Origin of the sequence: Pseudozobellia thermophila (genome assembly GCF_900141855.1) — a bacterium.
GTDB lineage: Bacteria > Bacteroidota > Bacteroidia > Flavobacteriales > Flavobacteriaceae > Pseudozobellia > Pseudozobellia thermophila.
Map to the genome: position 1 here is coordinate 1 of NZ_FQYU01000004.1, position 56,066 is coordinate 56,066.

The 56,066-nt window shown below is 48.5% G+C and carries 58 protein-coding genes and 1 pseudogene (1 of these 59 running past the window's edge); 36 read left to right on the plus strand and 23 right to left on the minus strand.

Annotated elements, in window-relative coordinates:
- Window positions 1–209 precede the first annotated feature (209 nt).
- Together BUB37_RS11895 and BUB37_RS22030 are read right to left on the minus strand one after the other, a co-directional pair.
- Entirely contained in the window at window positions 210–824 is a 615-nt protein-coding gene (locus BUB37_RS11895; RefSeq protein ID WP_072994046.1) for a hypothetical protein, read from the minus strand.
- Between the two features lie 16 nt (window positions 825–840).
- A pseudogene (locus tag BUB37_RS22030) lies at window positions 841–1,175 on the minus strand (hypothetical protein); the annotation flags it as partial.
- On the opposite strand from BUB37_RS22030, the gene BUB37_RS21345 reads away from it, so the two are divergent.
- The gene (locus BUB37_RS21345) at window positions 1,140–1,292 is read left to right on the plus strand and encodes a response regulator transcription factor (RefSeq protein ID WP_244526816.1); all 153 of its coding nucleotides are present in this window, start codon (window positions 1,140–1,142) and stop codon (window positions 1,290–1,292) included. The pseudogene BUB37_RS22030 and the gene BUB37_RS21345 overlap by 36 nt on opposite strands.
- A gap of 79 nt (window positions 1,293–1,371) precedes the next feature.
- Here the strand turns inward: BUB37_RS21345 and BUB37_RS11905 are convergent, their stop codons facing one another.
- Entirely contained in the window at window positions 1,372–2,361 is a 990-nt protein-coding gene (locus BUB37_RS11905) for a L,D-transpeptidase (RefSeq protein WP_072994047.1), read from the minus strand.
- 121 nt (window positions 2,362–2,482) lie between these two features.
- Between BUB37_RS11905 and BUB37_RS11910 the strand changes: the two genes are divergently transcribed.
- Genes BUB37_RS11910 through BUB37_RS11920 form a run of 3 tightly spaced genes read left to right on the plus strand, consistent with a single transcriptional unit; the run spans window position 2,483 to window position 5,080 of the window.
- Complete coding sequence (locus BUB37_RS11910; protein WP_072994048.1) at window positions 2,483–3,286, plus strand: MlaE family ABC transporter permease; 804 nt, start codon at window positions 2,483–2,485, stop codon at window positions 3,284–3,286.
- Complete coding sequence (locus BUB37_RS11915) at window positions 3,283–4,083, plus strand: ABC transporter ATP-binding protein (RefSeq protein WP_094766715.1); 801 nt, start codon at window positions 3,283–3,285, stop codon at window positions 4,081–4,083. The genes BUB37_RS11910 and BUB37_RS11915 overlap by 4 nt, the downstream gene beginning before the upstream one ends.
- 4 nt (window positions 4,084–4,087) lie before the next feature.
- Window positions 4,088–5,080 carry an MlaD family protein gene (locus BUB37_RS11920; protein ID WP_072994049.1) on the plus strand — a complete coding sequence of 331 codons (993 nt, stop codon included), beginning with the start codon at window positions 4,088–4,090 and terminating at the stop codon, window positions 5,078–5,080.
- 86 nt (window positions 5,081–5,166) lie between these two features.
- Here BUB37_RS11920 and BUB37_RS11925 read toward each other — a convergent pair whose 3' ends face one another.
- Both BUB37_RS11925 and BUB37_RS11930 read right to left on the minus strand, forming a co-directional pair.
- Window positions 5,167–5,370, minus strand: a complete 204-nt coding sequence (locus BUB37_RS11925; RefSeq protein WP_072994050.1) for a YgaP family membrane protein — start codon at window positions 5,368–5,370, stop codon at window positions 5,167–5,169.
- A 117-nt stretch (window positions 5,371–5,487) separates the two neighbouring features.
- Window positions 5,488–5,937 carry a hypothetical protein gene (locus BUB37_RS11930; protein ID WP_072994051.1) on the minus strand — a complete coding sequence of 150 codons (450 nt, stop codon included), beginning with the start codon at window positions 5,935–5,937 and terminating at the stop codon, window positions 5,488–5,490.
- A gap of 147 nt (window positions 5,938–6,084) precedes the next feature.
- Here BUB37_RS11930 and BUB37_RS11935 point away from each other — a divergent pair, with 147 nt between their 5' ends.
- A complete protein-coding gene (locus BUB37_RS11935; RefSeq protein WP_072994052.1) occupies window positions 6,085–6,411 on the plus strand; it encodes a hypothetical protein in 327 nt (108 codons plus the stop codon).
- 6 nt (window positions 6,412–6,417) lie between these two features.
- Here the strand turns inward: BUB37_RS11935 and BUB37_RS11940 are convergent, their stop codons facing one another.
- Genes BUB37_RS11940 through BUB37_RS11950 form a run of 3 tightly spaced genes read right to left on the minus strand, consistent with a single transcriptional unit; the run spans window position 6,418 to window position 9,445 of the window.
- Entirely contained in the window at window positions 6,418–7,092 is a 675-nt protein-coding gene (locus tag BUB37_RS11940) for an ABC transporter ATP-binding protein (protein ID WP_072994053.1), read from the minus strand.
- Window positions 7,093–7,103: 11 nt separating this feature from the next.
- The gene (locus tag BUB37_RS11945) at window positions 7,104–8,366 is read right to left on the minus strand and encodes an ABC transporter permease (protein ID WP_072994054.1); all 1,263 of its coding nucleotides are present in this window, start codon (window positions 8,364–8,366) and stop codon (window positions 7,104–7,106) included.
- Window positions 8,363–9,445: an efflux RND transporter periplasmic adaptor subunit gene (locus BUB37_RS11950; protein WP_072994055.1), complete on the minus strand. Its 1,083-nt coding sequence runs from the start codon at window positions 9,443–9,445 to the stop codon at window positions 8,363–8,365. The genes BUB37_RS11945 and BUB37_RS11950 overlap by 4 nt, the downstream gene beginning before the upstream one ends.
- Before the next feature lie 213 nt (window positions 9,446–9,658).
- Here BUB37_RS11950 and BUB37_RS11955 point away from each other — a divergent pair, with 213 nt between their 5' ends.
- Together BUB37_RS11955 and ppsA are read left to right on the plus strand one after the other, a co-directional pair.
- Window positions 9,659–10,114 (plus strand): pyridoxamine 5'-phosphate oxidase family protein, encoded by a 456-nt coding sequence (locus BUB37_RS11955; protein WP_072994056.1) that lies wholly within the window; start codon window positions 9,659–9,661, stop codon window positions 10,112–10,114.
- Between the two features lie 80 nt (window positions 10,115–10,194).
- On the plus strand, window positions 10,195–12,591 hold the full coding sequence (gene ppsA / locus BUB37_RS11960) for a phosphoenolpyruvate synthase (protein WP_072994057.1): 2,397 nt from the start codon (window positions 10,195–10,197) through the stop codon (window positions 12,589–12,591).
- 418 nt (window positions 12,592–13,009) lie between these two features.
- On the opposite strand, the gene BUB37_RS11965 is transcribed toward ppsA, so the two are convergent.
- Window positions 13,010–13,495 (minus strand): hypothetical protein, encoded by a 486-nt coding sequence (locus BUB37_RS11965; protein WP_072994058.1) that lies wholly within the window; start codon window positions 13,493–13,495, stop codon window positions 13,010–13,012.
- Between the two features lie 160 nt (window positions 13,496–13,655).
- Here BUB37_RS11965 and BUB37_RS11970 point away from each other — a divergent pair, with 160 nt between their 5' ends.
- Genes BUB37_RS11970 through BUB37_RS11980 form a run of 3 tightly spaced genes read left to right on the plus strand, consistent with a single transcriptional unit; the run spans window position 13,656 to window position 14,609 of the window.
- Window positions 13,656–13,985, plus strand: coding sequence for a YtxH domain-containing protein (locus BUB37_RS11970; protein ID WP_072994059.1), 330 nt, complete (start codon window positions 13,656–13,658; stop codon window positions 13,983–13,985).
- A 5-nt stretch (window positions 13,986–13,990) separates the two neighbouring features.
- Window positions 13,991–14,335, plus strand: a complete 345-nt coding sequence (locus tag BUB37_RS11975; protein WP_072994060.1) for a hypothetical protein — start codon at window positions 13,991–13,993, stop codon at window positions 14,333–14,335.
- 1 nt (window position 14,336) lies between these two features.
- Window positions 14,337–14,609 carry a DUF6327 family protein gene (locus tag BUB37_RS11980; protein WP_072994061.1) on the plus strand — a complete coding sequence of 91 codons (273 nt, stop codon included), beginning with the start codon at window positions 14,337–14,339 and terminating at the stop codon, window positions 14,607–14,609.
- Here BUB37_RS11980 and BUB37_RS11985 read toward each other — a convergent pair.
- Window positions 14,606–15,673: a response regulator gene (locus BUB37_RS11985; protein WP_072994062.1), complete on the minus strand. Its 1,068-nt coding sequence runs from the start codon at window positions 15,671–15,673 to the stop codon at window positions 14,606–14,608. The genes BUB37_RS11980 and BUB37_RS11985 overlap by 4 nt on opposite strands.
- Window positions 15,645–17,675 (minus strand): PAS domain-containing sensor histidine kinase, encoded by a 2,031-nt coding sequence (locus BUB37_RS11990; protein WP_072994063.1) that lies wholly within the window; start codon window positions 17,673–17,675, stop codon window positions 15,645–15,647. The genes BUB37_RS11985 and BUB37_RS11990 overlap by 29 nt, the downstream gene beginning before the upstream one ends.
- Before the next feature lie 236 nt (window positions 17,676–17,911).
- Here BUB37_RS11990 and BUB37_RS11995 point away from each other — a divergent pair, with 236 nt between their 5' ends.
- Complete coding sequence (locus BUB37_RS11995) at window positions 17,912–18,736, plus strand: patatin-like phospholipase family protein (RefSeq protein ID WP_072994064.1); 825 nt, start codon at window positions 17,912–17,914, stop codon at window positions 18,734–18,736.
- Window positions 18,737–18,913: 177 nt separating this feature from the next.
- On the opposite strand, the gene BUB37_RS12000 is transcribed toward BUB37_RS11995, so the two are convergent.
- A complete protein-coding gene (locus BUB37_RS12000) occupies window positions 18,914–19,378 on the minus strand; it encodes an Hsp20/alpha crystallin family protein (RefSeq protein ID WP_072994065.1) in 465 nt (154 codons plus the stop codon).
- A 130-nt stretch (window positions 19,379–19,508) separates the two neighbouring features.
- Between BUB37_RS12000 and BUB37_RS12005 the strand changes: the two genes are divergently transcribed.
- On the plus strand, window positions 19,509–22,010 hold the full coding sequence (locus BUB37_RS12005) for a cation-translocating P-type ATPase (RefSeq protein ID WP_072994066.1): 2,502 nt from the start codon (window positions 19,509–19,511) through the stop codon (window positions 22,008–22,010).
- Between the two features lie 11 nt (window positions 22,011–22,021).
- Here the strand turns inward: BUB37_RS12005 and upp are convergent, their stop codons facing one another.
- The 7 genes from upp to BUB37_RS12040 all read right to left on the minus strand — a co-directional run bounded on the left by upp (window position 22,022) and on the right by BUB37_RS12040 (window position 32,066).
- Entirely contained in the window at window positions 22,022–22,675 is a 654-nt protein-coding gene (upp, locus tag BUB37_RS12010) for a uracil phosphoribosyltransferase (protein WP_072994067.1), read from the minus strand.
- Window positions 22,676–22,796: 121 nt separating this feature from the next.
- Window positions 22,797–23,927, minus strand: a complete 1,131-nt coding sequence (locus BUB37_RS12015) for an efflux RND transporter periplasmic adaptor subunit (protein WP_072994068.1) — start codon at window positions 23,925–23,927, stop codon at window positions 22,797–22,799.
- 9 nt (window positions 23,928–23,936) lie between these two features.
- The gene (locus BUB37_RS12020; RefSeq protein WP_072994069.1) at window positions 23,937–28,295 is read right to left on the minus strand and encodes a CusA/CzcA family heavy metal efflux RND transporter; all 4,359 of its coding nucleotides are present in this window, start codon (window positions 28,293–28,295) and stop codon (window positions 23,937–23,939) included.
- An 89-nt stretch (window positions 28,296–28,384) separates the two neighbouring features.
- On the minus strand, window positions 28,385–28,786 hold the full coding sequence (locus BUB37_RS12025) for a hypothetical protein (protein WP_244526818.1): 402 nt from the start codon (window positions 28,784–28,786) through the stop codon (window positions 28,385–28,387).
- Window positions 28,787–28,902: 116 nt separating this feature from the next.
- On the minus strand, window positions 28,903–29,901 hold the full coding sequence (locus BUB37_RS12030; RefSeq protein WP_072994070.1) for a Tll0287-like domain-containing protein: 999 nt from the start codon (window positions 29,899–29,901) through the stop codon (window positions 28,903–28,905).
- Window positions 29,902–29,975: 74 nt separating this feature from the next.
- On the minus strand, window positions 29,976–30,776 hold the full coding sequence (locus BUB37_RS12035; RefSeq protein WP_072994071.1) for a sulfite exporter TauE/SafE family protein: 801 nt from the start codon (window positions 30,774–30,776) through the stop codon (window positions 29,976–29,978).
- Between the two features lie 204 nt (window positions 30,777–30,980).
- Entirely contained in the window at window positions 30,981–32,066 is a 1,086-nt protein-coding gene (locus BUB37_RS12040; RefSeq protein ID WP_072994072.1) for a site-2 protease family protein, read from the minus strand.
- A gap of 120 nt (window positions 32,067–32,186) precedes the next feature.
- Between BUB37_RS12040 and BUB37_RS12045 the strand changes: the two genes are divergently transcribed.
- The 3 genes from BUB37_RS12045 to BUB37_RS21350 all read left to right on the plus strand — a co-directional run bounded on the left by BUB37_RS12045 (window position 32,187) and on the right by BUB37_RS21350 (window position 33,880).
- The gene (locus BUB37_RS12045; protein ID WP_072994290.1) at window positions 32,187–33,152 is read left to right on the plus strand and encodes a 1-phosphofructokinase family hexose kinase; all 966 of its coding nucleotides are present in this window, start codon (window positions 32,187–32,189) and stop codon (window positions 33,150–33,152) included.
- A gap of 26 nt (window positions 33,153–33,178) precedes the next feature.
- Window positions 33,179–33,577 carry a DUF302 domain-containing protein gene (locus BUB37_RS12050; protein WP_072994073.1) on the plus strand — a complete coding sequence of 133 codons (399 nt, stop codon included), beginning with the start codon at window positions 33,179–33,181 and terminating at the stop codon, window positions 33,575–33,577.
- Between the two features lie 96 nt (window positions 33,578–33,673).
- Entirely contained in the window at window positions 33,674–33,880 is a 207-nt protein-coding gene (locus BUB37_RS21350) for a zinc ribbon domain-containing protein (RefSeq protein ID WP_170863162.1), read from the plus strand.
- A 143-nt stretch (window positions 33,881–34,023) separates the two neighbouring features.
- On the opposite strand, the gene BUB37_RS12060 is transcribed toward BUB37_RS21350, so the two are convergent.
- A complete protein-coding gene (locus BUB37_RS12060; RefSeq protein ID WP_072994074.1) occupies window positions 34,024–34,662 on the minus strand; it encodes a WG repeat-containing protein in 639 nt (212 codons plus the stop codon).
- Window positions 34,663–34,802: 140 nt separating this feature from the next.
- Here BUB37_RS12060 and hpf point away from each other — a divergent pair, with 140 nt between their 5' ends.
- Both hpf and BUB37_RS12070 read left to right on the plus strand, forming a co-directional pair.
- A complete protein-coding gene (gene hpf, locus BUB37_RS12065) occupies window positions 34,803–35,114 on the plus strand; it encodes a ribosome hibernation-promoting factor, HPF/YfiA family (RefSeq protein WP_072994075.1) in 312 nt (103 codons plus the stop codon).
- Window position 35,115: 1 nt separating this feature from the next.
- Window positions 35,116–35,946 carry a universal stress protein gene (locus BUB37_RS12070; RefSeq protein ID WP_072994076.1) on the plus strand — a complete coding sequence of 277 codons (831 nt, stop codon included), beginning with the start codon at window positions 35,116–35,118 and terminating at the stop codon, window positions 35,944–35,946.
- Window positions 35,947–35,990: 44 nt separating this feature from the next.
- On the opposite strand, the gene BUB37_RS12075 is transcribed toward BUB37_RS12070, so the two are convergent.
- Window positions 35,991–36,392 (minus strand): hypothetical protein, encoded by a 402-nt coding sequence (locus BUB37_RS12075; protein ID WP_072994077.1) that lies wholly within the window; start codon window positions 36,390–36,392, stop codon window positions 35,991–35,993.
- Window positions 36,393–36,488: 96 nt separating this feature from the next.
- On the opposite strand from BUB37_RS12075, the gene BUB37_RS12080 reads away from it, so the two are divergent.
- The 8 genes from BUB37_RS12080 to BUB37_RS12115 all read left to right on the plus strand — a co-directional run bounded on the left by BUB37_RS12080 (window position 36,489) and on the right by BUB37_RS12115 (window position 44,896).
- Window positions 36,489–38,003, plus strand: a complete 1,515-nt coding sequence (locus BUB37_RS12080; RefSeq protein ID WP_072994078.1) for a sensor histidine kinase — start codon at window positions 36,489–36,491, stop codon at window positions 38,001–38,003.
- Window positions 38,004–38,006: 3 nt separating this feature from the next.
- The gene (locus BUB37_RS12085; protein ID WP_072994079.1) at window positions 38,007–39,059 is read left to right on the plus strand and encodes a response regulator; all 1,053 of its coding nucleotides are present in this window, start codon (window positions 38,007–38,009) and stop codon (window positions 39,057–39,059) included.
- Between the two features lie 95 nt (window positions 39,060–39,154).
- Window positions 39,155–39,991: a universal stress protein gene (locus BUB37_RS12090; protein ID WP_072994080.1), complete on the plus strand. Its 837-nt coding sequence runs from the start codon at window positions 39,155–39,157 to the stop codon at window positions 39,989–39,991.
- Between the two features lie 246 nt (window positions 39,992–40,237).
- Entirely contained in the window at window positions 40,238–41,083 is an 846-nt protein-coding gene (locus tag BUB37_RS12095) for a universal stress protein (RefSeq protein WP_072994081.1), read from the plus strand.
- Between the two features lie 19 nt (window positions 41,084–41,102).
- The gene (locus BUB37_RS12100; protein WP_072994082.1) at window positions 41,103–41,945 is read left to right on the plus strand and encodes a universal stress protein; all 843 of its coding nucleotides are present in this window, start codon (window positions 41,103–41,105) and stop codon (window positions 41,943–41,945) included.
- A gap of 42 nt (window positions 41,946–41,987) precedes the next feature.
- On the plus strand, window positions 41,988–42,848 hold the full coding sequence (locus tag BUB37_RS12105) for a universal stress protein (RefSeq protein ID WP_072994083.1): 861 nt from the start codon (window positions 41,988–41,990) through the stop codon (window positions 42,846–42,848).
- Window positions 42,849–43,025: 177 nt separating this feature from the next.
- Window positions 43,026–43,997, plus strand: a complete 972-nt coding sequence (locus BUB37_RS12110) for an ROK family protein (protein ID WP_072994084.1) — start codon at window positions 43,026–43,028, stop codon at window positions 43,995–43,997.
- 59 nt (window positions 43,998–44,056) lie between these two features.
- Window positions 44,057–44,896 carry a universal stress protein gene (locus tag BUB37_RS12115; protein ID WP_072994085.1) on the plus strand — a complete coding sequence of 280 codons (840 nt, stop codon included), beginning with the start codon at window positions 44,057–44,059 and terminating at the stop codon, window positions 44,894–44,896.
- Window positions 44,897–45,011: 115 nt separating this feature from the next.
- On the opposite strand, the gene trxA is transcribed toward BUB37_RS12115, so the two are convergent.
- A complete protein-coding gene (gene trxA, locus BUB37_RS12120) occupies window positions 45,012–45,311 on the minus strand; it encodes a thioredoxin (RefSeq protein WP_072994086.1) in 300 nt (99 codons plus the stop codon).
- Window positions 45,312–45,428: 117 nt separating this feature from the next.
- Here trxA and BUB37_RS12125 point away from each other — a divergent pair, with 117 nt between their 5' ends.
- The 11 genes from BUB37_RS12125 to BUB37_RS12175 all read left to right on the plus strand — a co-directional run bounded on the left by BUB37_RS12125 (window position 45,429) and on the right by BUB37_RS12175 (window position 54,817).
- On the plus strand, window positions 45,429–46,268 hold the full coding sequence (locus tag BUB37_RS12125; protein ID WP_244526820.1) for a universal stress protein: 840 nt from the start codon (window positions 45,429–45,431) through the stop codon (window positions 46,266–46,268).
- A gap of 10 nt (window positions 46,269–46,278) precedes the next feature.
- On the plus strand, window positions 46,279–47,127 hold the full coding sequence (locus BUB37_RS12130; protein ID WP_072994087.1) for a universal stress protein: 849 nt from the start codon (window positions 46,279–46,281) through the stop codon (window positions 47,125–47,127).
- A gap of 63 nt (window positions 47,128–47,190) precedes the next feature.
- On the plus strand, window positions 47,191–48,030 hold the full coding sequence (locus BUB37_RS12135; RefSeq protein ID WP_072994088.1) for a universal stress protein: 840 nt from the start codon (window positions 47,191–47,193) through the stop codon (window positions 48,028–48,030).
- Between the two features lie 12 nt (window positions 48,031–48,042).
- Window positions 48,043–48,456, plus strand: a complete 414-nt coding sequence (locus BUB37_RS12140) for a hypothetical protein (RefSeq protein WP_072994089.1) — start codon at window positions 48,043–48,045, stop codon at window positions 48,454–48,456.
- A gap of 56 nt (window positions 48,457–48,512) precedes the next feature.
- Complete coding sequence (locus BUB37_RS12145; protein ID WP_072994090.1) at window positions 48,513–49,421, plus strand: mechanosensitive ion channel family protein; 909 nt, start codon at window positions 48,513–48,515, stop codon at window positions 49,419–49,421.
- A gap of 5 nt (window positions 49,422–49,426) precedes the next feature.
- Window positions 49,427–50,254 (plus strand): ATP cone domain-containing protein, encoded by an 828-nt coding sequence (locus BUB37_RS12150; protein WP_072994091.1) that lies wholly within the window; start codon window positions 49,427–49,429, stop codon window positions 50,252–50,254.
- Between the two features lie 454 nt (window positions 50,255–50,708).
- On the plus strand, window positions 50,709–52,079 hold the full coding sequence (locus tag BUB37_RS12155) for an MBL fold metallo-hydrolase RNA specificity domain-containing protein (protein WP_072994092.1): 1,371 nt from the start codon (window positions 50,709–50,711) through the stop codon (window positions 52,077–52,079).
- Window positions 52,080–52,149: 70 nt separating this feature from the next.
- The gene (locus BUB37_RS12160) at window positions 52,150–52,569 is read left to right on the plus strand and encodes a type IV secretion system protein (RefSeq protein ID WP_072994093.1); all 420 of its coding nucleotides are present in this window, start codon (window positions 52,150–52,152) and stop codon (window positions 52,567–52,569) included.
- Window positions 52,570–52,685: 116 nt separating this feature from the next.
- The gene (locus tag BUB37_RS12165; RefSeq protein WP_072994094.1) at window positions 52,686–53,168 is read left to right on the plus strand and encodes a hypothetical protein; all 483 of its coding nucleotides are present in this window, start codon (window positions 52,686–52,688) and stop codon (window positions 53,166–53,168) included.
- A complete protein-coding gene (locus BUB37_RS12170; RefSeq protein ID WP_244526822.1) occupies window positions 53,158–53,829 on the plus strand; it encodes a hypothetical protein in 672 nt (223 codons plus the stop codon). The genes BUB37_RS12165 and BUB37_RS12170 overlap by 11 nt, the downstream gene beginning before the upstream one ends.
- The gene (locus tag BUB37_RS12175) at window positions 53,810–54,817 is read left to right on the plus strand and encodes a 2-hydroxyacid dehydrogenase (RefSeq protein ID WP_072994095.1); all 1,008 of its coding nucleotides are present in this window, start codon (window positions 53,810–53,812) and stop codon (window positions 54,815–54,817) included. Before BUB37_RS12170 ends, BUB37_RS12175 begins: the two co-directional genes overlap by 20 nt.
- Here the strand turns inward: BUB37_RS12175 and cls are convergent.
- On the minus strand, window positions 54,812–56,066 hold the 3' portion of the coding sequence (cls, locus tag BUB37_RS12180) for a cardiolipin synthase (protein ID WP_072994096.1). 155 nt of this gene lie beyond the right edge of the window; the window shows 1,255 of its 1,410 coding nt (coding positions 156–1,410); its start codon lies beyond the right edge, outside the window; it ends in the stop codon at window positions 54,812–54,814. The two genes, BUB37_RS12175 and cls, sit on opposite strands and share 6 nt — an antisense overlap.

The following is a 56,066-nucleotide window of genomic DNA, read 5'->3' on the forward strand; positions in this document are numbered from 1 at the left end:
GCAGGAAATTCCAAGTGGAAATTCCGACCGCAATTAATTATACACCGTGTGCTTGTTGCGCAACTACGAATTCCATCAACACGTACTTGTTAGGGCATTTTTTAAAAACATAATTAACTGATATGTTGGGTTTTAGTTATTTCTAATACTTCAAAAAAAAACGAATTTATTCCTGATGAGGGGTTGTGCAACGGTTACCATTGTTGTGCCTAGTTATTTTTTCCAATAATATTTCTACATTTTGATTCAATTGCATCAATGGCGACAGACAATTCTTTTTCGATTTTGTCATCATATTTTATTGAACCATATAAATCTGCTCTACTTTCTTTCATTATATCACCTATTAATTTTTGGTCGTTACCATATTCTCCAAGTTTTACTCTCGCAATTTGGTCTGATGCAAAAAATATTTTGTGTACAGTTTGAGAAAATTTATCAAAATGTTGTTCGTATTCCTTTCCATAAAGTGCAATGAATCTATATTTCAGTGAATGAAGTTTCTCAAGTGGCTTTTTATTCCGTTCGAATCTTTCTCTAGCTACATAAGCTTGATTATAAACCTCTGTTTGTTGTGGTGTCTCGTTATCACTTTTAGTACGACTCAAGCCTTCATTTGAAAAACCAATTGGACTTCTAATTATTCTAATTGCGTGATGCGCCTCATACATACTTGCGAGAATTTCTTCGGCAAGTTCATACTGTCTTTTCCATTTAGCCTCTCTTCTCCAAGAATTGATTCCATAAATAGCGACGGACGAAGCAATAATAATCGCTACGCTTTGCAGAATATTAAATATCAAATCAATAATAATTTTATCCAATATTTGTTTTTTTTAATTAGGCACAACGGCAGTCCGTCTCAAAACCGCCTTTGATTTTGAATAAATTTACACAATTTGGGATATACGGGATATGGGCCTGAAAGATGGGAGTATTTTCATAAATGCGTATATATGGGCCAAGACACCATCTTTCAGCCTTTTAACGGTTGGAAGGGACGTTTTTAAGATGTTCGTTCGGTGATTTTTCCTGATTTCGGGCATCCAGCCTAATTTGATAAGTCTTTTAAGATTGTATGCTACTGCAATGAGCCCGAAGTCTGCACCGGCCGCGGGGATTCCCTTTTTGGTGATGATGTGGTCAAAGCCCCATTGCCTTATTATGGTGCCGAAGAACTGTTTATCAGTCCCCTTACGGTAGAGACACACCGGCGAAACCTTATGCAGAAATTGGAGGTTTCCAACGCGGCCTCCCTGATCAAAGTGGCAGTAGAGAAACAATTGATATAGTAAGTTGCCGCCTTATAAAATGCCCTTTCGGTTTTGGGGAGGTACGAGCCTTGTTGATGTAAGCCCCTACCCTAAGCTTTTAATCGGCCATTCCATAGATATCATCGAGCAAGACAGGGTTCCCGTCTTGGTCGGTGGTTTCCAAATCGTAGCGTATCTCCAGCTTCGTGCCCAAGGGGGCATGATAGTAGATGATCCATGCATCGGCTTCACTGGTACCTATACAACCGTTGGAATAGGCCCTGCCAAGGGATTTCGGATTTGTGGTCGGATGGATCATCTGACCGTTCCTAATTCCATTGACTTCCGTCTCGATCCACGGTATTTGGGGCATTAGCGTTTTTCTGCCGTCGTCCCTATTGGTCACGTAAAAGCGCTTTCCGTTGACGGGATTGTAGAAATCGGGGTCTTTGGCGTGCCTTACGATCGTGCCCTTACCGGTCTTGGTGCGCAGGTCGGTGACCCGGTCGCCCATCTTCAGGTAGCGTTGCCGATCCTGTCCTACCCTTACGGGCATGCGGTACAAAAGCGTCGAATCTTGAAAGATGCGCAAGGTAAACTCGGGAATGTTCACATCGATCTTGGTTTTCGCAAAGGCGTCCAATAGTTTCAGGGCCTTTAACGAATCGGGGAAGACAAGGGTACTCCCCTCGGGCAAGACGATCATTTGCCGCTGGTCGTACACAAAGGAGTCGCGGGCCATCATCCGGTAGTAGTCGGTATTGGCCAAGGTATCGATGATCCAAGGGTTGTTTCGCACCAATAGATGCTCCGATAGGCCGTAAGGCACCAAGGTATCATGGGCCTTTACCAAAGAATCGATATAGGTAAAGTACTCCCCGACACGGACATCCTTGGGGACTTGCACCGTTTTCGGCTGTTTTTTTACCGGTGCCTCGGGCCAGGAGGCCTTTATCTCGGGCTTCTTCTTTTCCACAATGGGCGACCGTCGGGAATGGCAAGAGGCCAAAAGCAAGCCAAAAAGGCATAGGCCCCAACATGCCCTTCCCAATAAGGTCCACACCCTGCGTCCGGGAGCGAGGTAGGTTTTCAATTCATTCTGCATCATATGACTCGATGGTATTTACAATAAAAATAGGGCACGCCCCATAGCCTTCAAATGACAAGCATCATGCCTTCGGTATGATATTGGTCATTTTAAAACGAACCCCGGCGGTTTATATTTGATTATGTCCGAAATATCCATTACGAAACGCGTAGGGTCGAGCCTGGTAGGGCGCGCCAAACATTTTTTCGTCCAGATCGGGGAGCTCTCCTATTTCGCCGGTCGTTTTTTCAGGGAAGTGTTTTCGCCGCCCTTCGAATTTCGCGAGCTGCTGCGGCAATGCTACCAGATGGGCAACCGTTCGTTGGTACTGGTCGGGGTCACGGGGTTTATCATCGGCTTGGTGATGACCCTACAGACACGCCCGACCTTGGTCCAATTCGGGGCCGTCTCGTGGATGCCCAACATGACCGGTATTTCGATTGTCAGGGAAATCGGCCCTGTCATAACCGCACTGATCTGTGCCGGGCGCATCGCCTCGGGCATAGGTGCCGAACTGGGGTCTATGCGGGTCACCGAACAGATCGACGCCATGGAGGTCTCCGGAACCAACCCGTTTAAGTACCTCGTCGTTACCCGCATCGTCGCCACAACGCTGATGCTGCCCCTGTTGATCGTCTTCGGCGATTTGATCGCCCTCTACGGTTCGGCCGTGGTAGAGAACCTGAAAGGCGATGTGTCCTTTCAACTCTACTTCAACACGGTCTTTGACGCCTTGGGTTTTGGTGATATCATCCCCGCAACGGTCAAGTCGTTCTTCTTCGGCTTCGTGATCGGCCTGGTCGGCTGTTTTAAGGGCTATTACAGTAAAAAAGGAACGGCCGGCGTAGGCATAGCGGCCAATACGGCCGTAGTAATGGCCTCCCTGTTGGTTTTCGTCGTCGATTTTATAGCCGTATTCGTATCCGATATCTTTTATGAACTATGACGGACGATCCTACAACATATAAGCACAAAGACCAGGAAGGGGTAGCCGACCGTCCGCTAGAACGGAAGGCCGTCATACGTATCCGCGATGTCCGCAAAAGCTTTGGCGACAACCATGTCCTTAACGGCTTTGACATGGACCTGTACGAAGGGGAAAACCTAGTGGTCATGGGCAAATCGGGCTCCGGCAAATCGGTGATGATCAAATGCCTGGTCGGACTCATGCTTCCCGATAGCGGATATATCGAGGTCATGGGAAAGGAAATAGCGACCCTCGACCGGCATACCCTCGACGAGCTTCGCTCCGATATCGGTTTTCTTTTTCAGGGAAGTGCCCTGTACGATTCCATGACGGTACGCGAGAACCTCGAGTTTCCCCTCCGCCGGCACAAGGAAAAACTGGGAACCCCAAGCGATACCACCGCCCTGGTCATGGAGGCCCTGGAAAACGTCGGACTGGGCCGTACCATCGACCTAATGCCCGCCGAACTTTCGGGAGGGATGAAAAGGCGGATCGCCCTGGCGCGTACCCTCATTCTAAAACCCAAGATCATTCTCTACGACGAGCCTACCAGCGGATTGGATCCCATCACCGCCAAAGAGATCATCGAACTGATGCGCAACATCCAGATCAAATACAACACCTCGTCGCTGATCATCACCCACGACGTTGACTGCGCCCGGGTAATCGCAGACCGCATGGTCCTTTTGGTCGATGGCATTAATTACGCCGAAGGAAGCTATACGGAACTATCCCAATCCACCGACCCCAAGGTCGAGGCATTTTTTAAAAAATAACGACATGGCAAAAACAACCTTAGAAAACTTGCGACTGGGAATTTTTGTGGTGATAGGCACCGCATTGCTCCTCTTGGCCACGTACCTCATAGGCAATCGGCAGAACATGTTCGGAAAGACCTTCGACATTACCGCCGACTTTAAAAACGTAAACGGCCTACAGGTCGGTAACAACGTCCGGTTCTCGGGAATACACGTAGGCACGGTCAGCGATATCGAAATAATCGACGATACCACCATTCGGGTACATATGGTCATCGATGACAAAATGCAGGAACACATCAAAAAAAACGCCGTGGCGGCCATTGGGTCGGACGGACTGGTAGGTAGCATGCTCGTGAACATCGTTCCGGGAAATGGGCCTTCTACGACGGTACGGCCCGGGGATGCATTGCAATCGTACAGCAAAGTGGCCGCCCAAGATATGATGAGCACCCTGAGCACCACCAATGAGAACGCGGCCATGTTGACCGCCGACCTCCTGAAGATCACCCGTTCCCTGAACCAGGGCAAGGGCACCTTGGGCAGATTGCTCAACGACACTACCCTGGCCAACGATTTTCAAGAAACCATAGGCAACCTTAAATTGGCCAGTACACGCATAAATGCGACCATGGGCGAACTGAACCAAATGGTAGGGCAAATTAATTTTAAGGAAAGTGCCGGAGGCGTTCTGCTCGGTGACACCCTTTCTGGAGGAAAGATAAAAAACATCATCGAAAACCTGGAAACCTCATCCATAGCAATAGAAAAGATTACACAAAACCTCAACGAGGTTATCGACGGGATAAGGGAGGGCGACGGGGCGATCAACTACCTGGCAAAAGATACCGTTTTGGTGAACCAATTGAACAAAACCATGTCAAATATCGAACAGGGCGCCGAACGCTTCAACGAAAACATGGAAGCCCTGAAACACAATTTCCTGACCCGGGGCTATTTTCGAAAATTGGAAAAGCAAAACAAAAAGGAAAACCCCAAGGGCGATGTCGATTGACCGGATTAGGGCACTGATCCCCTTGGGCCCGAAACGCTGCCCTTCTTAAAAGGTTTCCCCTTAGCCGCCAAAAAATCAGGCCGGCCCTACTCCCTTTTACAGGTAGAAAGCCCGAAGGGCAAGTAGAGCGGACAAAATCCGACAAAAGCGGTCAACAGAAAAACCGCCGCCAGAACCAGCAGTACGATGCCCAAGGTACCCGTAACCACGTTATTGAAGTAAAGCAGCACAATGGCTACGGCTATTACGGCCCGTACGATACGATCGGTGCTTCCCATATTCTTTTTCATGATGTTCTTGTTTTGCTTAAAATTAAACGCAAAAAAGCCGCTGTAAAATGACAAGGGTCATGCCCTACGCCCTACCCCTCCCTCGATTTTCAAGGCAGGGCCGTCGAGCCCATGGCCTTAGTTGCCCATGATACTGGCCAGCTGTTCGCTATCGACCACATATTCGGTTATGGCGAATACTTCTTTTCGATTGTCGCGAAAGGCCTTGACAAACTGCGACATCTCCCCTTCGAGATGTTCGTGCTCCGTTTTGATAATGCCGGCATCGGCCTCGTTGGGGTTCTCTACCAAGCGCCCCAATTGAACGAGGTGCTTATTTACCTTTGCCAGCAGATCGGTACACATGGTACCCAACTCGAACAGGCCTTGCTTCAGTTCCTTTACCATATCCAAGTTCTCCTGCTTGGTGATCCACATGAAATACTTATCCGTCAAATGGTGCAAAAAGCGAAGGTCGTCCCTGTAAAACTCAAGGTCCGATTTCCAATGTGAGGTCAGTGCGGATAGCTCGTCCCATGGGCCATCCTTTAAAAACTCAAGGTCCTTATCAAATTTCGTATCGTTCATAATACCTATTTTTTTTCTTGCTACCCTAAAAGTAAGGCATGCCAAGAACCATGAAAATGATAAAAATCATAAAAGGGAGGAGGGCATGACCTTTGTCATTTCAATTGGTGGACGGCCGACCTACCTTCATCAAAAATAAATTAAGAAATGAAACAGCTCTTGATCGCGATGTTCTGCACGACCCTCCTTTTTCCGGTTCCAAAACAGGATGAGTTGCAGGCCGTAGAGGCCACTTACGAAGGACAATCGGGCGATGTTTTCTACTTTGTCGACATAGAAGGTTCTTCCTATGCCTTTGAAGGCATGGAGCCCGAGGCCCATAAAAAGTACGACCTCGACAATGCCCGGTACGTGGGCAAAAAGTTTATGGTGGTTTACCGGATCGAGTACAATTCCTCGGAAGACAAGGAAGAAGAGGGCGATTACGACGACTATGGCGAATGCGTGATCGTAGACCTTGAATTGATCGGCTAGGCCGGCCTATCCAATAATGCGGCCATCCTCCATTTGGATCGTCCTATCGGTACGCTTGGCGAAATCCTCATCGTGGGTCACGACCAAAAGGGAAAGGCCCTGTTCTTCCTTTAGGCGTTTAAAGATCGAAAACACGTTTTCGGAGTTGTGGCTGTCCAAATTGCCGGTGGGTTCGTCGCCCATAAGGATCGTAGGGTCGTTGATCAAGGCCCGGGCTATGGCCACCCGCTGCTTCTCGCCCCCCGAAATCCGCGATGCCCGTTGTTGGGCCAAGTGCTCTATGTGCAGCATTTTAAGTTTTTCGATGCCATCGTGCTCAATTTCGGCATGCGATTTCTTGGCCAGCTTCTTGGCGGGTAGCATGACATTTTCCAAAACACTGAACTCCGACAACAAATAATGGAACTGGAACACAAAGCCGATGCGTTCGTTGCGAATACGCGAAAGTTCTTGGTGGCTTTTGCCCGTGATCAGTTCGCCGTTCAAATAAAGCTCGCCCGTATAATCCGTATCCATGGTAGAGAGGATGTAGAGCAAGGTCGATTTTCCGGAACCCGATTTTCCCATAATGGAGGCGAATTCCCCTTTCCCGATACCGAAGGAGATATCCTTTAGCACATGAAAATCCTTGGGTTTGTAAAAGTGCTTGTTGATGTTTTTGGTTTCCAGAACAAGGTCCATAGTCAAAAAATTTAAGTGCCGCGGATAATACGTACGGGATCGATTCGCCTTGCCTTGTTCGATGGCAGCCAACCTGCAACGAAGGTAGAGAGCAGGGCAAAGGCAATTCCGATAAGATAATAGCCGATATTGTAGTCAATGGGATAGGTGCTTATGGTGGGCAGGGCCTCCGTTTCGAAGCGTACGTTGTCTATGATACGTGAGAGCACATAGCCGATGAACAATCCGAGAAGGCCGCCCACGGCCCCGATGATCATGGCCTGGCTCATAAAGATCAGCTGCACATCGCGTCCTGAAAACCCCGTGGCCTTAAGGATGGCGATATCCTTCATCTTTTCGTAGATAAGCATGTTGAGTATGTTGTAAATTCCGAATCCCGCCACGATCAATAGGGTGATCGATACGGCATAGGTGATCAGGTTTCGAATGTTCGATCCCGTTTCGAACTGGGCATTGGCCTCGTTGATGTCGGTGGCCGTCACCTCGAACTGGCCGGCCAATTTACGGGCCATGGCCGGGGCCTCCCCGATGTCGAGGAGCTTTACGTTGATATCGGTAATATAATTACGGGCCTCGCCCAAGATACGCTGTACGGTCTTTAGGTTGGCATAGCTTTGTACATTGTCGATATCGGCGATACCGCTTTGGTAGATACCCACTATCTTTAAGGGAAAAACGGCCCCTTTGACGGTACTGATCTGGACCCTATCGCCCACCCCCAGCGACATTTTTTGGGCCAGTCCCGACCCCAGCAGTATACCGTTTTCGGTGTTTTTAAGGGCCTCGGGACTCCCCCCGACAATATAATCGCGCATATTCGAAAGCCGCGTTTCTTCCATAATATCGACCCCGACCAGATTACCGCCCAGTTCGATCGATCCCGATAGGTAAAAGATCTGCGCCCGCAATTGCGGGGTGGCCCCCTTGACCTTTTTGTCCTGCTTCAGGTAGTTCAGTATGGGAAGGGCATTGTGTATCTTTTTCGGACTTTCCTTCGGTTTAACGGAATGAACGATGTTTACCGAGTTCTTGAATTCGTCGTAGAGCGATACGGGCTGTCGTTCGGTAGGTTTGATTTCGTTATACAGGTGTATATGGGGCGTCTGGTTCAGAATAAGGCTATCAAGCATATCGTTGAGGCCCGTCATAAAACTGACCAGGGTAATATAGGCCCCGATACCAAAGGTAACCCCCAGGGCCGCGGTAGCGGTCGACTTCATCTTGGTGAGCAAATGCGTCTTGGCAATGTTCAGTATTACCTTCCAATTGGTCATTCCTCCGGTTTTAAAAGTTCGGTATGCTCGTCGATTCCTTCCAAAACCTCCACTTGATCCAAATTCTGAAGTCCTAGGACAACTTCGACCGGGCCATCGGCCGTGAGCACCTTGTTGCCCTCCATGACATAGGTCTTCGGAATGGTCAGGGCGCCCTCCTTTTCGGCAATGACGATGTTCGCCTCACCGGCCAGGCCGGGGTATAGGGTTTTTGGCGGTTGTACAAAGTTGGCCTCTATGGTAAAGGTCTGTGAACGCTCGTCCTTTCGGGGGTAAATCTTGGCGATTTTCGCCGTAAACACTTTGGAAGGATAGGCATCCAAGGTAATCAAGGCCTTTTGCCCCACCGCTATCTTTACGATATCGACCTCGTCTACAAGCATTTCTATTATAAAGACCGAATCGCTTCCTACCGCGGCCAAGGGCTCCATGGTCGTTACGATTTCCCCGGGCTCCTTAAAAAGGGCATAGACCCTGCCATTTATGGTACTGGCCACCGTAAAGTCCTTTGTATTTATCAACGACGATTCATAATTGTTTTGGGCCTGTTGTACTTGGGTCCGCAGCTCATTCTTGGTGCGTTCGTACCTACTTTTTAAGAGGTTCAGGTTGTTCCGTGAAAGTTCATAGGCCAATTTGCGGTTGTCGAATTCCACCTTCGACCCAATTTTTTGTTCCCATAGGCGCTTCTGCCTAAAAAAGTTGACCGAATCGTTTTGAAAGCTTAAGCGGGCCGCGGCAATCTCGTCTTCCAGCCCTTTGAGAACGGCCGAACTTCCATTGTAGTTTTCGCGGGCCAGTTGCAGGGCCAATTTGGCATTTTCGGTATTGAGCTTGGGCGCATTGTTGACTATTTGCATCAGGGGCGTTCCCTTTTTTACCAAATCGCCCTCATCGACCAGGTTTTGCTCCAAAATGCCCCCTACTGCCGCATAAACCTGGTAGAGGCTATCGGGCTGGACCGTGGCCGAAGCGTATACCGATTCCGTCAACCTGGTTTTTTGGGGAACGGTCTTCTCCCCCTTAGGTGTACAGGCAACCATAAACAAAGCCAATCCTACAATAACAAAACAGCGCATAGTTCCAATAATTGTCGAAGCTCAAAATAAGGGGAAATTAAGTTTTAAGAATATGAGGAAAGTCATGATACGGCCCGGTCGCCAAAAAAGTATCCGATAGGCTAGCTTTTGTTCCAAGGCCCCCGAAGGCTTTCGACCAAAACCAAAACTGACCGAAATCATATCTCTTCCCAACAACTTCATTTAGTTTTGATTACAACACAAAAACAAAAGATGAGAAGAAATTTGGACCAAAAGGAAGGTATTGAGCTACTGAGCAACCACTACATAGGCCATTTGGGCTATATTTCGGGCGCCTACCCCCATGTGATTCCCATCACCTATTACTACGATAAGGCCAGCAATACCATTACCAGCTATTCATCCGAAGGCCATAAGATAGAGGCCATGCGAAAAAACCCGCGGGTCTCGCTATGTGTAAACGAGATACATTCCGTAGCCGATTGGCAATCGGTTCTGGTCTATGGCTCCTTTGAAGAACTGACCGGCATCGATGCCAAGCACATGCTCAGGGAATTTTCCGAAGGGATAAAGGACCTTATAAAACGGAGTCGGAAAAAAGACGTCCAATACATAAGTGAGTTTTCCGCAAAAATCGAAAAGGGGGATACCCCCTTGGTCTTCCGCATCCATATCGATGAGATCACGGGCAAGAAAAGGGAATCTTAAAACCGCGTTTCGATGACCCATGTCATTTTACGGTGAAGGCACCGTCATTATCTTCGATCAAAACCTTAAAAAATTGTGTTATGCTGGTCAAAAAATTCAATGAAGTCGGCATCTCCGACCTTGCCTCTGTCGGGGGAAAGAACGCCTCGCTGGGGGAAATGTACAATAAACTGACCTCCAAGGGGGTACGCGTACCCAACGGCTTTGCCACAACGGCGACCGCCTTTTGGCTGTTCTTAAGGGAGAATGGGATACGGGAGGCCTTGGAAAATATCATGTCCGACCTCGATAGGCACCAGTACAGCAACCTGGGACTTATCGGTGAAAGGGCGAGGGAACTCATATTGAACGGGGCCTTTTCCCCCGCGCTCTCCGAAGCGATCCTCGGTGCCTATCGCGACTTGGGCCAGGGTGGCGAAGTGGCCGTGGCCGTTCGCAGCAGCGCTACTGCCGAAGATCTGCCCGGAGCTAGTTTTGCCGGTCAGCACGATACGTTTTTAAATGTAAAGGGCGAAGCGGCCCTCCTCGGGGCGGTGAAAAGATGTTACGCGTCCCTGTACACCGACCGGGCCATAAAGTACCGGGAAGACAAGGGCTTTTTACACAAGGATGTGGCCCTTTCGGTCGGGGTACAACTTATGGTCCGTTCCGACATCGGTTGTTCGGGCGTCGGCTTCACCATTGAACCGGAATCGGGTTGCGACAAGATCGTCTTGCTCTCGGGAGTTTGGGGGCTGGGCGAGAATATCGTACAAGGCACCGTCAACCCCGACGAATTTTACGTCTTTAAACCCAGTCTCAGGACGGGAAAATTCCCCATCGTACAAAAAAAACGGGGCGAAAAAAAATTGACCATGGTCTATGCCCCGGAAGAACAAAGGGCAACGACGATAAATATCGACACCCCGCCCGAAAGGCAAGAACAGTTTGTTCTCGGTGACGGGGAGGTAGAGCTTTTGGGCCAATGGGCCTTGCTCATAGAGGAACACTATCAAAAGCCGATGGATATCGAATGGGCAAAGGATGGGGTTACAAACGAGTTGTTCATTACCCAGGCCCGCCCGGAAACGGTGCACGGGGCGAAAAACAATAAGACCCACATCGAATACCGTCTCTCCGAAAAGGGGAAGGTCTTAGTGGAGGGCAACGCGGTGGGCACCAAGATCAAGACGGGACGTGCCCTTCTTCTGAACGCGCCCGACGAGGCCAAGGAACTGTCGCCCGATACCCTAATCGTAACCGATACCATTACGCCCGACTGGGATCCCCTGCTAAAAAAAGTGGGCGGGATCATTACCAACAAAGGGGGGCGTACCAGCCACGCGGCCATTGTTGCCCGCGAACTGGGCGTACCGGCCATAGTCGGTTGCGGCAACGCCACGGACCTCATTGCCGGCGGAGAGACGATAACCATGTCGTGTGCCCAAGGCAAGACAGGATTTGTCTACCAAGGGAAATTGGCCTTTGAGGAACGCAAAATCGATTTTTCGAGCCTACGCCAACCCCGAACCCAGGCCAAATTAATACTGGCCGATCCCGAAAACGCCTTTGCTCTTTCCTTTTACCCGAACAGTGGGGTCGGTTTGCTCCGTATGGAGTTTATCATAACCCACAAGGTAAAGGTGCACCCCATGGCCTTGGTGCAATTTGACCGTATCGAGGATGCCGCTACCCGCGACACCATTGAAACGCTTACCAAAGACTACCAGGCGAAATCCGATTATTTTGTCGACCAACTCTCGCAAGGTATCGCCACCATCGCCGCCGCGTTTTATCCGAAGGAGGTAATCGTCCGGTTGAGCGATTTTAAATCCAACGAATACGCCAATCTGGTGGGAGGCACCTATTTCGAGCCCCAGGAAGAGAACCCCATGCTGGGCTTTAGGGGAGCTTCGAGATACTATAGCGACCGATATAAGGAAGGCTTTGCCCTGGAATGTGCCGCCATTAAACGGGTGCGGGAAACGATGGGACTGGCCAACCTCAAGGTGATGGTCCCCTTTTGCAGAACCGTCGAGGAAGGCAAAAAAGTACTTCGTATCATGGAAGAAAACGGACTGTACCGCGGTGGGAACGGGCTTGAGATCTATACCATGGTCGAAATTCCGAGCAACGTGATCCTGGCCGAGGAGTTTGCCCAAATATTCGACGGGTTCTCCATTGGATCCAACGACCTGACCCAATTGACAATGGGTATCGACCGCGACTCCGAAATAATGGGGGGGTTATTCGATGAAAACGACGAGGCCGCCAAACGGATGATAGCCATGGCCATACGATCGGCCCGAAAAACCGGTACCCCGATCGGCCTTTGCGGACAGGCCCCGAGCGATTTCCCTGAGTTCGCCCAATTTCTCGTCAACGAAGGTATCGACAGTATATCCTTTAACCCCGATGCCCTGCTACAGGGAATCGAAAACATCAATCGCGCCGAAAAAGCACAGGTATCGTTCGGAATGGCGGAAAGCAGTAATTAGATGCACGACGGGGCTTTACGAATGCGCGAAGGGCGGCCAACTTTTTTCGCATAGAAGGGCATCACGAAAAATTTTGTAAAACTGATAAAAGTCATTTATCATGTGCAGGGCCTACCCTACCTTGGTCCCATATTTAAAAAGGTTCTTTGAATATAAAGTACATACTTAGTTTTCGTGGGGAACTCTAAGGTGTAAAAAAGAAGACAAGCTCGGAATCCCAATGTGTTTTGTTACTTCGAACGCGAATAACCCCGGTTATGGCAGATAAGTACAAAGACCTTGGGCCCAAGATTGTCTTCTAGGAAACCGGGGTACCGTGGTACCCCGGTTTTTTTATTTGCGGGCATTTCTGTGCGGAAGGGGCCACCGGATGCAAACGCCCCCTATAGCCTACCCCCCACCCTCGCCTACCTGTGGCTTAGATCCATTTTTCGAGGGTGTCCAGTTCGTGCTCGTAGCCCCTGAGAATGAACAAATAACACCTTTTGTCCAAATCCTTCAGGCAAGTGGAAACCATGCCTTCCCCTACCCCTAGCCCCCGTAGGATACCAAAGGGCCCGGATGCGATTTCCCCCAGGGCCTTTCCACCCGTATGGTGCAAGAACTGGGTGGCCACCGCCCCTATTACAAACAAGGTGCCCATGTCGGGATTGCAAAAAGAACTGAAGTTGGGCGGAAGTCCCGTTGTCCTTTTCCAAAACGCGTTCCATTCGTTTTTGGCCTCAAGCAGCCTTTTATCGCCGAGTTTGCAAGTCGGGGACAATTTGCCGAGAACGGACATCTGCAGTTCCGATGTGGCACGCCTGCGTATGGTACGAATGGCATTTTCCAACTGCCACAGGTAGCGATAACTCTTCACAAAAAAGCGTTTTTGCCCTTGTTTTTCCATTTCACCCCACTTCATAGCAACTGTTTAAAATACATACACTTTTAACAACCTATCTTCTACCAAGTTAAAAACAGAAATACCCCAAAAGAATGACCAAGGTCATTTCAAAAAGAGTTTGTGGGATCTATTTTTGGTTTGAAGTAAAAACGAATCCTTAATTAAAAAATCAAAAGTCATGACAAACGATAGTGGAAATGTACTGTTGGCCCTTTTAACAGGTGCCGCCATAGGGGCCGGAATCGGAATTTTGTATGCACCGGACAGGGGCGTGGAAACCCGGAACAAGATCAAGCAAAAGGTAGACGACACCGCCCACGACCTTTCGGAACGTATTTCGCATGCCAAGGAAGAACTTACCAAAACCGCGAACGAGAAGAAAAACGATTTCGACCGCAAGTTGGATGAAGCGATAGCGACCATGAGCTATAAGGCCGATGACATCATCGAGACGTTGGAACGCAAGTTGGAAGACCTCAAAAAGAAGAACGCACAACTGCAAAAATAACCGATATGGTCTTTGAGGAACTAAAAGAAGACCTCATGGAGGCGGAAGCCGATATGAGGTCTTATATAAAACACAGCGACGAATACCTGAGACTTAAGATCTTTAAGGTAATCATGCTCCATGTTACGGGCCTTTCGAAGTTCGTACTTATAGGTGCCAGCTTTACCTTTGCACTTCTCTTCCTATCGTTGGCGGCTTGCCTGGCCCTATCGGAAGCCCTGAACAATTATTTTATCGGGTTTATTATCGTAGGGCTTTTCTACATTCTGATCGGGACCCTGTTGTACGCCTTCCGGGAGAAATTGAACGCACCTATCCTAAAGAAATCCTCTAAATACTATTTCGAGTGATATGCCCAAAGAATACACCTCCTTTGAAGAAATAGACAGGCGTTTAAAAATTTTGGAATTACAGCGAAAAATCGACCAAGAGAACCTAAAATTACATTTTCGCCAGGCCAAGGTGGGCCTGGTGCCGAAAAAAGTGTTCCAAGGTTTGGGCGCCGCCATTACCCAAAACCACTCCTTGAAAAGTATCCTTGTGGCCTATGTAGCCAAGAAAGTCTTGGGGCTACTTCGCCGTAAAAAGGGCGAAGAAAAAGACCCAAAGCGGCAAACGCCCTAAAATTGGGCGGCTTTTATTAGTTCCCCCTTGTTCAAGATAATGATCCGCCTACCGCTATCGGTAGTGATCAGGCCCTCGTCCTTAAAATCGGACAAGGTACGAATGGCCGTTTCCGTGGCGGTACCGATCATACCCGCAAAATCTTCCCTGGCAATTGAAATCCCACCGTTGGGACGGTCTAAGATCAACCCCTGCCCATGCAGATCCAAAAGCGCCTTCGCCGCGCGTTTCCTGACCGACGAAAAGGCCATGTCGACCAAATGCGCCTGCATTTCGACCAGGTTGTTCGAAATCATGCATATGAATTTTTGGGAAACGATGTGGTTGCCGTATAGCAACCTTATAAAGTCGGCCCTGGGGATTGCACAAAGTTCGGCATCCTCCAAAACCACCGCGTTCTCCACATAGGTTCCGGCCGAGTTCAACAAAGACAATTGCCCGATAAAATCGCCAGGGCCGAAGATACCGGTAACCAGTTCCTTTCCCGACTCGGTACCCTTGTACGTTTTTACGTTCCCGCTTTCGATAAAATACAGGGCGTGCGAACTATCGCCTTCCCAAAAGACGACCTCCTTTTTTGCATAGGGCCTTAAGCTGTAGTTGCGCGATAGATCTTCTAATTCGATATACTCCGACGCTTCCTTGAGAAAGGCATTGATTCCCTCCAGGTCCCTCGAAATTTTCCTTTTAAGGCCATCATGCTTTTCAAGGCGACTGGCTATGGCGTCTAACAATTCCCTTTCTTCAAAGGGTTTGGTAAGGTAATCATCGGCCCCTAGGTTCATACCCGTGCGCATATCCCCGCGATCGGTCTTTGCCGTAAGAAAAATAAAGGGGGTTCCGGCCAAAATGGGGTCTTTTCCCATTAGGCGCAATACTTCGAAGCCGTCCATTTTCGGCATCATGATATCACACACCACCAGGTCGGGCAAAAACGTTCTGGCCCTCTCCATGCCTATCTCACCATTTTCGGCGGTCAATACCCCGTAATCGGCCAAGGCCAATAGTTCGGCCGTATTCTCCCGAACCGTTTCATTATCCTCGATCAGCAATATTTTTTTCATGTTCGTATAAATTTAGGGGGAGTTCTACGGTAAAGGTGCTTCCCTTACCCAATTGACTTGTAAAGCTGACCTTGCCGCCCATTAAGCAAGTATATTGTTTTACGATATGCAGCCCGAGGCCCGTACCTTGTATATTGGTGACATTGCCAGCGCGAAAAAACCGTTCGAAAAGATGCTGTTGTTCTTGCCCGGGAATCCCGATACCCTTGTCCACTACGTTAAAACGCAGCTCTTGCCCAATACGCTGAAGCTCCAAAACGATCTCTTCGCCCTCGTCGGAATACTTAAGGGCATTGGACAAGAGATTGACCAGGATATGGCCCAATAGTTTTTGGTCTAAAAAGACAGGAATCTCGACCTCGGTATGCTTCAACTGAACGGTCTGCCCGATTTTCTTGGTGGCTTCCATTTCGTCGACCACGATCTTGCAAAACTGGACCAGCTCAAACTCTTGGGGCTTTGCCTGTACCTTGCCCTCTTCCAGTTTGCTCAAGGACAGGAAGTCGTTCAATATGACCACCAACTGTTTGACATGGGCCCGTATACGCGACACGTGCTTGGCCCTTCTTTCTTCTTTTCCCGGTTCGTTTTGCTTTCCGATAAGGATGGCCGATGACAAAATAGCGCTCAGGGGAGTCCGGAACTCGTGGGAAGCCATGGAAATAAAGCGGGACTTCAACTCGTTGAGCTCTTGTTCCACCTTCAGGGCCTTGGCCAGTTCTTCCCGAACCTTCTTTTGTTCGGTTATGTTGTTGTACACAAAGAGGGCCCACACGATGGCCTCCCCATCGGACTTAAGGGGAGTACTGTTTACGGCGTACCACTCGCCTTGAAATTGCATTTCGAAGGTTAGGCTCCGGCCCTCTATGGTCTTGGCGACATCTTTTTTGAGCCGTTGGATCTGGTCTTTCGAAAAAACGGGTATGTCTTCGAGGGGCATCCCCTCAAAATCGCACTTCTGAAAATCGAGCCTTTTCATTTCCTCCCCTTCCATATAGACCAATTCAAATTGCCTATTGAAAACCACGATAAGGCCCTTGGGGAAGTTTTTGGCAATGGCGGTGAACTGGGCCTGGCTCTCCTGTGCCTTTCTTTCGGCCAACCTGGTCTCCTGGATCTGGTCTTCGAGGCTTAAATTGACCTCTACCAGCCTTTGTACGGTAGACTCGATCTCTTTCGTGCGTTCGGCCACCTTGTCTTCCAATTTGATGGTGTAGTCTTCCAAAAGGCTTTTGGTCAATTGGATTTCGGTAACATCGCTCTGTACCCCGATAAAATGGGTGAGTTTTTCATCTTCGTCGTAGAGGGGGGTTATGCTAAGCTCGTTCCAGAACATGGAACCGTCCTTTCGATAGTTTCTCAATACCACGCGACAGGCCTCCCCCTTTTGGATGGCCCTGGCCATTCGTACGACCGCATCCTGGTCGCGGTCATCGTTCTGCAAGAAGCGGCAGTTCTTGCCCAAGATCTCGTTCTTTTTATACCCGGTCATTTGGGTAAAGGCATTGTTGCAATACACGATGGGCATATCGGGCTGCTGTGCGTCGGCAATGATAATACCGTTGCCGGCAACTTCCAAGGCCCTATTTCTCATAAAGACCAATTCATGCAGGGCCTTTGACCTGGTGATGTCGTGTACGGTTCCGAACAGGGCGATCGGTTCGCCACTGGCATCATGGGCAAGGGCAAGCTTGCCGACGATATCCCAAACGGAACCGTCGGGCCTCAGCAAACGAACTTTATGATGGCAAGGCCGGTTATTGCGGATGGCGAACCGCACCGCATCTATCGCCCCTTCCCTGTCCTCCGGGTGGATGTAGGAGAGGACCGTTTCCGAATTTAGTTGTGCATCGCCCGGTGAAAGTCCACATATCCTATAGCATTCATCGGACCAACTGCCGGTGTTGGTCCTTAAGTCCCAAAACCAACTCCCCACATGTACCATTTCGCCAATGGTGTCCATGTCTTCGACAATGCCGTTTTTGATAACCGGGTCCTCCATCCCTTCTTAATATTTGATCACTGTAAAATTATAGGCCCAACCGGCCTTTACGTCGCTGGGTCCCCCTTGGCGCAAGACCTGTGGTTTGCCCCTTCCCTTTCAAATGTATTACAGCATCTTCCCGATTAAAATGACATTGGTCAGCAGCGGCCGCTGAAACCACGGGATATGACAAACGTCATTTTATCGAATGGCAACACCTCTTACCTTCGGGGAAGAAACAATACGGATCAACCATGAACACGGGTTTGGTATTTTCAGGGGGAGGTATTCGCGGTGCCGCCCACATTGGAGTCATAAAAGCCTTGGAAGAGTACGGCATCGAACCTTCCCATATTGCGGGCACCAGTGCCGGGGCCATTGTGGGGGCCCTGTATGCGGGCGGTTGCCCATGGGAAAAAATATTGGAATTCTTCAAGACGACCCAAATCTTCACCATTACCAACTATGCCAGAAGCAAACCCGGCTTTGTCGATACCGAAAAGTTCTACGACCATTTTAGGTCGTACCTGCCCCACGACAGCTTCGAATCCTTAAAAATACCCTTGTATGTTACGGCCACGAACCTACTTGACGGTACGCTAAAGGTCTTTCATCAAGGGGAACTGATCAAACCCGTACTGGCCTCCGCCGCCGTACCCGGACTATTTGCCCCGGTTTCCATTAAAAATGGTTACTATGTCGATGGCGGCACCTTGAACAACTTTCCGGTCGATCTTATAAAGGGGTACTGCGACCAGATCGTGGGCGTCTATGTCAACCCCTTTCAAAAAGTACAAGTGGGAGATCTCAGGCATGCACACCATGTACTGGAGCGTGCCTACCACATTATGGTCGCCAATGAAACCCTGCTCAAGTTCGAGGATTGCGATATTTTGATCCGACCCGAGCGTATGGCCGAATTCAGCATGTTTTCCCTAAAGAACATGGATACGCTTTTTGAACTGGGCTATACCGCGGCGATAAAGGCCCTGCAAAATTCAGAAGGTTTCGACCGTGCCATGTCCGAAGCCGAATGGGAGGCCATGAACGGTTTTAAGGTAGACGAAACCCTTTCCTAAGCACGCCCCCTTAGATAGGCAGTGCACTCCGCCCACCAGACAGTAACCTTATTCGGTAATGCCAAATGGTCCTTTGCTTCCACCGCAAAACAAAACCCTTCCGAACTACCTGTCAATAAGGACGCAATCAGGTATTGGGAAGGGATTTGCAATTAAGAAAGCAGTCTATAAATTAGCTTATGCTATCTTTACCTTTTTGGGAGGCAGCTTTTTGGCCTCTTCCTTTTTGGCCAGTTTAAAGCTTAAGATGCCATCGTTGTACTTGGCCTTAATAGCCTCTTGTTTTACATTTTCAGGTAGGCGCAAAGAACGTTGAAAGGCGTTATAGCTAAATTCTTGACGCGTATAGTTGTCTTCCTTCTCCTCTTCGGAGGTCGATTTTTCCGCAGAGATATGGAGGCAATTGTCGTCGATGGTCACTTCAAAGTCCTTTTTGGCGAAGCCGGGAGCTGCCAGTTCAATCTCATAATCCTCATCCGTTTCCTTGATGTTGAGGGCAGGTTCCGACCGCTTGCCGTTCCAGAAACTGTCGGGTATCATATTCCTTACCCAATTGCGGTCGTCGAAAAAATCATCCATGTCAAAAAAGTCTTGGGTGATAAGGCTTCCAAATGGCCTTCTTTTAAATTTTACTAGTGACATAACTTTGATGTTTTAGGGTTAAACGTTGTAATTATGAGTCTAAATTAGAAGCTACCACAGGTTATCAAAATGACATAAATCAGTATCTTCCATTTTTTTTGGACTTATTTTTAAAAAATCAAAAAGACGAATGTCCATCGACAACTTTGGCATAAAAGGATTGAGTGAAAAGGAGGTGATTGCCTCCCGTAAGGCCCACGGCCGCAATACCCTTACCTATAAAAAGGAAAGCGGTTTCGCCGATGCCCTAAAAAGCATTGCCAAAGAGCCCATGGTCGTCTTGCTCTTGGTGGCCTCCAGTATCTATTTTTTTACGGGAAACATAGGTGACGGTATCTTCCTGGCCATAGCCATTGTTTTGGTTGGCTCGATTTCGCTGTACCAGGATTCCCGAAGCCGTAAGGCCCTTGAAAAGCTAAAAAGTCTTTCGCAGCCCAACTGTACGGTAATACGAGACGGAAAGATCGTGGGCATACCCAGTGAGGAACTCGTTATCGGCGATAGCCTTATGGTAGAGGAAGGCACCCTGATACCCGCCGATGGCACCATTGTCCATTCCAACGATTTTTCGGTCAACGAATCGATTTTAACGGGAGAGTCCCTTTCGGTCTTCAAGGACTCCGAAAAAGTGGACAATTCCATTTTTAGCGGCACCACGGTGGCCAGCGGCCTGGCCATTGCGACGGTTACGGCCGTGGGCAATAGTACGGAGCTGGGCAAGATCGGAAAGAGCATCGAATCGATCAAGGAAGAAAAAACCCCATTGGAACGGCAAATCGCCAACTTCGTAAAGAACATGTCGATTTGGGGCGGAATCGCCTTTTTAGCGGTCTGGGGCATTAATTTCTATAACACCCACGATGCCCTGAACAGCCTGCTCAAGGCACTGACACTGGCCATGAGCGTTCTTCCCGAGGAAATTCCCGTAGCCTTCACCACCTTTATGGCCCTGGGGGCCTGGCGCCTGATGAAGTTGGGCGTAGTGGTCAAACAAATCAAGACCGTCGAGAGCCTGGGCAGTGCCACGGTGATCTGCATAGACAAGACGGGGACCATTACCGAGAACAAAATGACCTTGGCCAAACTGTTCACCATGTCCCACGGGACGATAAGTCCAGCGGACGGACAATTGGACGAGGCCCAAAAAGAACTGATCGCCCTAGCCATGTGGGCCAGCGAGCCCATACCCTTCGACCCGATGGAAACCGCCCTTCACGAGGCCTACACGGCCTTTACCCCTACCGACGAACGCCCTCGGTTCAACATGGTACACGAGTATCCCTTGGGCGGAAAACCGCCGATGATGACCCATATTTTCGAAGACGAAAAAGGGGAACGAATTATTGCCGCCAAAGGCGCCCCGGAAGCCTTTTTGGATATTTCAAACCTGTCGACGCCCGAAAAAGAAAAAATAAAGGACACCATTAAAATATTGGGAAGGGAAGGATACCGCCTCTTGGGGGTCGGACAGGCCCTTTTTTCAGGAAACGACTACCCCAAAAGGCAGCAGGACCTTCAGTTTGCCTTCAAGGGAATCGTCGCCTTCTACGACCCTCCGAAAAAGAACATAGGTGCCGTACTCAAGGACTTCGATACCGCGGGAATCAATGTAAAACTGGTAACCGGCGACTACGCCGATACCGCACGGGCCATCGCCAAGCAAATCAGGTTTAAGGGCTATGAAAAATGCATGACGGGAGACGAACTGATGCAGCTCGGCGATGCGGAACTTCAGGAAAAGGTCAAGGAAACCCAGGTATTTACCCGCATGTTCCCCGACGCCAAACTTCGGATCATCAACGCCCTGAAGGCGAACAACGAGGTTGTGGCCATGGTCGGGGACGGGGTAAACGACGGACCCGCACTCAAGGCATCTCACTTTGGCATTGCCATGGGCAAAAAGGGCACTGAAATCGCAAAGCAGGCCGCCTCATTGATCCTATTGAACGACGACCTATCCGGAATGGTCGATGCCATTGCCATGGGCCGAAAGATCTATACCAACCTCAAAAAGGCAATACGCTATATCATCTCCATTCATATCCCGATCATATTGACGGTGTTCATCCCCTTGGCCCTGGGGTGGCTATACCCTTCCATCTTCTCGCCCTCGCACGTTATCCTATTGGAATTGATCATGGGCCCCACCTGCTCCATCATTTATGAAAACGAACCCATGGAGGCCAATACCATGCGTGAAAGACCCAGGCCCTTTACCACCTCCTTTTTTAATTTTAGGGAATTGGCCACAAGTATCGTACAAGGTTTGGCCATTACCGTCGGCGCCCTTTCGGTCTATCAGTACGCCGTGGCACAGGGTTTTGACGAAGCCGTTACCCGGACCATGGTCTTTATGGTGCTTATCATAGCCAATATCTTTCTCACCTTGATCAACCGCTCTTTTTACTTCTCGATACTGACTACCCTGAAGTACAAAAACAATCTGGTGCCCTTTATCATCGGTATCACCCTTGTTCTAGCGGGACTTTTGCTTTTTGTACCGCCGTTTAACGCCTTCTTCGATTTTGAAACCTTGGGTTCGAAGCAATTGTCGGTCAGTCTTTTTGCCGGGAGTGTTTCGGTGCTTTGGTTTGAAGGGGTCAAATGGGGGAAACGCCTCATGGCCAAATAAAAAACAAGGAGCTACAGTTTTTCGCCAAAGGCCAAGTCGCCCGCATCACCGATTCCGGGAAGTATATAGCCCCTGCTATTGAGTTTATCGTCAATGGCGGCAATAAACAACCGGGTGTTTTCAGGAAATACCTTTTTTACATATTCGACACCTTCCCTTGAACCGATTACCGAAAGGATATTTATTTGCTCGGGCTCGCCGTGTTCCTTTAGGGCCTTCAGCACATTTTCCAAGGTTTTTCCCGTAGCCAGCATCGGATCGGAAAGTACCAGGTTCTTGCCCTCCAGGCTGGGTGACGCAAAATATTTTACGATTACCTCAAAGGCATCCTCATCGCCCCTGTGATGCCTGTAGGCCGAAATAAAGGCGTTTTCGGCCCCGTCAAAATAGTTGAGCATGCCTTGGTGCAAGGGCAGTCCGGCCCGAAGTACCGAACAGAGCACCAGCTTGTCGACGGGCAATGACATCACTTTGGTTCCCAAGGGCGTGGTTACCGCCTTGTCGCCATAGGTCAAGGTTTTGCTGAACTCGTAGCTCAAAATTTCACCGATACGCTCGATATTTCTACGAAAGCGCATGGAGTCTTTTTGTATCTCTACATCCCGTATCTCTGAAACAAACTGGTTTAAAAGCGAATTTCCATCGCCAAAGTTATGTATGGTCATTGTCTTTTACCTTATGCTCCTAAAATACATCATATCGCCAAAACATACCAGAACCCGATGAAGGTTTTAAAGGAAATAGGTAGGTTCGGGCGGCATAGGTTCGCACGAGGGGGCCACACTTCTAAAAATTGTCCGCCCCCTGGGTCAAAAATTGGTCCGTGGGCCCAAACGTATCGGCATTTTTGATCGTGCTATACCCTTGGTACGCATCCCCGATCCTTACCTCCATTTTTCTAAAGTAATAATCGTCATCTACCTTTTTATCGAGCAAAAGCACATAATTTTTATCATCGATGTCTATGATAGATTCCGATGGCAGCGCCTTGGCCCGGGTAGTCTCGGTAACAATTTGGGCCTCGACGAACATTCCGGTGAGAAACTTGTTTTCTTCCTCCTCCTTTAGGTGCCCGTGTACCTTTATGGTACGGTCCCCACCGATCGAGGTACCCACAAGGTGTACCTCGGCCCCAAAGGTATCGGAAGAAGCTTCAGGGATTTTAAAAAGGATGTCCTGCCCCTTTTTCACCTTCATAATGTCTTTTTCAAATACCGATAGTTCTATGTGAATATGGTCGTTATCAATAATTTCCAAAATCGAGGTGGCAGGGGCAACATGGCTGCCCTTACTTACATTTACCTTGGTAACACTGCCCGAAATGGGGGCGAATATGGTTGTAACCGACGTAATGTTCCCCTCTTCCACCTTGGCGGGGGAGATATTTAACATGGCCAATTGTTTTCGCAGGCCGTTATGCCTCGCTTCGGCAGTCTTATACTCGCTTTTGGCCTTCAAATAGCTCTTTTGCGATGTAATGTTCTCATCGTACATGGTTTTTTGGCGCTCGTATTCCGTTTTTAGGTAATCCAGGGTTTGCCCCACCTCCAGATAGTCTTGCTGCAAGGTCACGAACTCGGGGTTTTCAATGGTGAGCAGGGCCTGGCCCTTTTCAACCCTGTCGCCCACAAGTAAAGGCAGGCTCTTTATATAGCCCCCCATGGTGGCATTTACCACCGATCGGTTTTCGGGCGGCACATCGATCATTCCGGTGGCATTTACCATTATGGGAAACTCCCTTTCCTGCAAAGTGCCCAACTGCATCGCACTTTGTTCAAATTGGGCCCGGGTTATTTTAATAAGGTCGTTTGGCTTATCATCGGCCCTTGCTTGACCGTTTTCGTTCGTGCTTTCGCCACAAGCAAAGGCCATAAAAAAGGCCATTAACGCGAGTGTTCTATAGATTGTATTTTTCATCGGTATATTTTAGAGGGTGAGGTAATTTATTTTTAGGGCCGTTTGGTTGTACCCGTTGAGGTTATCGAGGTATTCCAAACGGATTTGATAGGCATTTTCAAGGCTTAGGATGTACTGATAAAAATCGATTTCCCCGTTTTTAAAACTTCCGGAGGCCGTTTTTAAAATTTCTTGGGAAAGCAGGGTTCCTTCTTCATCGTAATACACCAATGCCTGTTCGTATTTATCCAATTCGCTTTGAAGTTGCATCAGCCTTGCTTCCAACCGGATGCCGTATTCCTCGAATTCCGCAACGGCAATCTTGGAGGCTATTTTGGAAGCCTTTATCCGAGACGTTTGTCCTCCAAAAAACAAGGGAATTTTAAGTCCGACCTGATATCCGAACAAATGATCGCCAAGGTTGGCATTGCTTCCTTGGAAATAACTCAACGAAATATCGGGCAGCAGCTTCTGTTTTTCCAAACTGCGGTTGGCCTTCGCCAAGGAAATCCGATTGTTGTAGTAATGTAGTTCCGGACTATCGGATATCGGAGGGTTCTTTACGGCAACTTTTAAGAGCGGCATGTGCCCAATGTTAAGGGGACCCTTGGCCTGAACAAGTTTCAACAGATCCTTATAGGCGATATCGACATCTTTTTTGGCCTTTTCCAATTGAACGGTAATTTGGCGCCGTTTCGATTGGGCGGTAATCTTTTCGAGATAGGTGGTCGCCCCCAGTTCGAACCTTCGGGCCGCCTTATTTGCAAAATCGGCGTACAGGCTATCCAACCTTAGGTAAACCGCTTCTTTTTCCGCCGCATACAAATACCTGTAATAGGCAGCGGTAACCGCCCGTTCCAGCTCTTTCTTGCGAACTTCGTAACTGCTTGAAGCCAGGTCGTAGCCTTTCTTTTTCACTTTCTTGCCGGCAAAATATACGGTAGGAAAGAGAAAATCTTGCTGCACGCCAATAACATCCAAGGGTTCGTTGTTGATGGCCAGGTTGTTCTGGTCGTATTCGTAATAAAAATGCGTTTTATCAAAATCGAAGGCACTGCCTATAAGCGACTCCGCCTGGTCCATTTTCAGTTGATCGGCCTTGAGTCCCGCATTGTTTTCCATGGCGAGGCTTATCAGTTCCTGAAGGGAAGCTTGTCCCTCTTGCGCGTTTGAGTTAACCGTAGCCAATAGCAGGGCTATGGTCGCCCCCTTGACCATTTTTTTGTTCGGCAACAGGGTTTCCCCGTTGTCCTTTATTTTGTGGAAATACGCATACAGGACAGGAAGCACCACAAGGGTAAGCACGGTAGCCGTGATCAGGCCGCCAATGACCACGGTGGCCAATGGTCGCTGTACTTCAGCGCCCGCATTTGTAGAAACGGCCATGGGCAAGAAACCCAGGGCCGCCGCGGAGGCGGTGAGCAATACGGCCCGCAACCGATCTCTCGTACCTTGTTTTACCAGCGATTCGATATTTTCAAACCTTTGCTTTTTCAATTCCTTAAAGTGCTCAATGAGTACGATGCCGTTCAATACCGCGATGCCGAACAAGGCAATAAAGCCTACGCCGGCCGAAATCGAAAAAGGCAATCCGCGGATCCACAAAAGCACAACGCCACCCACAGCTGCAAGGGGAATGGCCGAATAGATCAACAGGGCTTCGGCAACCGAATTAAATGCAAAATACAAGAGGACAAAAATAAGCAGGAGGGCAATGGGAACGGCTACCAATAACCTTTCCCGCGCACTCTGGAGGTTTTCAAATTGTCCGCCATAGGTAATCGAATACCCGACCGGAAGCTCAATATGTGCATCGATGAGCCTTTGAACATCGTCGACCACCGACTGAAGGTCCCGATCCCGGACATTGATCCCCACAACAAGCCTACGTTTGGTATCGTCGCGTGAAATTTTGGCCGCGCCCTTTTTGTAGCTTATCTCGGCGAGTTCACGCAACGGTACTTTTCCGCCCTTGGGCAGGTCGATATATAGATTCTTAAGGTTGTCGATGTCCGTTCGATATGCCTTGTCCAACCTTACGACCAGGTCGAAGCGCTTTTCCCCTTCGAAGACACTCCCTGCGGCCTTCCCCCCGAAACTCATCGATACCATATCGTTCACATCTTGGATATTGAGTCCGTAACGCGCAATTTTGGCACGGTCGTAGCGAACGTTCATTTGGGGCAACCCGGCAATTTTTTCAACGATAACGTCCGCGGCCCCCTCTACGTTTTCGACGAGCGATTTGATATCGTTGCCCATTTTGGCCAGGATATCCAAGTCTTCCCCGAAAATTTTAATGGCTATATCGGCCCTAACCCCGGTAATGAGTTCGTTAAAACGCATTTCGATAGGTTGGGTAAACTCGACCTCCATATTTGGAATTACGGACAAGGCCTCCTTAAACCTATTGGCCAATTCATCCTTGGTACTTGCCGAAACCCATTCCTTTTTGGGTTTTAGGGTGATGATCACATCGCTTTCCTCCATTGACATGGGATCGGTAGGCACTTCCGCCGCCCCGATCCTGGTAACGACCTGCTTTACTTCGGGAAAGTTGTCGATCAGTATGTTTTCGATTTGCGTAGTCGTTTCAATAGTCTTCGTTAAGGAGGTCCCCGTTTTCAACACGGGTTGGATGACAAAATCGCCTTCGTCGAGGGTAGGTACAAATTCACTGCCCATAGTAGTGAAGAGATAAACAGCTCCTCCCAAAAGCACCAAGGCCATGCCCAGCACCCATCTTTTCCTGTCTAGGGCCCAATCGATCAAGGGATCATAACGTTTGTACAACCAGTTCATCAACCGCGACGAAATATTCCTTTCGGAAACCTTCGAAGGCTTTAAAAATAACGATGCGGCGACCGGAACATAGGTAAAACACAAGATAATGGCTCCGATAAGGGCAAAACTAAGGGTCAAGGCCATGGGCTTGAACATTTTGCCCTCGACCCCGCTCAAGGAAAGAACGGGAATAAAGACGATGAGAATGATCAATTGACCAAATATGGCCGAATTCATCATTTTAGAAGCCCCCATAAACGTAATATCGTCCTTTAGTGCCTGTTTTTCGGTTCTTGCCTGTTCTGCCGGCAGGTGGCCAAAAGCCTCTATTTCGCTTCTTTTTTTATTAATTTGAAATGCGATGAACTCGACTATGATTACCGCACCGTCGATAATAATACCGAAATCGACGGCCCCGAGGCTCATCAAATTGGCATCTACCCCAAAAATGTACATCAGCGATAATGCGAAAAACAGGCTTAATGGAATAACCGAGGCCACCAACAGGCCCGACCTAAAATTGCCCAATAGCAGAACAACAACAAAAATGACGATCAAACAGCCTAAAACGAGGTTTTCGGTAACCGTAAAGGTGGTCCTTCCGATAAGTTCGCTTCGGTCTAAAAAGGCATTGATATACACCCCTTCGGGCAAGGATTCGGAGATAGCCGACACCCGTTCCTTTACGGCGTCGATCACTTTTTTCGAATTGGCATCCTTAAGCATCATTACTTGCCCCAATACCTTTTCGCCCTGTCCGTTACCGGTAATGGCCCCAAAACGGGTGGCACTGCCAAAGCCGACATCGGCTACATCCTTGATGTATATGGGGAAATTATCGTGGTTTTTGACTACGATATTCCCAATATCGTCTAGCGAGCCAATCAGTCCTTCCCCCCTAATAAAGTAGGCCTGATTTACCTTTTCGATATATCCCCCGCCACTTACGCTATTGTTCTTTTCCAAGGCGGAATAGATCTCTTGGGCGGTTACGTTCATGGCATTCAACTTTTCGGTGTTGATCGCCACTTCGTACTGTTTTAAAAGGCCGCCCCAGGTATTTACTTCCACCACTCCGGGTATACCCGAAAGTTGGCGCTTTACGACCCAATCTTGAATGGTACGCAAGTCTTCGAGCGAATACCGGTCTTCGTATCCGGGTTCCACATCCAATATATATTGATAGATTTCCCCCAGGCCCGTTGTAACCGGACCCATTTCGGGCGTGCCGAAACCTTCAGGGATCTTTTCTGCGGCCGATTTTATCTTTTCGGCAATTAGCTGCCTGGGCAAATAGGTGCCTAGTTCCTCTTCAAAAACAATCGTCACCACCGAAAGTCCGAATTTAGAGACCGATCGAATTTCCTTGACCCCGGGCAAATTGGCCATTTCGAGTTCTACCGGATAGGTTATAAACTGTTCCATATCCTGTGTTGAAAGGTTTCGGGAAGTGGTGATGACCTGAACCTGGTTATTGGTAACATCGGGTACCGCGCCAATGGGAATCTGGGACAGGGAATAGAAGCCGAACCCCATAATTAAGGCGGTAAACAAGAGAACAAGAAATTTGTTCTTAATACTGAAAGCAATAATATGTGAAAGCATAATTCATTGAAAACATGGATTAATATTATATCAAAGCCTAGGCAGCCTTGAAACTATTGACATGTAGAACCCTTTTGGAGGGTAATGAACTATGCAATCCGGGGCGGCTGAAACAGCCCGGTAACATGAAGTGTGGAACTGGGTGGCCGGTAAAAGAAGTTGGCCTTTCTGTTTTCAGGAACTTGCAAGGCGTCGATTTTGGGAATCGGCCTGCCCCAAAAAACGGCTATGACCGGAGTACAGCAACTGTGGTTCTGGAAAGGGAGTTTTTCGTGTTCCTTTTTCTCTTCTTGATGGTCTTTGCTATGCTGTTCCTTTAGTTCGCCATAATGCTTCGATATGAACACCAATAGGTTGTCCCCGTATTTCTCGGCATGGTATTCGGCATGTTCCAACAGCTCGTCAAATTGTACAATATCATCAACGGCAATATCCAGACCTTGCATCAAGATCAAAGCGGACATCACTATCGAAAACAATTTGGCCATCATAGAAACAAAATTATATAAAATACATTTTAAGGTCAATCAGCCATTCCAATTATTTAAATCTTCCGCAGGCCAATTTAACAAAACACCCAAAATTTCGGCCCCGTCACACGTCGGCATCAGTTGTTCGCATCAAAATTGATGCTCCATATACCACGAACCTCATTGGCGCCGTAGCCTATGGCCTTATCATTTGGGTACAGGTTTTTTAATGTGGCCAAGGTTTCGGGTTGGATCTGTTCGTTCGGCTTTCCATGGCACTGTAGGCACAAGGCATTGGTGGTTATGGGGTAGTAAAAGTCGACCTCCTTGCCATTGACCTTTACTATGGGGCTTACCTCCTTACCGGATGCAATTGCTTTTTTAAAGTCCGCAATATAGCCCAACTCTTCATCGTTGGCCTGGTTTTTTGGGTTCCTCACCTTATCGGAAACCCTTTTGATTATGGCATTGTTCATAACCGAAACGCTATCGGTCAACGGTATGGCTTCTACATTACAGAACTTGATGGCTTCAACAATACCTTTTTCCTGAATGGCCTTTTTAAGGTTTTTACCCAGTTCGGCCTGTGCTTCCATGGCATAGGCCAGTCCGATAGCTGCATATTCCTGCTCAAAATCGTAGTCGCCGAAACACCCGCATTCCCCCACGGCCATCCCTGGCTTATGTACCTTTTCGAAGTGTTCGTCGAACCAATCGGGCCGTTCGATTTCGTTATCGTAAAGGTAATCGGCAATTTGGGCCACGGCATGATCTGGGTTGGGCATATACGGCATAGGGCCGAACTTGGCATGGGCCGTGGGCACCTTCGATTCCGTTTCGGGATCGTTCACCCAAAGGATCAAGGCTTTGGTAAACTCGTCCTTGGTGGTATTCGAGTCGATGTAATGCCGCTTGATGGCCTCCATGGGCGGAGCGATCCTATCGGCCATGGAGGCCTTTGGGTCGTGGCAGATATAGCACTCCTTTTCAAGGAGCAATTTCCCCGAGTGTACTTTCGCGGTCGGGGCCCTTTCCACTACCTCCTGCCCGTCGGTCTTGTCGACCTTGTCCTTTTGGGACTCTTTACAGTTGACCAACAATAGGGCCGACACCAAAACGATGATGCTATTTTTCATAATACGCGAATTTCTTTTGCAATCTCTTAATTTCAAAACTGTTATGGAATGATAATTGTCAGTCTGCCCACAACTCACCCCAGCTCCTTGAAAAGCACATATATCCCCATAAGGAGTACAAACCAACCAAAATATTTTTTGAGCTTGTCGCCGGCGATAAACTTATTGAGCCACGTACCCAGGAATATACCGGTTATGGACAACAAGCTAAACACCAAAAGAAAGCCCCAATCGATATCGATATTTTCCACATCACCGATAAAACCGATCATCGACTTAATGGCTATGATCAAAAGTGAGGTCGCAACGGCCCTTTTCATGGGCAATTTGGCTAGGAGTACCAAGGCGGGAATGATCAAGAAACCACCGCCGGCCCCCACGAGGCCCGTTAACAAGCCCACACCGGTCCCCTCCAAAATAATCAGGGGATAGTTATACTCAACCTCGGCGGCATCGTCATTGCAATTGACGCATTTGCCCCGTATCATCGAAATCGATGCCAACAGCATAATCAGGGCAAAAAACACCATAATACCAATATCTTTGGTAAGCATAAAGTCGCCTATGCGGAACAGATGGTCGGGAATGGCGGGAATAAGGTACCTACGGGTCGCATAAACGGCAACAAGGGCAGGCGCGGCAAAGACCAGGGCCGTTTTTACATCGACGAGTTTCTTGCCGAGGTTCCGAAGGGTCCCCACCAAGGAAGTAAGGCCCACGACGAACAGGGAATAGGCCGTGGCCGTTACGGGCTCGATATAAAGCAAGTACACCAATACCGGAACGGTAAGGATCGAACCTCCCCCGCCGATCAGCCCAAGTACCACACCTATGGCAACGGCGCCCACATAACCTAAGATTTCGGTGATTTCCATAACATCCTATCGATAATTACCAAAAGTATCAAGTGTGATGCGCATCCACAGTAACCCAAGTTACATAAGCGGAAATCGAGGAATAGCTTGGGCACACCCGACCTGGGACAAAAATGCGCGCACCCCCCCTATATAAAACGAAATGGCCTTTAAAACGGGATCGGTATCGCAGAAAAACATGATGGCCCTTGGCCGGACATACGCTTAGGCGTTGGCGGTTTTTACTAGGATGAATTCCCCGATATTCGTCCTATCGATGGCCCCGATAAGCTTGCCTTTTTCGGTAACGGGAAAGAAAGGCTTCTTTTCCCTTGCCATAATTTCGAGCATTTGTGCCATGGGGGTCGAAGCCTCAATGGAACGAAATGTGGGATCCATGATATCCTCAACGGCCAGGTCGGGTGTCTTGGCGTGTTCAATGATATCTTTTTGGGTAACGATACCGGCAATTCTATCGTTCTCCATGACCACGAAGTCTTTTTCGGTACCCGCCAATAAAATCTCGATGACCTGTTGTACGGTATGCGTGGGACTGAGCAAGGTAATATTGGTCAGTGTGGCCTCTTTTGCAATATGCCCCTCCAGCAACGAGCTCTGTTTTACCATTTGGTTCTCGCCGTAGGCCCCAAAAAAGATGAAAAAGGCGATCAATATGAGGAAGGGATTGAACAGGAGTCCGACCACAAAAAACAGCACCGCCAGGCCCTGACCGATACCCGAGGCTATTTGGGTCGCCTCCACACGGCCCAATTTAAGGGACAGCAAGGCCCGAAGTACACGACCCCCGTCCATGGGGAAGGCAGGTATCATATTAAATACCACCAGCATGACGTTGGCGATAAACAGGTAGAACAAAAAGTTTTGGAAAGTAGGCTGGTACAAGACCTCTTCCAGTACAATGGCATCAAAGTTGAAATAGCTCCTTACGGGAACGACCAGGGCCAATAGTAGGGCTATGACCACGTTTACCGCCGGTCCTGCCAAGGCCACCAATAACTCGTGCATGGGTTTTTCGGGCATTTTCTCAAGAGAGGCCACTCCGCCGATGGGCAAGAGCGTGATCCTTTGGGTGTTGATGCGGAACCTCTTTGCGGTGAGCGCATGGCCCAATTCGTGCAGTACCACACATGCGAACAAGACGAGGACCAAGGCCTCGTTGAGCAACAGATGGTATAGGTCGGCGCCCTGGCGAATTTCTATAAAGGCCACCCAGACCAACAGCAGGCTAAACGTCCAATGCACTTCTATCTTAATACCTGCAACCCTTCCCAATTTTAGAACCCCCTTCATATCTTGCCGGTTTTACGGACAAATATATTTCGGCACCCCCCTGTCGACAATGACATTCGTCATATGAAGAAGTCTTCCTTAGCCTTAAATTTGAAGGTATCGATAAATTGCATAAAAGAAATGAAAAAGATAGTTACATTGACCGTTAACCCGGCCATTGACAAAAGTACGACCGTCAATGGCCTTAAGCCCCATAGCAAACTGAGATGTACCCAACCTGTCTATGAAGCCGGTGGGGGAGGAATCAATGTTTCACGCGCCCTCAACGAATTGGGGGCCGAATCGCTCTGCATGTATATGGCGGGCGGCCCTACGGGAGACCGTCTGCACGACCTGCTGAACGACCTTGATATAACGCAGCAGGTTGTTCCCACGGCGGACAGTGTACGTGAAAACCTCGCCGTTACCGATATTGCAAACAACCAACAATACCGGTTTGGAATGCCCGGCCCAAAGATCAACCCAAGTGAATGGGAAAACACCTTAAGGCAGTTGGGCGCCGTTTTAGCGGAGGGCGACTTTTTGGTGGCCAGCGGAAGCCTATGCCCCGATATGCCCATCGATTTTTACGCCCGGGTATCGAAGATCGCCCAAAAAAAGAAGGCAAAATATATTTTGGACACCTCGGGTGAGGCCCTACTGAAAGGTGCACAGGCCGGTGTTTTCCTCTTAAAGCCCAATTTGGGCGAACTGGCCGCATTATGCGGGGTCGATACCATCTCCTTTCATGAACTCGAACCCCTGGCCCAAACCTTTTTAAGTAAAACCCCCTGTGAAGTGCTTGTGGTTTCCCTAGGGGCCAAAGGCGCCTTGTTGGTGACCAAGGATAGGACCGAGCTCATTGCCGCCCCGATCGTGCACCAAAAGAGCACCATTGGTGCCGGGGACAGTATGGTTGCCGGAATGGTATACGCCCTGGCCCAGGGCAAATCGTTAACAGAGGTGGTACGGTACGGTGTGGCCTGCGGCACGGCCGCGACCATGACCGAAGGTACCCAACTCTGTAAAAGGGAAGATGTGGAGCAATTGAACAAATGGATCGTTTCGAACGCGGCCACAATGCAAAAAATGGAAATTACCGTGTAACCCAATGCCACTTAAAACAGACAACGATGGACTACTACTTTTCAACTAGCCTAAAGGACACTAATTTTGAGGGTGCCCTATCAAAAACCAAGGAAGCCCTAAAAGCGGAAGGTTTTGGGGTGCTTACCGAAATTGACATAAAAGCCACCCTTAAGCAAAAACTGGATGCCAATTTTCACAACTATGTCATTTTAGGGGCCTGCAATCCGCCATTGGCCTATGAGGCCCTAAGCGCCGAGGACAAGATCGGCACGATGTTGCCCTGCAATGTCATCGTGCAGGAGAAAGAACCCGGCCGTATTGAAATAGCCGCCGTGGATCCCGCCGCATCCATGCAGGCAGTGAAGAACGAGGCCCTGGCCGGCATTGCGGAAAATGTCGGTACCAAGCTAAAAAAAGTCATTGAAAACATAGGCAATCGTTGATCTATCCCCCCGAACGGGGACGACTACTGACCCAAGTCATTTCATCCGGCCCAGGAAGGAACTACCTTCTTGGCCATAACCCGTTAAAACTTAATGATGATGAAAGCTTTAGCCAGTAATATTTGTGAAAACTGTGGCCGCCCCATGCACCATTTGTACGATTTTGGCACCAACAAAGACGGTACGATCAATACCGAATACTGCCATTCCTGTTATGTCCGGGGCAAGTTCGTGAACCACGGGAAGGCCGTGGGGCGAAGGCCCCGAAAAAAGGTGGGCAAAAAAAGGGAAGTGGCCCTGTAGGCCGTCGCCATTTGCGGCCCTACTCCCCTACTAATATGATAATAGGCCCTTTTTGTAAAGGGCCGAGGCAGTGGCAGCGGGGCACTTTGGTCCCGCCGCCTGCATCGCCTCGTCGAATGCCCGTTTTCCGGTATCCTTCCGCGCTATTCACTAGTCGCCACTTGTCGAATCTCCCAACCTTGGTCCTTGGTACGAACGGCCACCAGTCCGTCTGCCAAGCGTTTTGCCCAGATCGATGGTCTTTGGTAACGCTTTTTCCGCATTTGGATGTTATGCCTCTCCCCAAGGTATTCCTTAATATTTCCCGAGGTATCGAGCAACACGTCGAAGAACTTAAAGTCGTATATTTTAAGCTTGAATTCGTTCTCGCCCTTTAGGGTCTTCTCGAACAGAACGCCCGTGGTATATCCATCCATAAATGGATAGACGTTTAAAAATTGGGGTTCGATCACCGTATTGCCCTTGGTGTCGATGAACCCGAACAAGGGCACCCCGTCCTCGACATTTTTGGTAATCAAACACCTTCCTTCCCTGAACATCGGATAGCGCACCCCCGACACATCCCTCTTGTCGGGATCCGCATCCTTGTTCCAATGGATATCGCTTCTAAAATCGATGACCAGCGCACCTTCCCTGTTTATAAATCCCCATTGGTCGCCTTTGCGTATGGCGGCCAATCCCTCGCTAAAGGGACCAATTTCGTCGATTCCCTTGAGCCCTTGTGCCACCAGCGAAATGGGCAAAAGACAAATAAGGGCCATTAAAAAGTGTGTCTTCCTCATAATATCAATTTTTAGATTGTTGAATACATTAACTGGAACAAAATTTAGAATTCACTCCCTATTGCCAAATGACTTATATCATTTTATAAGAAGGGCCATATCGGTACCTTTGGGTTGTAATCAAAAATCAAATACGCATCATGACCATAAACTTTCAGTACGTGCAAATGCCCGAAAGCGAATCGCTAAGCCATATCGTTACCCGCAACCTCGAAAAATTGGGCAACAAATTCCAGTTTGTCATCCGTGCCGATGTTTTCTTTAAATTGGACAACAGCACCGATGGCAACAATAAGATCTGTGAGATGGAACTGAGCCTTCCCGGACCAAGAATTTTTGCCAAGTCGACCGAAAACAACTTTGAAAAAGCCGCTGCGGAAACCATAAACGACCTTGAGCGACAACTCAGAAAGCGCAAAGCCAAGTTTGAAAAAAGCAAAAAGCCCCTATAAGATGCAGCGAATTCTAGTTCCCATCGATTTTTCGGAACCCGCCGAGCACGCCTTGGAGGTGGCGGCCCAAATCGCCAAACGCCAAGGGGCCGAAATCGTAATGCTGCATATGCTCGGACTTTCGGAGGCCGTACTGACCAAGAACGAGGAACAGGAATACAAAGAGGCCAAGTATTATCTGGGCCTTGCCAAAAAACGATTCAAACCCCTTATGGACAAGCCATTCCTGAAGGGTGTGGAGGTAAAGGTTATCGTGCAAAACTACAAGGACTTCAAGGAGTTGGACAGGGTGGCCCAAGAGCGGCACATCGATTTGATCGTTATGGGATCGCACGGTGCCAGTGGACTGAACGACTTCTTTGTGGGCTCGAATACCGAAAAGGTGGTCCGTAGCTCCAGGGTTCCCGTTCTGGTGGTAAAAATGAAAAATCCGGAGTTCAAGGTCGAAAGCATTCTCTTTGCCTGTGATTTCAACGAGGGGTTCGTACCTGCCTTCAAAAACGTACAGGCCATGGCCACCGGTTTTTCGGCCCGGCTACAATTGGTCTATGTCAATACCCCTTACGGCGGTTTTAGCAGCAACACCGAAATAGGGCAACGCATTGCCAAGTTCTTTGAAAAGGCAGGCACCGATATACCGCAAGTGGCCATCTACAACGATTATTCCGTGGAGGAAGGCCTCTTGAACTATGCCAAGGAGGGCGGTTTCGATATTCTTGCCCTTCCTACCCGTGGCCGAAAGCCCATTTCCCATTTTCTTCTGGGCAGCAGAAGTATCGGCGAAGATGTGGCCAACCACGCCAACCTACCCGTCCTGACGCTTAAAGTCTAAGGAGCACCGATGTTCTTCTGCCCGATTAGGGGCAAGGGCGGGGACTATTTCAGCAATAGGTCGATCTTTGCCAGGAGCACCAGTTCCGATTTGTTCTTACCCGCATAGGAATTGGCAATGGCATGGGCCGTTTTTTTGACCAAGGCCTTAATGGTATCGGAAAAGGCATGCGGATGTTCGGTGTAGAATTCCTTAAAGTCCTCAAAGCACGCCTCACTGCTCTTTTCGTTCTCCAGCAACCAATCGAAGACTATTTCAATTTGGTTGGCGGCATCGGTGCCGTACCGATCGGTAAAGTCATCGACGTACAACCAATCTTCCTTCACCAGTTGCTTTAACCTATCCCATTCCTTTTCATGCACATTGCCATCACTGATCGCCAGGGCGTAAAACAATTTGCCCAGGCTTTCATAAAGCTGGTTCATGGTTTTCTGTGTATTCTGCATTATTTTTATTTTTTATGGGTTGAGTTTTCTAAAAATAGGATACTTAAGCCGTGTTTTATATGATAAAAATCAGTTAGGAATCTTTACATTTGGTACATGCAGGTTTTTCAGAAAAACAGTAATATTTTCAACCTCCTCTCAGAAGGTATTTCCGAAGGGATCATCGTCACCAATGCGCATCAGGTTATCGTGGCCAACAATACCTCGGCCGAGGAAATGTTCGGTTACCAAAAGGACGAGCTGGTAGGCAAACCCCTCGATGTATTGATTCCCCAGCGGTACCGCCACGACCACAGTGGCCACGTCAAGAATTTTATCGCCAAAAGCAAAAAGAGGCAAATGGGCCACGGCATCGATTTGTACGGCATCCGGAAGAACGGCCGGGAATTTCCGGTCGAAGCGGGACTCAATCCTTTTCAGCTCTATGGCGAAACCTACGTTATGGCCCTCGTCATCGACATTACGGAGCGAAAGCAAAAGGAAAGGGAGCTGAGTCATTGGGCCCGTATATTTCAAGATTCGCTCAACGAGATCTATATCTTCGACGCCCAAACCTTCAAGTTCGTAAACGCCAACAAGGAGGCCCAGCGAAATACGGGATACAGCATGGACGAGCTGGCCCAAATGACCCCGATCGACATCAAACCCGAATTGAACGAAACCGGGTTCCGGGAAATGGTCGAGCCCCTGCTCGACGACGAAAAGGGAAAGATCAAATTCGAGACCTTTCATAAAAGGAAGGACGGTTCCACCTATCCTGTGGAAGTACACTTGCAACTGTCTTCCCTGGGCGATAGCCAAGTCTTCGTCGCCATAATATTGGACAATACCGAACGAAAGATCTATACCGAACAACTTGAACAGAAGGTAAGGGAACGCACTAAGCAGCTGACCGAGGCCCTGGCCGTTGAAAAAGAACTGAACGAACTGAAAACCCGTTTCCTATCCTTGGTTTCCCATGAGTTTAAAACACCATTGAGCAGTATTTTAACCTCCATTACCTTGTTGGGAAAATACACGCAGACCGAACAGCAAGATAAGCGCGACAAGCATGTAACGACCATAAAAAACAAAGTGAAGTACCTCGATGCCATTCTTAACGATTTTTTATCGGTAGAACGTCTCGAATCGGGAAAGGTCAACTACAATATAGAAGAGTTTCCGCTTAGTAAAATTGTCAACGAAGTGGTCTACGATGCCAATATGCTGCTCAAAACGGGACAAAAAATCCAGTACCCCGAAAACATTGACGACCTTATCCTGCGTTTCGATGAAAAAACCTTGGAACTGGTATTGTCCAATTTGGTACACAACGCCATCAAGTATTCTTCCGAAGGCTCCATTATCGACTTGCAGGTGCATACGGAAGAGGACAAAACCGTTATTAAGGTAATCGACGAAGGCATAGGCATTCCAAAAAAAGAACAGAAACATATTTTCAACCGCTATTTCAGGGCACAGAACGCCCTGTTGACACAAGGTACCGGTATAGGTTTGAACATTGCCAAACAGCATTTGGAGAACCTAGGTGCAAGTCTTGAGTTTTCAAGTAAAGAAAATGTTGGATCTACCTTTATTGTAACCATACCCAAAGAACTTAAAACGCTCTAGAAGATGAAAACAATCCTACTAATTGAAGACGACAGGGCCCTACGCGAGAATACCGAAGAACTGCTGGAGCTTTCGGGCTATTCGGTACTGACGGCCTCCAACGGACAAATCGGTGTCGAAATAGCCAAGAAAAACCTTCCCGATATCATTATCTGCGACATCATGATGCCCGTATTGGACGGTTACGGGGTTCTGGCCAGCCTTTCGGCCGACGAAAGGACCAAGCAAATTCCGTTTATCTTTCTATCCGCCAAAACCGAGCATAAGGAAATACGGAAGGGTATGGACCAAGGTGCCGACGATTACCTGACCAAACCCTTCGACGAGGAAGACCTGATCAGTGCCATAGAGAGCCGATTGGCCAAGGCCGAGATCCTAAAGCGCATCCCTTCCGACCCCCCTGACGAGCACGGGGTTTCGGAAGACGAAATGCGTACGCTGAACGAGTTAAAGAATTTTTTTGACGACAATGGCGAAATCGTCACCTTTTCGTCGGGGGAAACCATCTATGAGGAAGGCCAACATTCCCATAAGATATACTTGATCTTAAAAGGAATCGTCAAGTGCCACTCCATGGACGAGGACGGAAAGGAGCTGATTACGTCCCTGTATCGGGCCGATGACTTTTTGGGCTTTACCTCCTTCTTGAACAACAGTCCGTACAACGAATCGGCCACCGCCATGGAAGATGTGGAACTGGCCGGAATATCGAAGGAAGACCTCAAGGAAATTTTGGAAAAAAACCATAACGTCTCATTGCAATTGATGGAGCTTTTGACCAACAACATCTCCGAGATCAAGGCCCAATTGCTTCAGATGGCCTATAGTTCGGTACGTAAAAAAACGGCCCAGACCCTACTGCAATTTGCCGATATCATGAACACAAAATCGGAGGAGCCCATTAAAATATCGCGAAACGACCTGGCCAGTGTGGCCGGTATCGCCACCGAAAGCCTAATTCGCACCCTTTCGGTCTTTAAAAAGGAAGGGCTTATCGCCATCGAGGGACGAAACATTAGGATCAAGGAGTTGAAGGCCCTGCAATATGTAAGTTGACCCCTACAGCCTTGCCTGCACAAATCGGTGGCAACTGATAATTGTCATATTTTTCCATGGTTCACCAGCCTATTTTTGCGTGCCAAGCTATGTGAATGAAGTACTTATTAATACCCACTGATTTTTCCGCCAATTCTTGGAACGCATTGGAATATGCCGTACGGTTCTTTAAAAACGAGAGCTGTACCTTCTATATATTGCACGTTGGCGATTTAAACGAATCGGCCGTGATCGGCAATTCGTTTGCCTTGCCCCGCGAAAAGACAAGCCCCTCGATCAACGAAAAACTCAACACGGTCTTTGAGTCGATAAAAAAAGGGCCGGTCAACAAAGACCATCACTTTATCGCTCTTCAAGAATACGGCAACTTTATCGACATTATGCGCAAAACGGTGAAGGACAAGCATATCGACCTTATCGTTATGGGCACCAAAGGGGCATCGGGACTAAAAGCGTCGGTGGTGGGCAGCAATACCGGCGATGTAATCACCAAAGTGCTGTGCAACGTCTTGGTCATACCCGAAAATGCCCCGAGTATAATCCCGAACAAAATTTCATTCCCAACGGATTACAACCTGTTCTACACCCACTCGATTCTAGAGGGCCTGAACGAAATACTGCATATTTCAAAAGCCGACCTACACGTCTTGAACGTGGCCCAAGAGGAACGCGAACCGACCGCGGCCCAGAAAAGAAACAAAACCTACCTACAAGACTATTTAAGCGAAACCTTTCCTGAAAGCCATAGCTTCCATAACATATCCCACCGCCATATCAGGACGGGTATTTTACATTTTGCCGCCGAAAATAAAATAGACATGCTCGCCATGGTTGCCAAAAACCTCAACTTTTTGCAGCAACTCTTGTTCGATACCACCATCGAAAAAGTAAGTTTTCACACCCAAATCCCACTATGGGTGCTTCACGAGTAAGCCCCATTGAACTACATGCCCCAAACCCTTTTGCCCCCATACTGGAACGGCATGGCCATGCAATCGACCTGCAAAGCCCCCGCCCTACCCCAAAAATGCAAATAGGCCCGTTTATCGGCACCTGAAGTGGAACAAGGTACACGCGCCCATCGCCTTGGGTGGCACCGCGCGTATCGGTAATGACATATGTCATAGTTATTCTGCTTCGATACGGATATTTTTGGATAGCTATAAAAAAGACATGTCATGAGAACCGTGCTGATCCCAACCGATTTTTCCCCTAATGCCATGCATGCCATATCCTATGCAATGCAGCTCTACAAGTGTGAGCGCACCATCTTTTATTTTTTGCATGCCTATGCCGACGAAATCTATGCCCCCTTGAGAAACAAGGGCAAGGAACCTACGGAGGAAGATAAGGACCGAACAAGGAAAAAGGCAGAGGAAACCTTGGAAAAAATTGCGGCCGAACTCACTGCGAAATACCACAACCCCAAACACAGCTTCAAGACCGTAGCGGCAATGGACCCCCTGGTGGATGCGGTCAACGATTGGGTCAACCGTATAAACGTAGACCTGGTGATCATGGGTACCCAAGGCCAGACCTCCGACAAAAAAATCACGTTCGGAAGCCATACCGTACAGGTCTTTAAATATGTCCAATGCCCTGTTTTGGCGATTCCCGAAGGCTACGGGTTTCAACAACCGAAACGGATCGTTTTTGCCACCGACTATATGCTGCCCTATAAACGCAGGGAATTAAAACTGCTGAACACCTTGGCCGCCGATTTTAAATCGGAGGTACACTGCCTCCATATATCCGATTTTGAGGACCTCAGCCATAGGCAACTGGACAATAAGCGCTTTTTGCAAGAATCCCTGGCCAACGCCTACCTGTTCTTCGACCGAAGACCTGTCAAGAACAAAGCCGAGGCCATCATGGAGTACATCGAGGAAAAGAACAGTACCCTTTTGGTCATGGTAAATGCCCGGCATTCCTTTCTGGAAGACCTTCTGTACCGCTCTACCATAGACGAAATAGGCCTACATCCGAAAATTCCCTTTCTGGTGATGCAGAACCTGCCCAGATAATATCCAATTACCGAAAAAAATGAAAAAGATACTTTTACCCACTGATTTCTCCAACAATGCCTGGAACGCCATTTTCACGGCGGTAAAACTATATACCGATGTCAAGTGCCGATTTTATCTTTTACATGCCTACGAGCCCGGTGCCTTGAACCTCTTGGGCAGAAAAGGCCAACAACGTCTGGGGGTACTGTACGACTCCCTATCGGAATATTCGAGACAAGAGCTCGATAAGGTTATGGACTACCTCGATAAAAACCACCACAACCCCAAACACAGTTTCGAGCCCCTATCGAAATCCGATACGCTGGAAGAGGCCGTGGAAGGGGTTATTGCCGAAAAAGACATCGACCTGGTCTGTATGGGAACCCAAGGGGCCACCGGGGCCAAAAAGGTGTTTATGGGGAGCAATACCGTCAAGGTGCTGAACAAAATCAACAACACCCCCGTTTTGGTGGTCCCCGACGAATACGATTTCAAAAGGCTAAAATCCTTGGCTTTGCCGACCGACTTTACCAAAAAATACGAAAAGTACCAATTATTGCCCCTGACCGAGCTGGCCTCGCTCTGGAACACCAACGTGCAAGTGGTGCATGTGGCCATAGAATTTGCGTTGAACGACCAACAACTGGTCAATCAAAAACTCCTCAAGGAACGCTTGAACGATTTGGAGGTCACCTTTTACAACATCGATTTTGAAATCGACGTTGCCCACACACTGGAAAAATTCGCCCAAGACATCGAGGTCGACATGCTGGCCTTGATACGCTACCACCATAGCTTTTGGGAAAAAATTATAGGAGAGCCCGTAGTTAAAAAAATGACCTTCCATGCCAAGGTACCCCTTTTGGTGCTTCCTGAATAAACAAACGGACATACATCAATTCTAACCCCATAATCAACAGCAATGAAGAAGAAACATATTATACTGCCTACCGATTTTTCATCGAACGCCAGAAACGCCATCGATTACGCCATTTCCCTTTTTGAAAAGAAGGAATGCACCTTCTATATACTGCATGCCTTTGAAGCAGGGGCCTCGACCCTCAGCAACGCCAGGGTCAGGGCCAAGAATACCCGTCTCTACCGGGCCATAAAGGAAGGGTCGGAACGGGACATTGCCTATTTGGTGAAGGAACTGAAATCAAGCAACCAAAACCCGCTGCACGAATTTGAAGGCCTGAGCATATCCGATTCCTTGCTGAACGCCTTAGGCAAATCCATTATCGATTACGATGCCGATTATGTCTTTATGGGCACCAAAGGCTCTTCGGCGATCAAAGAGGTATTTATGGGCAGCAGTACGGTGAGCGTATTGAAAAACCTCGATTTTTGCCGCTTGGTGGCCGTACCCGGAAACTACGGTTTTACCGTTCCGAAACAGATAGCCTTTGCCACCAATTTCGAACACGTCTATTCGGAAGTGGAGCTTGTGCCCTTGATCGAAATGGCAAAACTATGGGATTCGGAAATCGTTGTCGTCCACATCGATACGGGCGAGGAACTTACCCCCGAACAGGAAACGTGCAAAAACCTATTGAGCGAGCGCCTGCGCGGTGTTTCCCATAAGTACGTGGAGGTTGCCGAAGAATCCAAGATTTCGGATGCCATAAGGTCCTATGCCCAAGAAAACAAGGAAGTGGGAATGATAGCCATGGTCAATTACTGGCATAGCTTTTTCGAAAAACTGACAAAGGAGAATGTCATCAACCGGGTTGCCTTCCATACGGAAGTCCCCTTCTTGATATTCCCGCTGATCGACGCCTAGAAAGAAGGGAAGGACCTTCGCTTGCGATGCCTTTTGTCAGGGGAAGTGGCCGATTTTGCCCTCTTCCCCCGATTGCACGGCCAGATACGAAGCGTGGCGGTCACATCATATGACATAAATCAGTTAAAACCAATTTTTGCTTTTCTTCCTTTGCAAAGAACCTAAAAAACCCATAGGATGGAAAAAGAAGTCGTTTTGGGCATTGATATCGGTGGAAGTTATACCAAGGTCGGCCTGGTTACCCAAAAGGGGGATATCATCGATAAGACGGCCTTTAAGACCGATGCCCAAAAACCGTTTTCGGATTTTATAAAAAGGCTGAAGGCCGAGGTAGACACCTTGGTAACTGCGTTAGAGCCGGGTGTGTCGATCCTCTTTATCGGCGTCGGCGCCCCGAACGCCAACCCCTATACGGGAGAAATCGAGAATCCGCCCAACCTGAATTGGGGAGCGGCCACTCCCTTGGCCAAAACCATCAACCAAAGCTTCAAGCTCCCGGTTACCATAGCCAACGACGCCAATGCCGCCGCCTTGGGCGAAATGTTCTTCGGGGCCGGTAAAGGAATGAAAAACTTTGTGGCCCTGACCTTGGGCACCGGTCTGGGGAGCGGTATTATCGTCGACGGGAAACTACTGATAGGTGCACATGGGGCCGCCGGGGAACTTGGCCACGTCAACGTGGATCCCCACGGACGAAGCTGCAATTGCGGCCTAAGGGGTTGCCTGGAAACCTATGCCTCGGTAACGGGAATCAAACGGACCGTTTTCGAGTTGATGGCCGATATGACAGAGCCTTCGCCCCTACGCAACTACAGTTTTGAGACCATGACAGGAACCGCCATCTCTGAGGCCGCACTGAACGGCGACCCCATTGCCTTGGCCGCCTTTGATAAAACCGGTGAAATCTTGGGAAGTAAAATGGCCGATACCGCCGCCCACCTCGATCCCGAGGCCTTTATTCTTTCCGGCGGATTGAGCAAGGCCGGTGACATTCTCTTAAACCCGATCAAAACCCGGATGGAACATCACCTCTTCGGTGCCTATAAGGGCAAGGTAAAGGTACTTTTATCGACCGCCACGGGCGACAACGCCGTTCTAGGACCGGCAGCCCTGGCCTGGACCGAACTCGAAAATACCCGGGTGGCATGATATTTATCATTTCACGGTTGTGCGGTCCACGCTACTTTTAGTTTCAAATCGCATCAAAAATGAAAAATATACTCATACCTACCGATTTCTCCAACAACGCCTGGAATGCCATCACCTATGGTATGGAGCTGTTCAAAAAAAAGCCATGCACTTTTTATATCATCAACGTGCACACCATTGCCGCCTATCCCGGCGGGGAAGCGGCCATGTACATGCCGCCCGAAGTCATCGAGGAAAGCATTCTGCACGAAAACAAGGAAAAGCTGGACAAGGTACTCCACGAGATAGAGCGTTTGCCCACCAATACCAAACACACCTTCCATACCGAGGCCCTCTATGGCTTCTTTACCGACCTTGTCAAGGAACAGGTCAAGAAAAAAAATATCGATTTGATCATTATGGGCACCAAGGGGGCATCGGGCCTGAGGGCGGTTTCCTTGGGAAGCAATACGGGCAACGTAATTACCAAGGTACCCTGTGCCGTTCTGGCCGTTCCCGAGGACGCCGAATATAAAAACCCCAAGGAAATCGGTTTCCCAACGGATTTTCAGCTCAACTACAATACCCAGGTCATGAAGCAAATAAGGGATTTTGCCGTCTTTCACAAGTCGGCCTTGCGATTCCTATACGTTTCCTCAAAAAAAGACGGGCTCACCACATCCCAGAGCAAGAACCGCGAATTTTTAAAGACCTATTTTGCCGAAATCGAACATTCTTTCCATACCCTCACCGGGAAGAAACTCGACGAAGCGGTACAGCACTTCGTTGAAAGCCGGGAACTGGATATGATCGTCATGGTCGCCAAGAACCTGAATTTTCTGGAGCGCATACTCTTTCGTCCCACGGTCGAGAAGATCAGCTACCACACCAAGGTACCCTTTTTGGTTTTGCACGAGTAAGGGCGTCCTGTCCGTTCGCCTTTTATTCCGAAGTCCATGGCCCCAAACTCCAATTGTCCCTGCCACACTCCCTTGGCGAGAGGGGCAGGGTAATGAGGGGAAGCTAAAACTTCGCTTAAACATGCGACCTTACAATTTGAACGATGTCGTTCTTCTGCAAAACGCCCGACTGTCGCCAAAGCATTTTGCCATTTTTGAACAACAGCATGGTGGGCACTCCCCTAACCTGGTACGTCGCGGCCAAGCGTTGGTTTTTATCAACGTCGATCTTAATTATCTTGATCTCCTCGCCCATTTCGTCCTTGACCTGTTTCAGGATCGGCGCCAACATTTTACACGGACCGCACCAATCGGCGTAAAAGTCCACAAGAACGGGGGTTTCCGAATCGATGATTTTGCTGAAACTACTTTTCATAAGAGCTACTCGTTTAAATTTTAAAAGTAGCAAAATTACGACCTGTACGAACTGACCAATATCATGGTTTTTAGATTTCTTCCCCCCTAGATTTACGGCGTAATCAAAAATCACAAAATGATGACGCGCATTCTACTACCCACCGATTTTTCGGACAACTCCGTTGAAGCCATCGAATACGCCATGAAGACTTTTAAGGAGGTAGACTGTACTTTTTTTCTTCTACACACCTACACCCCTCCCGTTTATCATACCGAGTACCTAATCGGCAGTCCGGGACAAATAGGCTTGGGCGATATCATGCAAGATAGCAGTACGACCCAGTTGGAAAAATTGAAGAAGCGACTGGAAGACCAGTACGACAACCCAAGGCATTCCCTGGTAATCCATACGGCCTTCAATACCCTTATCAGCGAAATTTCGGACACGGTCGAACGCGAGGGTATCGATTTGATCGTTATGGGCACCAAGGGCGCCACCGGGGCCAAGGAGATACTGTTCGGCACCAATACCGTACATACCATTAAAAAGGCGAAATGCCCTGTAATAGCCGTACCTCCGAAATTTGAATACGAGGCCCCCAAGGAAATTTTATTTCCTACCGATTATGAAATCGAATACAAAAAAGAACTCTTGCAAATGTTCTTGGCCATTGCCGAACAACACCGTTCGAGAATAAACGTGATGCACGTGCACACGGGCTACGACCTGAGCGCCGATCAGGAAAAACACAAGGCGGAACTTGAAAAGCTACTGGGAGACCAGGCCCTTTTTCACGAAATGCCCGATAATGCCATCGTAAGGGCGGTAAACGAATTTCAGGTGAAATCGAAAATAAACCTTTTGGTCATGGTACAGAACAAACACACTTTTTTCGAACGCCTCTTCATTGAACCGGTCATCAAAAAAATAGGTTTTCACGTAACCGTACCCTTTATGGTATTGCCCCAAGTCTAAAACTATCGCCATGAAAAACATTCTTGTCGCCACCGATTTTTCAAATAACGCCTACTGCGCCCTATTCTATGCCGCAAAACTACTGGGGTCGCAAAAATGCACCTTCTACCTTCTCAATGTGTTCGACGAGCTCACCCCCTTGAGCGACAAAAAGATCCAACTTTTCGCCGGCAAGCAACGGCTGGAGAAACTACAGGCGGAATCGGAGGAAAAGCTGACAAGCACCAGGCACAGGATAGTGCTCGACACCGGTAATACCCTGCACGACTTCAAGATCCTATCAAAAAAAGGACTCTTGGCGAAGAATATTATCCAGACCGTAGCTGAAAAACAGATCGATCTGGTCGTTATGGGCAACAAGGGCCTGACCGAGGCCGCGGATGTCTTTTTCGGAAGCAATACCATACGCGTCATCGACCAGATCAAAAGTTGTCCCGTACTTACCATTCCCGGGGAAATGGACTTTAAACCTCCCAAACAGATCGCATTTATTACCGATTTCAAAAAGGGCTGCACCAAAAAATCGCTGGCCCCGCTATTGTATTTCGTCTCCCTTGCCCAAGCGGGGGTGCGCGTCATGCACATTACCGAGGAAGACCTCCTCAGTACCGAACAGGAATCGCACAGAAAGCTATTGGAGCTTTCCCTGAAAGAGGTAGACCATAGTTTTCATTGGATGCAGGCCTTCGACGACAAGGCCAAGGTAATCCAGGCCTTCCTGAAAAAGGAAAAGATAGACCTCTATGCCATGGCCAACCACAAGCACAAACTCTTTGAAAGGTTGCTGCGCGAACCCGTAATCAAAGATATCAGTATGTACGCCGACATCCCCTTTCTTGTACTGCCCACCAACGACTGACAATTGTCATAGGTAAACCGGTGGCCGGCAAATATCTTTACGGAAGAACCTAAACAGAACGCAATGGACAAAAGAATATTAGTACCCACCGATTTTTCCAAAAATGCCCTAAATGCGGTTCGCTATGCACTCGACCTGTATGCGAGACTCAACTGTGAATTTTACTTTTTGAACGTTTTTCGGGCGAACAGCTATACCACCGACAGCCTCCTCATTCCCGAACCGGGAAGTGCCGCCTACGAAAAGGCCAAGAACAAGTCGGAAGAAGGATTTATCAAACTAATGGGCATGCTGGAGGTGCATCTCGACAATCCGAAGCACAGCTATCATACGATTTCCACTTTTAACGACCTATCCGAGGCCATGAGGCAAACGATCGCCCAAAAAGACATCGACCTCGTGGTCATGGGTACCAGGGGCGCAACCGCAGACCGCGAAATCATCTTTGGGGGCAATACGGTCAACGCCATGGAAAAAATCAGGGAATGCCCCGTAATGGCCATCCCTCCCGATTTCAGCTTTTCACCACCCAAGGAAATTGTCTTTCCGACCAACTACAAAACCACCTTCAAACGCAAGGAACTGAGCTACCTGGTTGAAATCGCCCGATTGCACGAAGCGACCATACGGGTCCTTTATGTCACGAAGAAACCCGATCTGAACGAGGCACAGCAAGCCAACAAAAAGTTGTTGGCCGATATTTTTGAAACCGTGGAGCACAGCTTCCATACCCTATCCGATAAAAAAGTATCCGATGGCCTGACCGCCTTTGTAGAAAGCCGGAACAGCGATATGATCGCCTTTATCAACCACAAGCACTTTTTCTTCGGAAGCGTCTTTTCGAGGCCCTTGGTCAAGGAAATAGGATATGAAGCCATCGTGCCCATATTGGCACTTCACTAAAACGGAACAATCATGAAACGTATCGGCATTTGGATGGACAAGGAAAAAGCCCACATTGTAAGCATTGAGGGAGAACAAGAGCGGTTCGAAACCATACCTTCCGAGCTCGATTTTTTCAAACCCTCGGGAGGGTCGGGAACCAAATCGGCCAAATGGGGCCCCCAAGATGTGGTACAGGACAGCAAGTACCTCGAAAAGGAAAAACACCAATTGAAGCGGTACTTCAACAAACTGGCCGAGGCGCTTGGCGACGCAGAGGCGATCGCCCTTTTCGGGCCTGCTGACACCAGCGAAAAATTCAGCAAGGAATTAAAAACCAACCACAAAAACCTGGCGGCCAAACTAAAAACGGTGGCCAAGGCCGACAGTATGACCGATAACCAGATCAGGGCCTTGGTCAGGGAATATTTCGAAGACAAGCGTTAATCGCCCCGACGACGGTAAAAACCGCCTTGTACCCTTGCCCCCTTAAACATACATCTATGGACGAGCTCTTACGTTTTTACAACAATCCCGTCGTTGCAAGGGTCGCCCAGCTCGTAATTTGGGTATTGATCATCGTCTTGGCCATAGGTTTTCTGCGGAAGCTGCTGAAGCGAAGGATAAAGGATGCCACCATACGCTACAAGGCACAAAAAGGGGTCGAAGTCGTAGGCTACATAATGATCGGACTCTTGGTCTTGATTTCCTTTACCGTAAAGAACATCGAAGACTACACCATCATCATCGGACTTTTTACCGCGGGGATCACCTTTACCCTGCAAGAACTGATCCTAAGTATAGCAGGCTCTTTCTACATATTCATGGTCCGTGTCTACAAACCCGGGGACCGTATTGAAATCAACGGCATCAAGGGAGATGTAATCGATATCGACAGTATCTATACCACCCTCATGGAAGTGGGCGAATGGGTGGGCAGCGACAATTATTCGGGCCGGATCGTAAAGATCAGCAACGCCTTTGTCTTCAAAGGCCCCATAAAGAACTATTCCATGGATTTTCCCTTTGTTTGGGACGAACTGAATATTTTGGTCACCTACACTTCCGATATCCGGCTGGCGCAGCAGGTCGTTTTGGATACCGCTTCGCAACTCCTCTCGGAATACACCGAAAACTCCATGGCCAAATGGAAGGAAATGGTAGACCGCTATTATATCGAAAATGCAACCTTGGAACCCACCTTGGCCCTAGACCTGACCGACAATTGGGTAAGCTTGAACCTTAGGTACATTACCGATTACAAGTCCAGAAGAAATACAAAACATCGCTTGTTTAGCCAAATCGAACAGGCCATCTCGGCAACAAAGGGCAAGGTGGCCTTCGCATCGGCTACCGTCCAATTGCTCAAAATTCCAGAAGTGGATATTAACCTGAAAAACCAAAAAGCCTAGAAGAAATGGAAATAATAAAATCTTCCGGGGAAAAGGCCGAGTTTTCACTGCAAAAACTACGCAACTCCCTAAAGCACAGCGGGGCCGACCACGATTCGGTCGAAGAAATCGTAAAGAAGGTAGGCGATGAACTTTACGAAGGGATCTCTACCAAGGAAATTTACAACAGGGCCTATGCCCTATTGAAAAGGAAGAAATCGGTCTTTGCCTCGAAGTACAAATTAAAGAGGGCCATCTATGAGCTAGGGCCAACGGGCTTTCCCTTTGAGCGCTTTATAGGGGCCCTTTTGGAATACTCCGGCTTTTCTACCCGGGTCGACGTTGTCTTGAACGGTCGCTGCGTAACCCATGAAATTGATGTGGTCGCCGAAAAAAATGGAAAGACCACCATTATCGAATGTAAGTTTCACGGTGAGGAAGGCCGCAACTGCAATGTAAAGGTGCCCCTGTATATCCACTCCCGCTATAACGATGTCAAGGCCCACTGGGTCACCAGAAAGGGGGAAGGCAACACCTTGGACCAAGGCTGGGTGGTAACCAACACCCGTTTTACCGAACACGCCATCAAATATGGCAAATGTGCCGAACTCTACCTGTTAAGTTGGGACCATCCCAAAAACGACGGCCTTAAAGACCGTATAGATCGGCTGGGCCTCTATCCGATTACCGTGTCACCCCTTTTGACCCATCGTGAAAAGCAATTTTTGTTGAGTCGGGAGGTGGTGCTTTGCCGCCAGCTCTTAAAGGACAAGTTTTTCTTGGACCATCTGGGGGTTTCCAAATCGCGAAAGGAGAGGATCCTAAATGAAATCGAACAGCTTTGTGGGCAGTGAACAATGTGCAATGGACAATTATCAATTATCAATTAACAATTATCAATTAACAGTAGGCAGTTCGCAGTGGACAGTGGGCAGTGGGCAGTTGGCAGTTAGCAGTTAGCAGTTAGCAGTTAGCAATGGACAATTATCAATTAACAGTAGGCAGTTGGCAGTGAACAATTATCAATTAACAATTAACAATTAACAGTGGGCAGTTGGCAGTTCGCAGTGGACAGTGGGCAGCAGTGGGCAGTGGGCAGTTGGCAGTGAACAATTATCAATTAACAATTAACAGTGGGCAGTTGGCAGTGAACAATTATCAATTATCAGTAGGCAGTGGGCAGTGGGCAGTGGGCAGTGAACAATTATCAATTAACAGTTGACAGTAGGCAGTGGGCAATGAACAATTATCAATTAACAGTTGGCAGTAGGCAGTAGGCAGTGAATAATTTAAAGTGATTAATTAGCAATGAACAAAATAAAAATTCATTTTTTGGGCGCATCGGGCACGGTAACGGGTTCCAAATTCTATTTGGAAACCCCCGAATTGAACCTTATGGTAGATTGCGGTATGTTTCAGGGCCTTAAGGAACTCCGGCAATTGAACTGGAAACCATTGCCCATCGACGTCTCTAAGGTCGACCTGGTCGTACTCACCCATGGACATTTAGACCACACGGGCTACCTCCCCCGTTTGGTAAAGGAAGGTTTTAAGGGAACGATCGTCGGTACGGCGCCCACTTTGGCCATCACGCGGATCATTCTTTTGGATAGTGCCAAAATTCATGAGGAGGAGGCCGAACGGGCCAATAAGGAAGGGTATAGCAAACACCGGCCCGCCCTGCCCTTCTATACCGTAAAAGAAGCCGAACAGGCCATCGCCCTGTTCAAATACGAAGAAAGGGACCAGTGGATCCCGCTTACCGAACACATACGCCTTAAATTCAGGTACAACGGGCATATTATCGGCGCCACCTTTATCGAACTTGAGATTTATGGCAAAACATTTGTTTTCTCGGGGGATGTGGGAAGACAGGACGACCCCCTGTTGGAAGCACCCGAACGCCCCAAGTGGGCCGATTACCTTTTTGTGGAAAGCACCTACGGCAACAAACGACATCCCCAAGAGGATGTCGGGAAAATTCTTGTCGAGCTGATCAACGAAACCCTTGACCAAAGGGGAAACCTCATCATCCCCTCCTTTGCCGTAGAGCGCCTGCAGTCGTTGATGTACACCCTATGGCAACTCTACAAAAAAAACCGAATCCCCAACATTCCCATCTTCGTCGACAGTCCCATGGGAAGCAACGTACTCTCGGTATTTGAACGCTTTCCCGATTGGCACAAGCTTTCCCCTAAGGAATACCGCGCCATGTTCGACCGTTTCAACATCATTAGCTCCTATGCCGACACCTGGAAGACCATAGACGACCCCAGGCCCAAGATCGTTATAGCCGGTAGCGGTATGGTTACCGGAGGCCGGGTCTTGACCTATTTAAAGCAACTGATCGACAGGGACTCGACCACCGTGCTCCTGGTAGGCTATCAGGCGGAGGGCACACGCGGAAGACAACTTTTGGAAGGTGCCAGCGAGCTTAAACTGTTCGGAAAGTACTACCCGGTAAACGCCAAGATCAAGCACCTGGAAAGTTTATCGGCCCACGCCGACCAACACGAACTATTGCAATGGATGCAGGATATCAGGAATATCCCCGAAACGGTTTTCCTTGTACACGGCGAACCCACCGCCCTTGACGCCTTTCGTGTAAAGATCACCGATGTACACGGTTGGCACGTCCAGGTTCCCAAATACAACGAAGTGCGCGAATTGATCCTGTAAAGGGCCACCTGACCAAAGTCATAGTTGCATTTGAACAGGTCATTTACTTTTAACGAATACACCCAAGACCATGAACAAAGAACCGATAAGTACCGACACTAAAAGAAAAGCAGCCGAACTGCACTGGCAGGTACAGCAATGGAAATCGCAATTCCAGAACTTGGACGACCAACTCGAATTTATGTCACAGCTCTTGGACAGCTATATCTTTCAAACCGATCTCACCGACCTCTCGGAAAGGGTAGATGACCTGAAGGTCCGTACCGAAAAGACCAAGGCGATCAAAAAGGAGGTACGCGACCGTATTTCGAGGCACGAAAGTAAACTGGGCAACCTGTTGAACGGTTCCGATAGGGAATCGGAGCCAAGGTTTTATAACGACCACGATAAACTAGCGACCATGGTAGATACGTGCACCAAGGCCTTTCAAGACCTGAAATCGGAAGTCTTCAGCTGCGGCAATGATATTCTGAAAAAACGCAGATCCTAACATATGGGGCTCCAACCTCCACACTTCGGCAAAACTGACTTCCGTCATTTTAATTTTGCCATCCTTCCCCTACCTTGAGACCTATATACTTCTTTCTAACCCTAAAAACGATCCAAATGGGCGCAAACAAGACCAAGTACAGCTATAGGGAGTGGTTCAGTGCCGAAGAAATGCACGAACATTCAAAGAAATGGTTCTCCGAACTGGCCTTTGTAAAGGACGAACAGCACTTTTTGGACCAATTGATCCAATCGTTCGCGGTAAAACCCATAACCAAGGAAGAGTTCGGTCACCTCAGCGATTTCAAAAAGGCCTTGGCCGAAAACCAACGTACCCTGACCCCGCTTTTCAGGCAAGTCGAAAAACACATGAACCAATTGGAGATCATGGTAGACGGCGTCAACCAGCTCGAAATGGAGCAAGCCTACCAGAAAACACACCAAAAGCTCTCCGCAAAGACCAATGAATATCTTTTGAACTACAGAAAAATAAAGGAAAAGGGTTTTGGACAACTGTCCTCCATCCTCAAGGCGACCAAGCAAAAAATACCCTTGGGCAACCCCGAATACCAACTCAAAACCACAGGGGATGATCATTAACCGCACCAAAATGCTTTGCGTCCTGCCTGTACTTGCCCTGATGGGATGTACGTCGGCGGAGCTTGTTGAAAACTGGAAGAACCCCGACATCGTTCTTTTCGACGCCAACAAGGTACTTATCGTCGGCATGACCAACAACGACGGGGCCCGGACCGATTTTGAGAACAAACTGAAAAAAGAATTCGACGACCGCGGGGTGGAAGCCATGCGCAGCCTCGATGTGTTCGACGTGCATTTTACCGATGCCAAAAGAACCGACAAAGAACTCGATGCCTTTGAGGAAAGCCTCTTGGAAAAAGACTTTGATGCCATTCTGTTGACCAAGATAGTGGGTTCGGAAAGCCGGCAATCCTTTAAAAAAACCATAAACCAGCTCTATAAGGGCGGCGGGGGCTTCAAAGACGACTACCAAAGGAACCAAGATATCTATTACAACGACGACTACTACGAGAACTATCCGATATACCATGCGGAGACCTCCCTCTACTGCATTTGTGCCGGCAAGGAGCGTTCGTTGATCTGGCGGGGCAGTATCGATATCGTCGACCCCCGTAATATTGAAAAGACCATTGACGACTATGTAAAACTGGTCGTACTGGCCATGGAGGAACAAGATTTGATTTTTCGAAAAGACCGCGACGATGAAGGTACTGATCTATAGCGCAAAGGATTTTGAGATCCCTTTTTTAAGGAAGGCCAACAAAGGCAACCACAAGATCACGTATCTAAGGGAGGCCTTGGACAGTGAAACCGCCTTAAAGGCCATGGGTTTTGAGGCCGTCAGTATCTTTTCAGGCGACGATGCCTCGTCGTTGGTCCTTGAGAAATTGTGGCATTTGGGCGTGCGCTACATTAGCCTTCGCTCCGCGGGATACAACAATATCAATCTGAACGTGGCAAAAAAACTGGGTTTTAGGGTGGCCAATGCCCCCGATTATTCGCCCCATGCCATTGCCGAACATGCCGTGGCCCTGCTATTGGCCCTCAACCGAAAATTGATCCTGGCCAATGAACGGGTACACCGCTATAATTTCGTGCAAAACGGCCTTATGGGATTCAACCTACACGGCAAGACCCTGGGTATTATCGGTACGGGAAGAATTGGCAGTACCATGGCCGGGATCACACATGGCTTCGGATGCCCCATTTTGGCCCACGACCCCAAACCCGATTACGGTTTGACGGAACGGTTCAACCTGACCTACACCTCGCTGGACGAGGTCTGTATGAATTCGGATATCATTAGCCTGCACCTTCCCTTGTCACAAGAAAACCACCATTTGATCGATGCCGAAAAACTGGCCCTTATGAAACCGGGGGCCTTGCTCATAAATACCTCCAGAGGGGCCCTGGTCGACACCAAGGCCTTGATCGAAGCCTTGAACAAAAACCAGCTTAAGGGCTACGGTGCAGATGTTTATGAAAATGAAAGAGGTGTTTTCTTCAGGGACCATTCAAAAAACGGCATCAGGGACGAACAGCTGAAAAAACTACTGTCCCTGCCCAATGTCCTACTAACGCCCCACCAAGCCTTTATGACTAAGGAAGCCTTGGCCCGTATAGCGGAAATTACCTTTGTGAACATCGATGCCTGGGCCGACGGCCTAAGCACCAAAAACGAACTGGACGTGGAGGAAATCAGTTTATAGCAAAGGACTGAACACCTTTCCGAACCCCTCTTTCAGCTTTTCCATAAAGGGCCTGTCAACATATTCTTGGTAAGACAGCATCCTGCTGATATTGGCATCCCTTAAAAAATCTTCCTTCAACAACCGGGCGAAGTCCCTATCATAAATAACGGCATTTACCTCATAGTTCTGTTCAAAGCTCCGATCGTCAAGGTTGGCCGTTCCAATGGTCGATACGGCATCGTCGCTGACGATAATCTTGCTGTGGAGAAAACCATCGGGGAACAGGTAGATCTTGATTCCCGCCTTTAGCATGGTCTCAAAATAGGACCGCACGCTCCAATTCACAATTTTGTTGTCGGCATTCTCCGATACCAGCAAACGGACGTCGATACCACTCCGTGCACAGGTCTGCAGGGCCTGCATTATAGCCTGTCCGGGGATGACGTAGGGGTTGGTTACATAGAGATAGTCTTTCGCCCCGTTGATAATGGTAAAGTAGGTCTGTTCCAGCGAAGGGAAATCGTCGTCGGGTCCCCCGGCAACAATCTGGACCAATTTGCCCGAAGAATGGTTATCCATAGCGATGACAGGTTGTGTAAGGGGAGGAATCGACTTTTGGCAGACCAGGTGCCAATCCATTGCAAAAACATGGTCGAGATGGGCCGCGGCAGGACCTTCGATCCTGAGGTGCATATCGTGCCACTTGCCCAAAACGGGATCGCCCTTCAAGTATTTATCGGAAATATTGATACCGCCGGTAAAGGCAATTTTTCCGTCTACGACAATAATCTTCCTGTGGTTTCTATAATTCAACGACGACAAAAACCTTCCGAACCGAAAAGGCAAAAAGGGATAGACCTCCACCCCTACCTCCAATAACTTTTTCAGATACGATTTGCTCAACGAAAAACTGCCTATTCCGTCATAGATCATCTTGACCTTGACCCCTTCCGCAATCTTTCTTTCGAATAAGTGCAAAAGCCGGTTGGCCAATTCGCCATCCTCGAAAATATAATACTGCAGATGAATTTGGATTTTCGCACTTTCCAGGGCCCCAAAAATGGATTCAAAGGTAGATTTGCCATTTTTTAAAAGCGTCAGCCTGTTTTTGTCCGTAGGTGGAAATTGGGAGTTTTTGTATACCAAACGCATCAATTTTCGATACCTTTCCTCGGCTTGCGCCATCAAAATCCCCGACGATTCGGGTATCTTTGGCAGGGCCTCGTCCCTTATCCTTATCAATTTGTTCTTTCGCCGATTGCGCCCC

What these genes read in the sequence shown, in the direction of transcription:
- BUB37_RS11970 (WP_072994059.1), top strand. Translation starts at nt 13,656, where the DNA reads ATGACAAACGATAGTGGAAATGTACTGTTGGCCCTTTTAACAGGTGCC.
- BUB37_RS12045 (WP_072994290.1), top strand. Translation starts at nt 32,187, where the DNA reads ATGAAAAAGATAGTTACATTGACCGTTAACCCGGCCATTGACAAAAGT.
- BUB37_RS12015 (WP_072994068.1), bottom strand. Translation starts at nt 23,927, where the DNA reads ATGAAAAATACAATCTATAGAACACTCGCGTTAATGGCCTTTTTTATG.
- BUB37_RS12100 (WP_072994082.1), top strand. Translation starts at nt 41,103, where the DNA reads ATGAAAAAGATACTTTTACCCACTGATTTCTCCAACAATGCCTGGAAC.
- BUB37_RS11925 (WP_072994050.1), bottom strand. Translation starts at nt 5,370, where the DNA reads ATGAAAAAGAATATGGGAAGCACCGATCGTATCGTACGGGCCGTAATA.
- trxA (WP_072994086.1), bottom strand. Translation starts at nt 45,311, where the DNA reads ATGAAAAGTAGTTTCAGCAAAATCATCGATTCGGAAACCCCCGTTCTT.
- BUB37_RS12080 (WP_072994078.1), top strand. Translation starts at nt 36,489, where the DNA reads ATGCAGGTTTTTCAGAAAAACAGTAATATTTTCAACCTCCTCTCAGAA.
- BUB37_RS12165 (WP_072994094.1), top strand. Translation starts at nt 52,686, where the DNA reads ATGGGCGCAAACAAGACCAAGTACAGCTATAGGGAGTGGTTCAGTGCC.
- BUB37_RS12145 (WP_072994090.1), top strand. Translation starts at nt 48,513, where the DNA reads ATGGACGAGCTCTTACGTTTTTACAACAATCCCGTCGTTGCAAGGGTC.
- BUB37_RS12135 (WP_072994088.1), top strand. Translation starts at nt 47,191, where the DNA reads ATGGACAAAAGAATATTAGTACCCACCGATTTTTCCAAAAATGCCCTA.
- BUB37_RS12085 (WP_072994079.1), top strand. Translation starts at nt 38,007, where the DNA reads ATGAAAACAATCCTACTAATTGAAGACGACAGGGCCCTACGCGAGAAT.
- BUB37_RS12170 (WP_244526822.1), top strand. Translation starts at nt 53,158, where the DNA reads ATGATCATTAACCGCACCAAAATGCTTTGCGTCCTGCCTGTACTTGCC.
- BUB37_RS12155 (WP_072994092.1), top strand. Translation starts at nt 50,709, where the DNA reads ATGAACAAAATAAAAATTCATTTTTTGGGCGCATCGGGCACGGTAACG.
- BUB37_RS12160 (WP_072994093.1), top strand. Translation starts at nt 52,150, where the DNA reads ATGAACAAAGAACCGATAAGTACCGACACTAAAAGAAAAGCAGCCGAA.
- upp (WP_072994067.1), bottom strand. Translation starts at nt 22,675, where the DNA reads ATGACCATACATAACTTTGGCGATGGAAATTCGCTTTTAAACCAGTTT.
- BUB37_RS12090 (WP_072994080.1), top strand. Translation starts at nt 39,155, where the DNA reads ATGAAGTACTTATTAATACCCACTGATTTTTCCGCCAATTCTTGGAAC.
- BUB37_RS12020 (WP_072994069.1), bottom strand. Translation starts at nt 28,295, where the DNA reads ATGCTTTCACATATTATTGCTTTCAGTATTAAGAACAAATTTCTTGTT.
- BUB37_RS11975 (WP_072994060.1), top strand. Translation starts at nt 13,991, where the DNA reads ATGGTCTTTGAGGAACTAAAAGAAGACCTCATGGAGGCGGAAGCCGAT.
- BUB37_RS12095 (WP_072994081.1), top strand. Translation starts at nt 40,238, where the DNA reads ATGAGAACCGTGCTGATCCCAACCGATTTTTCCCCTAATGCCATGCAT.
- BUB37_RS11995 (WP_072994064.1), top strand. Translation starts at nt 17,912, where the DNA reads ATGAACACGGGTTTGGTATTTTCAGGGGGAGGTATTCGCGGTGCCGCC.
- BUB37_RS12140 (WP_072994089.1), top strand. Translation starts at nt 48,043, where the DNA reads ATGAAACGTATCGGCATTTGGATGGACAAGGAAAAAGCCCACATTGTA.
- BUB37_RS11910 (WP_072994048.1), top strand. Translation starts at nt 2,483, where the DNA reads ATGTCCGAAATATCCATTACGAAACGCGTAGGGTCGAGCCTGGTAGGG.
- BUB37_RS12035 (WP_072994071.1), bottom strand. Translation starts at nt 30,776, where the DNA reads ATGGAAATCACCGAAATCTTAGGTTATGTGGGCGCCGTTGCCATAGGT.
- BUB37_RS12075 (WP_072994077.1), bottom strand. Translation starts at nt 36,392, where the DNA reads ATGCAGAATACACAGAAAACCATGAACCAGCTTTATGAAAGCCTGGGC.
- BUB37_RS12070 (WP_072994076.1), top strand. Translation starts at nt 35,116, where the DNA reads ATGCAGCGAATTCTAGTTCCCATCGATTTTTCGGAACCCGCCGAGCAC.
- BUB37_RS11955 (WP_072994056.1), top strand. Translation starts at nt 9,659, where the DNA reads ATGAGAAGAAATTTGGACCAAAAGGAAGGTATTGAGCTACTGAGCAAC.
- BUB37_RS12105 (WP_072994083.1), top strand. Translation starts at nt 41,988, where the DNA reads ATGAAGAAGAAACATATTATACTGCCTACCGATTTTTCATCGAACGCC.
- BUB37_RS12125 (WP_244526820.1), top strand. Translation starts at nt 45,429, where the DNA reads ATGATGACGCGCATTCTACTACCCACCGATTTTTCGGACAACTCCGTT.
- BUB37_RS12115 (WP_072994085.1), top strand. Translation starts at nt 44,057, where the DNA reads ATGAAAAATATACTCATACCTACCGATTTCTCCAACAACGCCTGGAAT.
- BUB37_RS11950 (WP_072994055.1), bottom strand. Translation starts at nt 9,445, where the DNA reads ATGCGCTGTTTTGTTATTGTAGGATTGGCTTTGTTTATGGTTGCCTGT.
- hpf (WP_072994075.1), top strand. Translation starts at nt 34,803, where the DNA reads ATGACCATAAACTTTCAGTACGTGCAAATGCCCGAAAGCGAATCGCTA.
- BUB37_RS21350 (WP_170863162.1), top strand. Translation starts at nt 33,674, where the DNA reads ATGATGAAAGCTTTAGCCAGTAATATTTGTGAAAACTGTGGCCGCCCC.
- BUB37_RS11945 (WP_072994054.1), bottom strand. Translation starts at nt 8,366, where the DNA reads ATGACCAATTGGAAGGTAATACTGAACATTGCCAAGACGCATTTGCTC.
- BUB37_RS12060 (WP_072994074.1), bottom strand. Translation starts at nt 34,662, where the DNA reads ATGAGGAAGACACACTTTTTAATGGCCCTTATTTGTCTTTTGCCCATT.
- BUB37_RS11915 (WP_094766715.1), top strand. Translation starts at nt 3,283, where the DNA reads ATGACGGACGATCCTACAACATATAAGCACAAAGACCAGGAAGGGGTA.
- BUB37_RS12150 (WP_072994091.1), top strand. Translation starts at nt 49,427, where the DNA reads ATGGAAATAATAAAATCTTCCGGGGAAAAGGCCGAGTTTTCACTGCAA.
- BUB37_RS11930 (WP_072994051.1), bottom strand. Translation starts at nt 5,937, where the DNA reads ATGAACGATACGAAATTTGATAAGGACCTTGAGTTTTTAAAGGATGGC.
- BUB37_RS11985 (WP_072994062.1), bottom strand. Translation starts at nt 15,673, where the DNA reads ATGAAAAAAATATTGCTGATCGAGGATAATGAAACGGTTCGGGAGAAT.
- BUB37_RS11940 (WP_072994053.1), bottom strand. Translation starts at nt 7,092, where the DNA reads ATGGACCTTGTTCTGGAAACCAAAAACATCAACAAGCACTTTTACAAA.
- BUB37_RS11990 (WP_072994063.1), bottom strand. Translation starts at nt 17,675, where the DNA reads ATGGAGGACCCGGTTATCAAAAACGGCATTGTCGAAGACATGGACACC.
- BUB37_RS12110 (WP_072994084.1), top strand. Translation starts at nt 43,026, where the DNA reads ATGGAAAAAGAAGTCGTTTTGGGCATTGATATCGGTGGAAGTTATACC.
- BUB37_RS11980 (WP_072994061.1), top strand. Translation starts at nt 14,337, where the DNA reads ATGCCCAAAGAATACACCTCCTTTGAAGAAATAGACAGGCGTTTAAAA.
- BUB37_RS12040 (WP_072994072.1), bottom strand. Translation starts at nt 32,066, where the DNA reads ATGAAGGGGGTTCTAAAATTGGGAAGGGTTGCAGGTATTAAGATAGAA.
- BUB37_RS12000 (WP_072994065.1), bottom strand. Translation starts at nt 19,378, where the DNA reads ATGTCACTAGTAAAATTTAAAAGAAGGCCATTTGGAAGCCTTATCACC.
- ppsA (WP_072994057.1), top strand. Translation starts at nt 10,195, where the DNA reads ATGCTGGTCAAAAAATTCAATGAAGTCGGCATCTCCGACCTTGCCTCT.
- BUB37_RS12175 (WP_072994095.1), top strand. Translation starts at nt 53,810, where the DNA reads ATGAAGGTACTGATCTATAGCGCAAAGGATTTTGAGATCCCTTTTTTA.
- BUB37_RS11965 (WP_072994058.1), bottom strand. Translation starts at nt 13,495, where the DNA reads ATGAAGTGGGGTGAAATGGAAAAACAAGGGCAAAAACGCTTTTTTGTG.
- BUB37_RS11935 (WP_072994052.1), top strand. Translation starts at nt 6,085, where the DNA reads ATGAAACAGCTCTTGATCGCGATGTTCTGCACGACCCTCCTTTTTCCG.
- BUB37_RS12025 (WP_244526818.1), bottom strand. Translation starts at nt 28,786, where the DNA reads ATGATGGCCAAATTGTTTTCGATAGTGATGTCCGCTTTGATCTTGATG.
- BUB37_RS12050 (WP_072994073.1), top strand. Translation starts at nt 33,179, where the DNA reads ATGGACTACTACTTTTCAACTAGCCTAAAGGACACTAATTTTGAGGGT.
- BUB37_RS12130 (WP_072994087.1), top strand. Translation starts at nt 46,279, where the DNA reads ATGAAAAACATTCTTGTCGCCACCGATTTTTCAAATAACGCCTACTGC.
- BUB37_RS12030 (WP_072994070.1), bottom strand. Translation starts at nt 29,901, where the DNA reads ATGAAAAATAGCATCATCGTTTTGGTGTCGGCCCTATTGTTGGTCAAC.
- BUB37_RS11905 (WP_072994047.1), bottom strand. Translation starts at nt 2,361, where the DNA reads ATGATGCAGAATGAATTGAAAACCTACCTCGCTCCCGGACGCAGGGTG.
- BUB37_RS12005 (WP_072994066.1), top strand. Translation starts at nt 19,509, where the DNA reads ATGTCCATCGACAACTTTGGCATAAAAGGATTGAGTGAAAAGGAGGTG.
- BUB37_RS11920 (WP_072994049.1), top strand. Translation starts at nt 4,088, where the DNA reads ATGGCAAAAACAACCTTAGAAAACTTGCGACTGGGAATTTTTGTGGTG.